Below are 57671 nucleotides of genomic sequence, written 5' to 3'. Positions count from 1 at the left end.
ATTCTCCTAGTCCATAGCAATATGTCTGCCATTACTGATTTCATCATGTGGGCTGATGTTGAATTTGCCATGCAACTGGAGTTGCTCGAAACCAAACGGTTCGATACCCAGGATTGCACGATCATCGATCTGTCCGGTGCTGACAAGCTGGCCAATATTGCACAAGGCGAGCCCTTGTATGTGGTCTGCCACGGCGGCGAAGGTAGCAGCACGACATACCTTGATGGAGAAGAATATGATTGGCAAGCGCTTGGCAAGGATATTGGCACCAAGATGTCAGCACATGCCAAAGATATTATCCTGTTCGCCTGCTATGCAGCACACGGCCAACAGGGGCATCGCCCAATCGACATGTTTGCAACGGGTATTCAAAGTGCAGGCAAAAAAGGGGTCAAAATCACTGGCTATCAAGGAGCCACTGTTACCAATACCATGGGCACCGTTACCGCTCGTGAATTTGGTGGTGTCAATCACGAACCGATTCTGGTTGCTAACGCCCAGCCAAGTAAAATGAAAAAAGCAGGAAAGATAGATAATCAACTGCGAGATACTTTTACCCCGCAAATCCAATTCGACGCCTTTCTGAAATCCGTACCGAAAGCAACGCCTCGTGCTAAAGCTATTGCCGCTGCAGACAAAGCCGAATCATTCTACGCTGCATTCAGCAAAGCATTTATTGAGAAGCAACTGTATTACCCAGTAGGCCATCAAAATGCATTACCTATTGTGGTCTATGCCAATTAATAGTCGAATATTCCGTGGCTTAATTGGATTATAAATTCGTAGAAAAATTAAGCCGCAACTCCCTACATACTTCCAAATACCGAGTTACTCGGTAATAAGCTGCCAGCTCAGTCCAAACTTTGCCAGATATTTTCTTAATCTATCTGCATCATTCGGCTTGTCTTTCTCAAGCCGGGATACATTAAACAGTTTTCGCCCCGCCTCCGAGAGCGTTTTACTTTGACGGCATACCTGAATAACAGCCTGTAGTTGCATTTTGTCAAACCGGTCAAGTTCGGCACATTGATCGCCCAGTAATCCAGTGAGTTCATCTACTCCGTCCTCATGTCCCCAGGTTGTTTGCAACCGAGTGATTTCCTCCCTGGTCACTTCCTCTGTAATACGGCCCGATTCCGCCAGTGTTGCCATGCGCGTCACGCTGGCCGATAGCTCACGGAAATTACCTGCCCACAAAGCATCGACAGAAGTCGCAAAATTCAGATATTGCCGCTTGGCTTCAGCATGAAAGCGCACGCGTTCGCCTTGTTCGCGGGCGAAACGCTCCAGTTCAAAATCCAGGTTGGGCTCAATATCCTGGTTGCGGGCGGCCAGGCCAGGGATTTCGTAAGTCCAAAGGTTGATACGGGCGTAGAGGTCTTCACGGAATTTGCCTTCAGCCACCCAGCGGCGCAGGTCACGATGGGTACCGGCAATCAGTTGGAAATCGCTGGCGACTTCCTTATCTGCACCAAAGGGGAAAAAGGTTTTTTCTTCGATGGCTTTCAATAGCATCGCCTGTTCGTCCAAACCTAATTCGCCGATTTCATCGAGAAACAGCAAACCGCCATCGGCACTTTTCAACAGGCCGGCACGTTCAGTCTGCGCACCGGTGAATGCGCCTTTGACATGGCCAAACAGCGTCGACATGGCGCTATCGCCGCGCAAGGTGGCGCAGTTCACTTCCACAAAACGGCCGGCCAGCTGATGGCGGTTCTTCTTCAGCTCATACACCCGTTTGGCCAGAAAGGATTTGCCAGCCCCTGTCGGACCAATCAACAACATCGGGGCTTTGGATCGCCCTGCCACCCGTTCGATCTGCTCGATCATCCGGTTGAACTGCGGGTTGCGAGTGGCAATACCGGATTTCAGAAAGGAAACCGTCTCCTGCTGTTCGCGCTGAAAGCGGGTCGCAATCTTGTGGTAGCGCGACAAATCCAGGTCGATGACAGCATAAGTACCAGCAGTATTGTTCCCTTCGGATTTCTTGGGTGGCGAGGTCTGTAACAGCCGTGCCGGCAGATAACGTGCCTCGGTCAGCAGAAACCAGCAGATCTGTGCAACGTGCGTACCCGTCGTGATGTGGACCAGGTAGTCTTCCTCATCCGGGTTGAACGGGTAATCATGCGCGAAGTCATGCAGCAAGGCGTAGACCTCTTCAAAGTCCCAGGGATCGTTCAGATTGATCTCAACCCGATTCACCGTGGTTTCTGGCGATATCCCTTCAATGTCCAGTTTGATGCGCTCGGCCAGCCCCCGGTTACGGGTATCGTGCAGCAGTTCCAGCCGGTGCACGATCAAGTCTTCCTGCTGGCACAAGCCCACCGTGGGCCGCCACTTCTCCCAGCGCTGATTCCCCTTGCCGACAAAATCCAGCACGGTCCCGATAAAGCCGATCACAACGGTCTTTTTCATCTTATCTAAATTTATAGAATCTTATATATCAGTATATCAATTAGCATGACAAACCACACGCCAATCTCTTGATAAAAATGAGCAGAACAAAAATTAAACCATTAAAAATCAACAAATTGATTAACAAAAGCGCAACTAGACCGACAAGCTGGCACGGCCATTGCAATAAGTGGGATGTCAAAAACGAAACGCAAACTTGCCGATGCCAACTGTGGCAACGGATACAAAAAGGATAAACATCATGGCGAATACCAACTTGTTCCAAACCCAACCTGGTCGTGCGCTGCCCCATGCGGACACCTTGAACGCATCACGCAGTGCTGCTTATCAACTGAGCCCTAAACATGCGCTAGCCCAGTACGCGATCACCGGTTGTTTGAACAACACGTATTACGCCAATGCCGAATCGCAGCTGGCTGAAGTGTTGAAGCTGACAAATGAGGTGGATGCTGAATTCATTGCCAAAACTGCCATCTACTGCCGCGAAAAAGGCTACATGAAAGACATGCCCGCTTTGCTGGCTGCCGTGTTGACCGTCAAAGGCCCGCAGTATGTAGCGCCTGTGTTCAAGCGCGTCATCGACAACGGCAAGATGTTGCGTAACTTCGTGCAGATTTTGCGTAGCGGCGCGGTGGGCCGTAAATCGCTGGGTACCCGCCCGAAAAAACTGGTTCAAGCGTGGTTGAACAATGCCAGCGATGAAAAACTGATGCAGGCTGCAGTGGGTAACGCCCCCAGCCTGGCTGACGTGGTGAAGATGGCTCACCCGAAACCGGATACGTTGAGCCGTGAAGCGTTCTTCGCCTGGTTGATCGGTCGGTCTTATCAAACCGAGCACCTGCCGGAGATCGTGAAGCAGTTCGAGGCTTATAAAGCAGACAAATCTGCCACCATGCCCAATGTACCGTTCCAGATGCTGACCGCGTTGGAACTGGGGCGTGACGAATGGGCGCGTATTGCTGAGCAAGGTAGTTGGCAGATGGTGCGGATGAACCTGAACACCTTTGCTCGACATGGTGTGTTCGACATCCCCGGCATGGCGCAACAGATTGCAACCAAGTTGGCCAACCCGGAGCTGGTAGCCAAGGCGCGAGCCTTCCCATACCAGTTGCTGGCTGCGTACAAAATGACGGGTCAGGATGTACCAAACCCAGTACGTGAAGCGCTGCAAGATGCCATGGAAGCGGCATTGAACAATGTACCATCCCTGGCGGGCAATGTGGTGGTCTGCCCAGACGTATCTGGCTCGATGCAATCGCCGGCGACCGGTTACCGCCAAGGCGCAACCACTGCCGTACGTTGTATTGATGTGGCGGGCTTAATGGCAGCAGCCATCCTGCGCAAAAACCCGGATGCCCGAGTGATGCCGTTTGAAGTGAAGGTTGTGGATATCAAACTGAACCCACGGGATTCTGTGATCACCAACGCTGAGAAGTTGGCAGCCATTGGTGGGGGTGGAACCAACTGTTCGGCACCCCTGGCCAAGTTGAATCAGGAAGGGGCGAAGGTGGATACCGTGATCATTGTCTCCGACAACGAATCATGGGTGGATAACCGCCGCCATGGCGCAACGGAAACCATGCGTCAGTGGGCGTTGATCAAGCAACGCAACCCTCAGGCCAGACTGGTATGTATCGATATCCAACCTCATGCGACCACACAGGCGCAAGAAGGCGGCGATACCCTGAATATCGGTGGATTCGGTGACGATGTGTTCAAGCTGGTCGCCAGCTTTGCGGCAGGCCAGATGCAGCCAGGACACTGGGTACAGTTGATTGAATCGGTCAGCCTGGACTGACAGCAATCTGAACCCGGGCAGGTGGAAACCCGCCCGGGTAACAGGAAAGGATGATCAGCATGGTGGAGCGCTGCACAACGTGGAGCGTGACCTGTAAAACCAGTGAACCGGAACACTTCTTCAACAAGCTGAGCCGCTTCTTGAACATGAAGACTGAATTGCTGGACATTTGCCGATCACCGCAGGAGTCCCATGTCTGGATCGTGCAATTCAACATGGTCCACCCACACCAAGGTTGGGATAGCACCGTGGTACAGGCTGTGGAGGTAGCAAACAAATTGGGGACATTGACCTTGTCTGGCAATCGGCGATTTGGCTTTACCGGCTGGATTGATTGCTCAGAAACCCAATGTTGGACCTTGGCTGCATTCCGATCGGCAAACTGGAAGCTCGGCCCGGAAGATGTATAAGCACTTAAAAAGTTAACAAGTTTGATGAAGCAACGGCGAATGCCGCTTAAGACTACATTCTCCAAAATGCTCGCGTCTTAGCAAATTTTGTCGCCAGCGCTTCACCCAGTTTAGCGCGAATGCCGTTGAGACTACATTCCGGGACTTGCGGGGCAACCCGTGCGGGTTCAAATCCCGCCCGGCCGGGCAACCGATCGGTGGCGAAATGGTTAGACGCACAAGTAAGTGTCTCAACAAAAATTTGTCGCGCATGATTTACCCAGCGAATGCTGAAGAAACTACATCGCTACTAACGACGAGGTGCGGGTTCGATTCCCGCCTGACCCGGAACAACGGGACAGTAGCTCTAAGGCAGGGCACGCCTGCGCAAGCAGGACTGTTTCTTCGAATTTGTCGCTGGCCCCTTTGGGGGCGAATGCGAGTGGGAGTACAGCCGCCCATTTGGCCTTACGGGCTAGGCAGCCCGTACCGGAAACCCCGGAGTGCCGCTCTCGCTCATTTTGTCGCCCTTTGATTTAGGTTGCCTGGTCAGTAATACAGATGCCAGGTAGCAAGGTTTAAGCACGAATGCCTGCAAGACTACATTGGACTAAGCCGGTTCAAACCCGGCACAGCCGCAAGGCTGTTAAGTCTTGCTTATTTTGTCGTGCGCTGTTTTTGGCGAATGCCGAAGAAACTACATGATGAGTTTGGTCGCGGGTTCAAGTCCCGTCGACAGGAGCCGAAAGGTACCTGCCGTAGCTCAGTTGGTTAGAGCAGACTGCCGTAAGGCGATGTTTCTTCACATCTTGTCGCCAACTGTTTTACCCGGTGAATGCTGGCGAAACTACACCCTATCACGGTCGTAACGCAGGTTCGAATCCTGCCCGCTTAATGCAGTATCAAGCGGTCGTATAGTGGCTAATACACGAAAAACGTTTCGCCGATTTTGTCACCGACTTTACGAAATGACCGTCTGAACAGTTGATCTGGTCAAACAGTCAGGTTTGAGTACGAATGCCTGCAGGACTACATCTGACTTAAGCCGGTTCGAATCCGGCACAGCCGTAAGGCAGTCAGTCCTGCAACTGTTGTCGTACAACGTTTTTGGCGAATGCTGAAGAAACTACATTTAATAATCAGGTCGCGGGTTCGAACCCCGTCGGCAGGGGGCCGCAAGGTACCTGTCGTAGCTCAGTTGGGAGAGCAGATTACTGCCGAAAGGCTGCTGTTTCTTCCCCCCTTGTCGCCAACTGTTTTACCCGGTGAATGCCGGCGGAACTACACCTTGAAATGGTCGGGCTGCAGGTTCGAATCCTGCCCGCTTCGAGTAGTTGGAAGCGGTGGTAGAAATGGAAATACACGAAATGGTTTCGTCAACGTTGTCACCGGCCCGGATATGGGGCGAATATGAGCGGGAGTACATCTCGTATAGGCAGGGCGGTGAAACGCCCACGGCTTCGGCCGGCCACTCTCGCTGTTTTTGTCGCTCTGGTTGTTGTCTGGCCGAGAGCCGCCAACAAAACCCTTCTGGTGTTGTTGTGCAAACTTGTCGCACTTTCGCACGCCTAACCAGAACCGCTTCGCTGGGTATTGTTGGCGGCTCTTAAAAGGGAATGCAGAAGGCACTACATGTGTCGCGGGTTCGAACCCCGTCCTGCGCAAGCAGGTAGCTCAACAGGTAGAGCAATGCGTGTCTTCGATACCTTGTCCCTTGACCAGATGAGAACCCATCCCGATGGGTGCCAATTGCCGTCAAGCAGTCATCGGGATGGGTTTTGGCGAATGTGGGTGAAACTACAGGTAGAGCGTCCCGATATCGGGAAGGTCCCGGGTTCAAGCCCCGGCTGGTATAGCCAGAAGCTCAGTTGCAGTCATTTGTTTCATTCAATGTTGTCGCCAGCCTGTCCCGCGAAAAGACAGGGTAACAGGGTGGAAGGGTCGCAATCATGCAAAGCGGTAAACAAAAACGTGCTGCCATCATGCAAAAACGCCAGATCCGGCGACAACAGGCCACTCGGCCAGATGCGATGCCAATCGTGGCTGCCTCGCCGCGATGCTGGTCGTCGGAGCAGGTGAACCGATCAAGGTTAAAATCTTATAACAGTTATGGTGATCCGGAATTCGTTACCCGCGGTTACTATGAGGACAAACCATTCCGTTGTGTAGATTGCAAAAGCGAGCAAATCTGGACAGCGAAACAACAGAAATGGTGGTACGAGACAGCCCAAGGTGCTGTGTACACCACCGCAATACGTTGCCGGGCCTGCCGCCAAAATCGCCGAGCCGCCCCGCATTTGAAGAAAGAAGCAAAGTGCAAAACAACTATCAAGTGATGAATCCCGACGGCACCAAGCCGATCAAGATGTGGACCGAAGGCGTGCCGGTTGAAGAGGATGCCCGTAAGCAACTGATCAACACCGCCAAGATGCCTTTCATTTTCAAATGGCTGGCCGTCATGCCAGATGTACATTTGGGTAAGGGTTCCACCATCGGTAGTGTTATTCCAACGGTTGGCGCCATTATTCCTGCCGCTGTCGGCGTAGATATCGGTTGCGGAATGATGGCTGCTAAAACTACGTTGAATGCGCGTGATCTGCCGGATAACCTCGGCCCATTGCGTAGCGCGATTGAAAAAGCGGTACCACACGGAAAAACCATGGGCCGTCGTGACAAAGGCGCGTGGGATACCCCGCCGGAACTGGTGGATGATATGTGGGCTACCTTGCACCCCGGTTTCAAACGCATCACCAATAAGTATCCGGCCTTGAACAAAACCAACAACCATAAGCATTTGGGAACGTTGGGAACCGGTAACCACTTCATTGAAGTGTGCCTGGACGAGACCGATACCGTGTGGTTCATGCTGCATTCCGGTTCGCGCGGTGTGGGTAATGCCATCGGTAACCTGTTTATCGAACTGGCGCGTGAAGATATGCGTAAATGGATGATCAACCTGCCAGACCGCGACTTGGCCTATTTCCCGGAAGGAACTGATCACTTCAACGATTACGTTGAAGCGGTCGAGTGGGCACAAGGTTTTGCACGACTGAACCGCGAAGTGATGATGCGAAATGTGATCGCCGCAGCGCGTAAAGTCATCACCAAGCCATTCGAAGCCGCCGTGGAAGCCGTGAACTGCCACCATAACTACGTGCAGCGCGAACATCACTTCGGACAGGATGTACTGGTAACCCGAAAAGGTGCGGTATCCGCCCAGAAGGGCCAGTTGGGCATCATCCCCGGTTCAATGGGTGCACGGTCTTACATCGTACGTGGTAAGGGTAACGAAGAAGCCTTCTGTTCCTGCAGCCACGGCGCTGGTCGAACCATGTCCCGTACTGAGGCCAAGCGCCGCTTCACGATCAAGGATCAAGTCCAAGCGACCGAAGGTGTGGAATGCCGAAAGGACAGCGATGTGATCGACGAGATCCCGATGGCTTACAAAAACATTGACGATGTGATGTATGCGCAGCGTGATCTGGTGGAGGTAGTACATACCTTGAAGCAGGTGGTGTGTGTGAAGGGTTAACAGTGATGAAAACCAGGTTTGAGACATATTCACAAATTGAGGCTGAGCAAAACATGACCCTCCTTTTCGCCCACCCCATCGACCCCGATGTGCGCAAACGCATCGAAGATGAGTTGTTGCTGATTGAGCAACAACATGAAGTCCGCGTGCTGTTTGCCTGCGAATCCGGCAGCCGGGGCTGGGGCTTTGCCTCGCCGGATAGCGATTACGACGTGCGTTTTATATATGTGCACAAGCTGGATTGGTATCTACGTGTCGAACCGCAGCGGGACGTGATCGAACTGCCGATCAATGACGAGCTGGATATCAGCGGTTGGGAGCTTCGCAAGACGTTGCAGTTATTGCACCGATCCAACCCAACGCTGCAGGAATGGCTATCGTCCCCAGTGGTCTACCGACAGCATGCCATGCACACCCAAACGCTGCGAACATTGGCGCACGAGTTCTTTTTCTTGTTGCGGGGACGGCATCATTACCTGGCGATGGCACATAAGAACTTCCGTGGCTATCTGCAGGATGAAGTCGTTCGATATAAGAAGTATCTTTATGTATTACGGCCCTTGCTGGCGGTCAAATGGATTGATGCCGGGTTGGGCGTGCCTCCCATGCGTTTTGCGGATCTGGCGGCTGCGACATTGACCGATTCCGCCTTGCTGGCAGAGATCAATGCGCTACTGGCAGTGAAAATGCGGGCTGGCGAGGCGGATACCGGGCCCCGCTGGCCATTGATCCACGCGTTTATCGAGCAGGAACTGGCCATATCGGAACGCGATACGGATTACAAAAAACCTTCTGGTAATGACCAAGCGCTGGATGCTTTTTTACAGCGAGTCATCTTAGGTAGTCCAACGGATTGACCTTGTGCTTAGCGGTACTTTTGGAAGATGACGTCAATCTCGCCTGACTGCTTCAATTTGGTCAGACCTGCGTTGACGCGTTTCAACGCCGAACTGTGGCGGGGCTGAAAGCGCAGCATGATGTCAGCCTCTCCCACGGTCAAACCGACCCGCCATGGTGCTGCAGCCGGACGATGGTGTAACCAGTAATCGGCAACGGATTTGTTGACCACAGCATAGTCGTAACGGTTGGCAGCCAATTTCAACAACAGCTGGAATTCGTCTGACGATTCGTCCCGGCTGATTTGACGGTTTCTGAAACTAGGATCAAGCGAAGGGTAGACAAAGCCACGCACTGTCCCGATGGTCGCACCGGATAACTGGCTGAGCGAGGTTGGCATCAATACACCCTTGCGAATCAGCAACACATCTGCAGCACGTGCAAACTGCACGCTGTAGACCGATTCCACCGTACTACTGCGCCATGCTGGATTGACACCGGGCTCAATATCGATTTGTCCATGTTCAAATGCCCGCATGATGCGCATGGCGGGGATGTGGACATAGCGATAGGTATCACCGGTCAGCGGGGCCAGTTTGTCGAACAAATCGCGATAGATGCCGGCCAATTGCCCGCCCTGACTGAAACTAAATGGGGGAATTTCCTTTTCAGGCAAGCCCACCAGAAACTCGGCAGCAGCAGCAAACGGTGCCAGCATCGCCAATAACAGGGCATGGCCACAATTGTGTAAGGCGTTGGCAGTGAAGAATCGTGCAAAGGTGTTGTGAATATCCATGAATCAAAGGCAACAAGCCTGACGCGGTCTGCGCCAGTTTGGCTGCATGTGTTGATGGGTGCACAGGCACCGACAGTCAGCCGTCGCGAAAGGGCGCACTTGCTAAAAATGCGGCACCGATCCAACAACTGCGCTTTCATATATAAAAGCAGCGAAATAAGCCACTTACCGCTCAACCAAGTGCATTCTATCGATTCTTGGCTGACTGTGGTTTGCTATCTACGTATTGAACCGATTTTTGATGATGAATGACATGACAATAACAACAGAACAATGGATTGAATTGGATGGCGCCCAGGGTGAAGGTGGTGGCCAGATTTTGCGCAGTGCATTGACACTGTCAATGATTACCGGCATTCCCTTCCGCATGACCCGTATTCGCGCACGTCGCAGCAAACCGGGTTTGTTGCGTCAGCACTTGACTGCCGTACAGGCCGCCCAGGCCATCTGTGATGCCAACGTAACCGGTGCAGCAATCAGCTCTGGCGAGCTGCATTTCAGACCTGGCCGTATCAAAGGCGGTGACTATCAGTTTGCCATTGGCACCGCCGGCAGTTGTACTTTGGTACTGCAAACAGTACTGCCAGCCCTGTGGTTTGCGGATGTAGCCAGCAGTTTGTCCGTCAGTGGCGGTACCCATAACCCGATGGCACCACCGGCAGATTTTCTGATTCGGGCCTGGTTGCCATTGGTACAACGCATGGGGGCAAATTGCAGCCTTCACTTGAAACGACATGGTTTTTTCCCTGCAGGAGGTGGAGAGGTGACGGCACAGATCACCCCGTGCCAAGCTTTGTCGCCGTTACAATTGACCGAGCGCGGCACATCACGCCAGCTTCAAGCCGAAGCCATCATTGCGGGGGTGCCATACTCGGTTGCACAACGCGAGCTGGATCGTGTCAAAGCGCAAATGAGCTATGTGGATACCAAGGTACGCGATGCAGGTGGCCGGGAAGGACCCGGTAATGCACTGTTGATCACGGTGATGCATGACGAAGTGGTGGAAGTGTTCACCGGTTTTGGCGAGAAAGGCGTGTCAGCTGAGAAAGTTGCCAACCAAGCAGCAGAGGCTGCACGCCATTACATTGCCAGCGGCGTGGCGGTTGGCGAGCACTTGGCCGATCAATTGGTACTGCCAATGGCCTTGGCTGGCGGTGGTTCGTTCACGACGCATGTGCAATCCAGCCATCTGACCACAAATTTGTCTGTGATTGAGAAGTTTTTACCCGTGGAAACCAACATGACCCAGTGTGACAATGGCACCTGGTTGGTTACCATCAGTTAATATACAAAGTACCGGGCAAGTTGTCCCGGTGCTTGGCAATCAGAACTCTGGTACCAGATTCTTACCGCTGACCGACACATAATGACCATTTCTGAAACGATAGACTTGCTTGCCAGTCACGTTTTCGACTGACAATTCAACTTGATAGGCTTCATTACCGTCAGGCTCTTCCGTTTCTTCAACATGAACCACACGGCGTCTTTCTTCCTCGCCATCAAAATTCAACATCAAATCAGCCATGCCATTTTTACGGGGTTTGAATTGCCATTTGGTTTCAACGCGGTAACACGTATTTCGAGATTCCTGTTCTTCAGTTCGTTTGACAACTTGGCCTGGCTTGACGTTAAGTAAAGCAGAACAGGACTCCACCGCACCTTCATTATTGGCAAATAGTGGGATGGAGTGTTCAAGCAATGAGGTGACCTGTCGTTCTTCCAGTGCAAAGAGATTCCCCCAATTACCGCAGTATCCTTGCCAACAACTTCCAGCCTCAACCATCAACCCGAACTTGGCCGGATCCAGTTTCACAATGGTCATCTCACCTACATTACCCATGAACCCATTCCAGGCTGCTTCGTCCTGTCGACCATCCGGATACCACTTACCATCTTCTTCCTTGAACCAATAGGCACCAATCAAGCCTGATGAAGCATGGCTGTCCATCAACTCGCCATCCGCCATCACCGCTGTCGCCGCCGTAAGCATGACAGCACGGGCTGGAGACAACCTCACGACATGTATTGGTTCGATGTCCAGTGAAACAGCCGTCGGATCTTTGCTTTCTTTATCCCCCAACGGACCTTCCGGTGCCCAGGCCGCAGTGACGCTGACACGGTGTTGATTGTCAGCGGGACGCCATGTGGGGAAGACCAACTGCATCAAGTTATTGCGATCAAGATTGGGTGAGGCAGGTGGCTTATCACCACAAGCTGTCAATCCAGACAGCATGATGGCAACAAAGGTGATGTGAAATGGAGAATAGGTAGGCACGGCGAATCGCAAATCGGTCGAAAAAGCAAGTTTGCCACATCCCCGCTTTTTACCCCACAGCGCCAAACAATCATGCCGCCATGAATTGGCTATTGGCGATCGTTTGTTGTTCCAGCCAATTGGCAATTTCGTCCCAGACATGGCGCGGGGTACTGCTACGAAAGAAACCGAAATGCCCCAGACCCGGCAAGGACCAATCTGACGGCTGCCGAAATACCACATCTGCCTGTTCGGCACCAAATCGTGCTGCCAGTGCCACAACCGCCAGCGGCGGCGCATAGAACAGATCATCAGCGATGGAATACAAGCGAATCCGTCCGCGGAAACGATGAAAATGGGTAGGCAGTGGCAGACCCTGCTCATCCACGAAGTAGGCTGGATGCTGACACCAGCGAGCCCATTCCAACGCAATCCCAGCAGGCAGTGACACCCCTCCCATGGCAAACCCAGGTAATTTCCCAAAGCCCTTGACCACTGCGGGCATGGCCCAGCCAAGAATGCTTTTCATTTGCCAACGTCTGAAATGACCAGGCCAGTGCCGCCAGTAACCAATTTGCGAGGCGACCGTCAATGCGGTCGAGAGCTGTGAGACAACCGGTGTCAGACCCAATAATTGTCCACCAATGGAGTGCCCCACAACAGCAAGATGCTGGTGGTCACTGTGCACCATCAACCATCTTAGTGCAGCCTCAAAGTCCTTGACGCCCCAGTCACGAATTCGCAGGCTGGGTTGATCAAATTGAATGTCAACGCTGTCGCCAATACCACGGTAATCGTAGCTCAATACGACAGTGCCACGCTCCGCCAGATAGGCGGCAAAAGCGCGGTAGTAGCGGCGTGGCACGCCCGTTGCGCTGTTGATGACTAATGCCAGGCCGTTTGGAACAGCTGGCTGAAAGTAGCTGGCAGCCAATCGATAACCATCGGCCGCCACCAACTGGATTGCTTGCACGTGCATGTATGGACCTTTCAATGCAAGGCGCTACTTGGATGGTTACGGATAACGGGTATTGTGTGTGGTGACAATGTGTATGACAAACGATCTTTCGCTGCGGTATCAAGTGAAAAAAGTTCAACTGGCTTCCGCGTGCTCCACTGTTGCCCACCTCCCCATGATTGAACGAAGCCAGACCAACACAGCCTGTTCCGCGACCGACAAACGGTGCCCTTGCGGATATACCAGGTAATAGCCCAACTCGGTAGGCAATGGCGTTTCATCCAATGCCACCAGCCGCCTGGAACGCAGCAAGGGCTCAATGACCGGCAACATCCCCAACCCGATGCCCGCACCTTTCTCGCAGGCCATGATCAGCCCAAGATAGTTGTCGAACATCGGCCCTTGGGTCGGTTTGTTGCGCGGCCACTGTTTCCATTGAAACCAGCGTGACCATGCATCTGTTGGCAACGCCAGCTGCAACAATACCCCCGCTTCCAGTAACCGGGCTGGCGTCGCTGCCGCCAATAAACTCGGCGCACATACAGGTACAACATCAATCTGCAACAAATGTTCTGCATGCAGCCCTCGCCACCGGCCCGTTCCCATACGCAGGGCAATATTGATTTCCCCCAGGGTGGGATCACGTGATGCCTGCTCGGCAATGACCACCAGTTCAGTATCGGGATGAGCAAGTGCAAACTCAGATAAATGCGGCGTGATCAACTCGCTCCCGACAAACGGTGCCACGGAGACCACCACACGCTGGGTTGCCGCTTCGTCGCGTAGCAAATCCGTTCCCCGCCGTAGTCGCTCCAATGCATCCTTGACAATGGCATAGTACTGTGACCCTGCCGGTGTCAATGCTAGCCGGCGGTTCATTCGCTGAAATAACTCAATGCCAAGAAATTCTTCCAATTCACGGACTTGATGACTGATAGCACTGGGGGTGAGGTGGATCAAGCCGGCAACCTCCTTGAAGGAGAGACGCTCTGCAGCCAGTTCAAAGGTCTGAAGTTCGGCAAGTGGTGGTAATCGTCGTTTCATGGTTTTCCCCCGTCATTCAATACATTCCCGATGGAAGAAGTACTGAGAAATCATCACGTTCATCATAATCTAATTGGCATAAATAACTATGTTAATTAGAATTGTGCACATAGAGATGCTGTTCGTTCCGTGTGGGCAAGAAAACCTGAATGCCACCCCGCCGGAACACGCTACAGCCTGCTATATACAAGCCTAGGAAATTACATTCCCTGGCTTGTAACTGCAGGTGAAACAAGAACAAAACCATGCGCGTAATCATTGCCTTCAACCTTATGCTGGCTTGACTTACAGAGCAGCTCTCCCATTGCGGACCGGCTCAGAATGTTGACATGCTGATGTAATGAAATACATCGGATCATGCCGGTTGATCCATTGCATGAAAATCTTTAGGAACCGAACACATGATTGACTCGTTATTCCGCCCTGTCATGACCACCTTGGCCGTATCGATGGCGTTGAGCGGATTGTCTTTCGCGGGGGATATGCAGCCGCCTCGTGCTGCAACCACGATTGAGCAAAATACCCATAGTGTGGTGGGCACCACCACCGTACCGATGCCACGGTTGGATTTTGCGCGGGAAGCCAAACCAGACCATCAACATACCTCGAAACCCGTTGCAGCCAACATGAAACGTGCCATGGCTGCGGATGAAACAACGTGCCGGCCGGAAGATTTCGCTGGTGTACAAGGCGCTGCGTTGGTTCGCATGATCAAAGCGGCCTCGACCAGCTGCATCAATGGCTTGTTCTCGTTGACCGGCAATACGGCTCGCGCTGTGTTCAACGAGAACCAGATGGTCAGTGCTGCAGGTGAACTGCAACGGCTGGCCAATAGCTACAAAGGCAACAACGACAATCAGATCCTGCAAGTTGCCATGTTCCTGCGCGCTGGCTATTACGTCCAGTGGTACAACAAAAAAGATGTTGGCGAATATGGCCCGTCTCTGCGCAGTGCAATACAGCCGGGGCTGGAAAGCTTCTTCCGCAATAGTGCGGCACGCAATGTCACCCGTGAAAACGGTGCAGTCCTGAGTGAAATGGTAACGCTGATTGACAGCGCTGCCGAGAACGCTCGTCTGCTACCCAGCCTGATCGATCTGCTAAATCGTTTCGATGCCAGCTATACCAAGCAATGGGAAATGCGCAATGCCGTGAACAATGTGTTCACCGTATTCTTCCGCGGCCACCAAAACGATGACTTCAGCCAATTGGTAAAACGTGACGGCAAGTATGTCGACACGCTGTTCAACTTCTATCGCCGCCACCTCAACCTACGCGGTACCGATTCAGCTTTCCTACTCGCCAACGCCATGCGCGAGATGGGTCGCTTCATGAAGTACGACGAGCGTAAAGCGCAAGTTCAGCCTTTGCTACGTACCGTACTGGGCGATAACGACATGGTAGGTGCTGGCGCTGAAATCTGGCTGGCCGCAGCCGCCAGCGTCGATTACTACGACAAGGACAACTGCAACTATTACGGCACCTGCAACTTCAAGGACAACCTGCAACGCAAGGCCTTGCCATTGACCCACGCCTGCAGCAGCACCGTAACCATCCGCGCCCAGCAGATGACGGCCGATCAGTTCACTGAAGCCTGCAAGGTGATCGGTGCCGAAGAAAAACTGTTCCACTATGGTTTGATGGGCAACAGCGACGCCAGCCGCAGCGCGCCCGTGCCGAACGATCAGAACAAGCGTCTGGAAGTTGTGGTCTTCGATGACTATGACAACTATGCCAAGTACGCCAGCGCCATCTTCGGTATCGATACCAACAATGGTGGCATGTATCTGGAAGGCAACCCAGCCAAGGCTGGCAATCAGGCCCGCTTCATTGCTCATGAAGCCCAGTGGATGAAACCCAAGTTCCACATCTGGAACTTGGAACATGAATACATCCACTACCTGGATGGCCGCTTCAACATGGAAGGCGACTTCAGCAAGAGTACCTCACAAAAAACTGTCTGGTGGATTGAAGGTGTCGCCGAATACTTCTCTCACCAGAATGATTACGATGAAGCCATTGAGATCGGCCGTCAACAGACTTATACGTTGAGCACCATTCTGGCCAATAACTACCAGATGAGTGACTACACGACACGCGCCTATCGCTGGGGCTATCTGGCCGTACGCTTCATGTTCGAACGCCATCGTGATGATGTTGAAAAGGTACTGGGATACCTGCGTGCCGGCGACTACACTGGTTATGCAGGTCATATCGCCAAGATTGGCACCCGTTACGATGCAGAATTCCGTCAATGGATTACTACGGCACGTACCGATGGCGAATTTGCGGGTGGTAAACCTGCCAAGCCGGGGCAAAACACCGCACCCGCCATCAGCCAGATTGCAGACCAGCAAACCAGCGGCGGCAAGCCATTGAACCTGGGCTTTACGGTATCGGACAAGGAAAGTGCAGCAGACAAACTGCGCGTTACTTTCAGCACCAGCAATCCAGCTGTCGTACCGCAACAAGCACTGCGCCTGACTGGTAGCGGCAGCCAGCGTACCTTGCAAATCACCCCTCTGGCGGTCAAGCAAGGTGAGGCAATCATCACCCTGACGGTATCGGACGGCGAACTGAGCAGCAGCAGCCAGTTCCGCATCAGCGTGGGTGGCAAACCCACCGGCAATACCATGCCAACCATCAGCAGTATTGGTAATCAGACCATTGCAGCCAACAAGACTTCCACTCCAATCAGCTTCACCATCGGCGACAAAGAAACCGATGCTGGCCGGTTGAAAGTGACGGTCCTAAGCAATGATACCTCCCTGCTGCCGACATCCGGTCTGGCACTGACTGGTAGCCATTCACAACGTGCGCTGACCATCACCCCGGCAGCTGGCAGGACTGGCTCGGGCATGGTGATTCTCTCTGTATCTGACGGCGAACTGACCAATACAATCACCTTCCCCGTCACAGTTGCAGATACCGGCGGCCCGACCACAGGTCGTTGTCCAGCACGTGTTGATGAATTGAGCAACGGTTGTACTCGAAGCCCGCTGAACAACAATCAAGCACAATACTTCTTCATCAATGTACCGGCCGGCACCCCTGCCCTACGCCTGAGCACAGTCGGTGGCAGTGGTGATGTTGACCTGTATGTGCAAAACAGCAGCGGCTGGCCCAATGAATTCAACCATCTGGCCAAATCCGCCAAGACTGGCAACAGCGAAAACCTGGTAATCCAAAAACCGGCACCTGGTTACTACCACATCATGCTGAAAGCACGTCAGGCATACAGCAATGTTGCATTGAGCGCAGCATTTGACGCTGGCAATACGGATGGTGGCGGGAACGGAACTGGCGACGAATTCAGCGAAGCCAAGTGTCCCAAACGGGATGACGCACTGGCTGACCGTTGCCTGCGCCCGAACCAGACCGGCAGCATGGAGTATTACTGGATGTTGTTGCCAGCCGGCTCAAAGAGTGTAACTGTCAGCACAACCGGCGGTGAAGGCGATGTTGTGTTGTATGCCCATAGCAGTGCTTGGCCCACTGATAGCAATCACTTGGCACGTTCGGCACGCATTGGTAACGAAGAAAGTGTTACGCTGGAAAACCCGGGCAGCATGGAGCGCTACATGTATTTCCTGGTCAAAGGCAAGCCCGCCTTCCGTGGTTTGAGCCTGAAAGCGAAAATCACCAAGGAATAATCACGTTCCCTGGCTCACGAAAAACGCAGCCAAATGGCTGCGTTTTTTTATTGGCAAAAAACAGGCAGGTTACCCTGCCCAAGGGTTACATCCCCTTCGAGAAGTCCATCACCCTATTGGCCGTTGCCCCTCAGTGCCGATACCGCGTTCAGCAACGTTCCCTGTGGATCATCGCCATCCAGCGACCAAGTAAAGGCACCCGCCAAACCTTGTTGATTGATATAACCCAGCTTGGTGGCAATCACCGTTGGGTCGTCATAGCTCCAGAACTCGTTACCGTCATACAGCCACAATTGCTTGGTGACCGGATGGTAATAACGCGAGCCATTACGCTGCTTCAGTACCTTGTAATCCTCAATCCCTGGTTCATACGTACCCGTTGCCGCACCGGTTGCCGCCTGATACAAGCCATTGCCATTTGGCCCAGCAGCCACACCACGCCAACCACGGCCATAGAATGGAATCCCGACATTCAGCTTGGTTTTGGGAATACCGGCCGTGACCAATGTCTGGATTGCATCTGCCACGTTATAGGAAGCCAGATCCCCGGTATTGGGCGCTGCAGGATCACGATACAGGTGTGACTGGAACTGGGCCGGGCCAGTTGCGCTCCAGCCACCAAAGAAGTCGTAAGTCATCACGTTGACCCAATCCAGATACTTGCTGTACTCAGCAGGTTCGGTATTGCGGATCTTATCCACCCCGGAACCCACAGCTGCGGTCAGGTAATACTTACGTTTGTTTTGTGTGCCCAATTCATCCAGTTGCTTACGGAATTCAGCCAGCAGCAAGGTGAAATTGTGCTTGTCGTTTGGGTCGACCGAATTACCAGGCAAGCCACCTCCACCTGGATATTCCCAATCGATGTCGATACCATCGAACACACCCTTCGCTGCACCGGCCCCACCTGCCCCTTCACCTTGTGGCAAGTTCCCTTTGATATAGAGATCGATGCATGAAGACACCATGGTGCGGCGGCCTGCATCAGTTGCGGCAAACTTGCCGAAGTTGTGTGACCATGTCCAACCACCCAGTGAAATCAGCACTTTCAGGTTACGGTTCTTGAATTTCAGCTTACGCAGCTGGTTGAAATTGCCACGTAATGGATCGGACCACTGGTCCCCCACTCCATCCACCGATTCACCTGCCGAGAATGATTTCTGGTAATCCGCCCAGGCATCGCCACCATCGCCATTGCCATTCTCGGCACGGGTCACCATGCCACACTTGCCATCGGCGTAGACATTTCCGAACGCATAGTTCAGGAAGGTAAGCTTGTTGTGGCCGCCACTATCCACCAGTTTGCGGACAGGGTAACCGCGCTGATAGATCCCCCATTGCACGAAATAGGCGCCTACATGCTTCCCCACAGTGGGAGTGGGTTCTGGCGGAATATTGCCGCCGCCACCACCATCGTCAGTACACTCGGACAAAGGCCGGCTTTCCCATGGCCCCCATTGGCTGGTACCCGGACGATCATTCTGATTCCACCATTTGGCCCGCCACGCCTGATTGTCCAGTTTGACATAGTTACCAGCGGTATACGTCTTGGTGGCTTCCCATGCCGGGCAACTGGCTGCGTTTGCTGCCATGGACAAGGTCAAAAAGCCCAGGCTGCCGAATACGATACCGGCCAACGACTTGATACTGTTGCGCATGCTGTACTCCTCTTATGATCCTGATTGATGTGAAACATCCCACCGCCACGACGAAGCGTGGCGGCCACAAGCCTGAAACGGCTTACTTCAGGTAAGGCAGATACGGTTGTTCGGCCCGGATGGCGTAGGTTTTGCCATTAAAGGTGACGGTGTAGTTGGCTGGCCCTGCCAACGGTAGGTAATACACCATGCTGACATCGGTGGAAGCACCGGCAGGTAAGGTTTTCCAGGTTGGCAATTTGACGGATACCCGATGGAAATCACCTTTCAGCCCGCCAATATTGTTGCCACTATGCCCTATCTGGATCACACCCAGGCCATAGCCTGATTGATCCTTGGCATTGGGCGGGGTGGCCGTTGGCAAATCAAACTGGAATTCCGTCCCTCCTGGTAAGGCAACGCTGGAACGGTTGGTGATACGCAGGGTTGGACTGATTGGGTAATTGCTGTCACCCAGCGGGTAACCCAATAGTTCGAATCCCACATCAATGGCCGCAGCTGGTGGCGTTTTCGGGTTACGTTTGTTGCCATAAGGGCTGGCACTGGCAAAAGCATCGGCAAAGGCCCGGGTCAATTTACTACCCATGAAGTACTCGCCTTGCCCCCCATTGCGAGTGGGGTACCAGTCGAAATCACCCGCCAACTCCCAGAACATCACCCCGCCAATACCATTGGCAGCGATCCATTGGGCTTTTTTCTGCACGGACTGCTCGTCCTCGGTCGACAGGAATACCTGCTTCTGTGGATTCCACAACCATGGAGCGATCAAAGTGGTATCGTAATACCGACTATACGTCCCCACCAACCGGTCTTCTGGATCCGTAGCCGGATTCAGGCCGTAAGCCGCGATGTAACTGCCTGCCACGCCCTTCTCTAGATTCTTGGCATGCCACATCGGATTAGAACCCGCGCCAACTTCCTTGCCCTGCTCGTCACTGTCGTGCCAAATGTTGTCGAGCCCGCGTGCGCCATCACCACAGTTGGTCAAGCCGGTTGGGCATTTGCTCCCCACTGACTTACCCCATAGGCCATTGACCCCACCTGTCACACTCTTCCAGCCACGAGTGTAATAGGGTACGCCCACATTGATGCGACCCGCCTGTACCGCCCCACGGAAGTAGTGATAGGCCCAGTCGGTATTCAGATAGCCCAAGCCACCATATTGCGGCGTGGTATAGACGCTCCATCGCACCAGTTCAGCGTCTTTACCATCGTCGAACAAGGCTGCATTCGGACCGACAAACTCGTTCCAGGCACCATGCAGGTCATAACTCATCACATTGACGTAATCCAGATACTGCAGTGCTTGGAAGTTCTCCATCCCTCGCAGCAAATAGCCGGATGCCGGTGCCGCCACAGTCAGTAGGTAATACTTGCCATCCTGTGCACCTGCCACGTCCAGCTTTTCGCGCAGGGCTTTCATCAAGGCGTTGTAACTGCGGTTCAACCCGGCACGGCGAGCATTGGCAATGGTCCAATCCACCGGATTGCCTGCATCCTTCATGGAGGTCGGGTATTCGTAATCGATATCCACGCCATTGAAGCCATACTGCCGTAGAAACGCAACCGCCGAATCGGCAAATGTATTGATACCGGTCTGATTCACCGAACCATCGGCATTGGTGGTCATGCTGTAAAAACCACCACTGTTCACCCGCTTGCCATCCGCCCCGAAATAACCGCCGGTTTCAGCCCAACCACCCACTGAAATCAGGGTTTTGACGTTTGGATATTGCTTCTTGAATTTGTTGAGCAGGTTGAAATGCCCTTTATACGGCAGGCTGGCATCCATTTCCGCACCAGCCACACCAGGCCACTCCATGCTGGTGGCGGCATTACCGGTATCGGACGGGTTACCGACCGACAGTCGATTATTTCCATCGACATGTGCAAAAGCAAAGTTGATATGGGTGACTTTATCCCAGGGAATATCCTTCACCAGATAAGCTGGCGAGCCATCCTTACCGGTACGCCATGAAGTGAAGTAACCAATGATACGGCGCTTGGCTGTACCTAGCTTTTCACGGCCATCCGTATCGTAAACTTGGCAATAAGGCACATTCAGGCCGGGGTTGAAGTACAAACCATCCGGTCGACACAAGGCGTGGCCCGTTGGGGGTGGTACCTGAGTCAACGGCGGCTCATTTCCGCCACCGCCTCCCCCACCATCACCGCATGTGCCAATCAGCGCCCATGGCCCCCATTCACTGGCGCCAGGTACATCACCTTTGGTCCACCAACGTGCACTATATTCCTTACTTTGATAGGAGACCTTCTGTCCCCCGTTGTAAACAGTTTCGGCACTCCAGGCAGCAGGGCAAGCGGCAATGCTGGCAGCCAGCGGACGCAGTGCAACTTTGGGACCAGCCTGCGCATTCCATGGCACGTTGCATGCCAACAATGCGACAACCAGCACCAAGCCACGACAGCTATGGTTCGTCATCGGAAAATCCTCCATCATCCCGCTTAAGCGAGTCTATAAATTTGTTTTGATTAATGAATTACCAGATACATACATGCTCCAGCAGCATGTGAAGCCATTCTTGATTGGTATCAATCTGGATTGCAAGTTGTATTAAATATGCGAAATCCAATGCATATAAAGAATGGCTTACTGGCAAAGCTTCTTACCAGATCATGGATGTAATAATTTTGAGAATTGGTCTTATTAAAAAGAAACTTGCATGCAATTTCTGGGCCTGGATTTGTAGTCGACAATACACAGAAACTACATAACAACAACCGAAAATACGTATATATCAGACCCTCTCTCATGTACCAGGTCACAGGGGCTCCAATGAGCCCCAAAACTGAATTGGCAACGCCCCGCCAACTATGGTTTTAATGTTTCGCGTAAAAATTGCACCGCGTGATGAATCGCCGCAGTACCTTGTTGCAGATTCGGCTTGATCATCACGTCACCACCTTTACCCAGATGACTGAAGGGATCATTCACCACCGCACCTGCCTCCCACCGATCAAAACCGTGATAACTGTTGCGATAAACACGGACACGGACTTTGGTTCCACTTGGGTCCAATCGGACAGCCAATGCCTGGCACATGCCGGGGCCTTCGTCATAATCATCCTGATCACCAATGCCAATCTGTACTGGACCACTGACCTGAGTCAGCTCGTAGCCAGGTACACGGTTATAGCCCCAGCAAATCGGGTACATCGCTGCAAATGCGGAGAAATGCGGCTGTGACCCATCGACTGGCTCACGTGCTGCCAACATTGATTGCACCGCTCCCCATGAAAACCCCAGCACACCAATGCGCTGTGGATCCACATCTGGCCGATTAACCAAATAGTTCAGTGCACCCCAAACCGATGGCATGGTCTCGTGCACGGTGCGTGGCCGACTGTTGGTGATGCCCATTGCCTGCCAGATATCTGCCTCCAATGTGACAAACCCTGCTCGTCGTAAAGCCTCGGCATAACGTACGGTACGGGAATCTACGCCATATGAGCCATGTAGAATCAGCACAGCCGGCGCCGGCCGTGTTTTCGGCAACATCAACCGTCCTCCGATGGCTTCTGGCAGGTTGGGAACGGGTGTTGCGGGTGGCTGCGGTTTAAAACTGACATAGTGATAATTGTTCTGATTGAACCAAAGATGGGAAACCCAATCATCTGCAGCCCATGCAAAAGGGGTTATTAATGTACTCATGGCAAAAGTCATAGCCACCATTCTTTTATTCATCATCGCTCCTTGCATTAAAAAGGCAGTGAAACAATGTTGCCTTGCCATCAGAATATGTTCAATCGAACATGATAAAACCAACCAGTACAATCCGAATCACCAACATAAGCCACACTGAGCCATATCATTAAAATAAAATATCATGATCATCAACCAACATCTTCTAAACATCATCAACAATGAATTTTATAATATAATCAGCTGATAATTTGATTAATCAAACAGATGAACAGGTAATTAAACCATTGATCCATTGAAAATAGATCTTACCAATTCGACCCTTCAAATATAAAAGCAATCACTGTTTCTGACGTGTACCGAATAATATCCAATCTGTGGTGAACACTATTCATCATCACGGTCTCAGGCCAAGCGGCTGCAGTCATCGACCCCAGACATAGTTCATGCAGGCTGCCTATACTCCTAGTCAGACAGGCTCACACAGCGGAAATACAACATTTGCCATGCCATACACCCACAGTGGATGCACCTTCGCAAGGATTTCAGGATAATGTCTGCATCAGCAAAAAAGGACGTCGCAATGCGCTTGGCATGGTTGATATGGGGAGTACTCGGCACGGCTCATGCAGCCGATGGCGTAAAGGTCGACAGTTTTTCACCACAAGGTGTCAGCAAGAATATTCGACAGGTTCAGGTCCGTTTCTCAGCCCCAGCCGTTGATTTCGGCGATCCACGTCGCGCTGACCCTTTCACAATTCAATGCGCCGAACCTGGCAAAGGCCGATGGGTTGATGCCCAAAACTGGGTGTATGACTTCAATCGGGAATTACCTGGTGGCACATCTTGCCAATTCAGTATCAAACCTGATTTGAAGACACCAGCCGGTCAACGTGTCGATAACGCCAGCTTCAATCTTTCAACCGGCTCGCCCAGCTTACTTAACACCTGGCCTGGTACCAACCGACTGGTGGATGACGAACAACTTTTCCTGTTCGAGTTCGATGGCCCGGTTCTGGCCGCCAGCCTGGCCAAGCTGGCACACTGCGATGTGGAAGGCATCAAGGAACGCATCGGTACCCGCTCATTACCCCCTGTAGAGCGCGACAATCTGGTCAAGCTATTGGTACGCCAACCTGGCAATCGTTACTTCGAGGCCTTGCGTTGTCAGCGCAAATTACCTGCTGGTAAAGAGCTGAATCTGGTCATCGATGCCGGATTGCAGGCAACCAACGGCATCAGTGGTGGCGAAGGTCAATCGCTGAGCTACCGGGTTCGGCAGGATTTTGCCGCCAACCTGTATTGCGAGCGGAGCAATGCCAAATCCAACTGCCTACCGATTCTGCCGGTAACGCTGCGCTTCACCGCCCCCGTAGCGTGGAACCTAGCCCAACACATCACCCTACGGGATACAGACGGCAAAAACTACACAGCCCAACCCGCAGATGAAGATACCCGCAAGCGCATTTTATTGTTGAGCAAAGCGGGTAGCGCTACCGTGTTGGACCCGATCAAACGTGTCCAAGATGTGTGGGTGGATGCCGTCCGTTTCGTTGGCCCGTTTCCAGAAAAAAGCACACTTACGCTGCAATTACCTGCCAACTTCAAGGATGACGCCAATCGACCGCTCAGTAATGCCAAGACTTTCCCGATGCCGGTCAAGGTAGATGCCTACCCACCGCTTGCTAAGTTCTCAGCCAGTTTCGGGATTGTCGAACGCAACGCCGGCGGCATGCTGCCGGTCACGGTACGTAATCTGAATCAATATGCCGTGCCCCCGACACCATCGGTCAATGCAGCGCCCACCATCAACGGCGGCACGCTGCTACCCACACCGGTCAAGCCCGCAACCGGTACCAATGAACCACCCCAAGGTGCGATCTACCGCATGTTGACCGTCAATGACGAAGCCGACATCATCCGCTGGATGAAGCGTTTGAGCGAGCATGACACGGGTGCCGATGAACGTAGTTACATCACCGGCGAGAAAGGCACCATCCAAAGCCGCCTACCGACGCCCACTAGCAGTCGTGAAGCCGAAGTCATTGGTATTCCAATGGCTCGCCCTGGTTTCAACATTGTGGAAATCGAAAGCCCCCGGCTTGGCGCCAATCTGTTGGAGAGCGGCAAGACCATGTTCGTTCGAACTGCCGCATTGAGCACCAATTTGTCCGTACACCTGAAACGCGGTGAAGAAAACGCGTTGATCTGGGTGACCACCATGGACAAGGGCTTTTTGATGAAGGATGCCAACCTGACCGTACGTGACTGTACCGGCCGCCAGCTATGGCAGGGAAAATCCGACCACAATGGTTTGGCCTTACTGCGCCAGACCCTGCCCAAAAGTTGGGATTGTCCGCTCTATGTCTTCGCCCGCAAAGGCGATGATATGGGCTTTGTTCGCAGTGACTGGGATGATGGCATTGAAAGTTGGCGTTTCAACCTGCCAGATGCCTTCTGGCAAGGTCCGAACGCCATCCACACCTTATTCGACCGCAGCCTGTTACGTGCCGGCGAAACCATCCACATGAAGCATGTCGCCCGGAAACGTACTATGTTGGGCTTTGCCGGCATCGACCCGAAAACCCTGCCCAACCGGATGCGTATCGAACACCTCGGCAGCGGCCAGCAGTATGATTTCCCAATCAGCTGGAAAGACGGCAATGCCGAGGCGGATTGGTCGATTCCTGCCAAAGCCACACTTGGCGAGTACCAAGTCATGCTGTTTCAACAGCAAGGCAAAGAAGAGAAGTTTCAGCAGCCGACCGGTACCTTCCGTGTCGGTGAATTCCGCGTGCCGCTGATGCGTGCAATCGTCAAAGGCCCTAACACCCCACAGATCAACCCAGGCAATCTGCCGCTGGATATCCAGGTGAACTACCTGAACGGTGGTGGTGCCAGCACCAGTGGCGTCAAATTGCGTTCACTGGTACGCCCGCGTCTGGTGTATTTCCCCAGCTATCCTGACTATTTCCTGAGTAACGGGGATGTGCCGGAGGCAATGAAAAAGGGTGGGGTTGCACCACGTGGCCGCTATACCGACGATGGTGAATACTTTGGTGAAGAAGGCCAGCCGGAATCCACCAATCAGGACAAACCACTTACCGATCAGTCGCTGATACTGGATAAACAAGGTGCAGCCCGCACTGAATTGACACAACTACCCACCATCAGCCAACCGGCTGAGGTTCTGACCGAGCTGGAATACACCGACCCCAATGGCGAAACCCAGACCAGCCGCACCACCATTCCGATGTGGACCGCGCGCTATGTGGCTGGTGTCAAAATCGACCGTTTTACCGATACCAAGGAAGTCCCTATCATCGCATTGGTGCTGGATACCAATGGCAAGCCCGTTGCGAATGCGCCAGTACAGGTCAATGCCTACCTGAGCCGGGTGTTCTCGCATCGCAAGCGGCTGGTCGGTGGCTTCTATGCCTATGAGAACCAAGTTGAGTACAAGCCAATGGGCGTGGTCTGCAATACCAAGACCGACGCCAAAGGCATGGCCCACTGCAAGCTGACTGGTCGCGAATCCGGTGATATCACGGTGCGGGTCGGCACACGCGATCCAGAGGGCAAGTATGCCTTTGCCCATGCCGAAACTTGGTTCAACGGCGAGGACAGCGCCTGGTTTGGCGGAACGGCCAGTGACCGCATCGATGTCATTCCGGACAAAACTGACTACAACCCAGGTGAGGTGGCCAACTTGCAGGTACGGATGCCCTTTCAGAATGCGTCCGCCTTGATCACGGTAGAACGTGAAGGTGTCATCGAGGCTTATGTGCAGTCGCTCACTGCGCAAAAGCCAGTGGTACGGATTCCATTGAAATCGCACTTTGCCCCCAATGTATATGTATCGGCACTGGTCGTGCGCGGCCGGGTCGATAATGTGCAACCCACTGCCATGGTCGATCTCGGCAAACCTGCCTACCGCATGGGTATCGCCACACTCCGTGTCGGCCATCAGGGTCATCAGTTGAATGTGAAAGTGGACGCCGACAAGCAGGTTTACCAGACACGTGAAAAAGCCCAGGTAAAGATCAAGGTCAGCACGTCAGATGGCAAACCCCTGCCGAAAGGCGCGGAAGTTGCCCTGGCCGCCGTAGACGAGGGCTTGCTGGAACTGGCACCCAACCGCAGCTGGAAGCTGCTGGAAGGGATGATGGCCGAGCGCGGTTATGGTGTGACCACGGCCACCGCACAAATGCAGATCATCGGTCGCCGCCACTTTGGCAAGAAAGCGTTGCCATCGGGCGGCGGCGGTGGCCTGATGCCCACCCGAGAGCTGTTCGACACATTGCTGCTGTGGAAAGCACAAGTCCCACTGAACGATACGGGTGAAGCCGTTGTCGAGGTCCCGTTGAACGATGCGTTGACCAGTTTCCGAATCGTGGCAGTGGCTCAGGCGGGTAACGACCGTTTTGGTACTGGCAGCACCAGTATTCGCGCGACCAAAGACCTGATGATGCTATCCGGCCTGCCACCTGTCGTCCGTGACGGCGATAGCTTCCGTGCCGGCTTCACGTTGCGCAATACCACCGATCGCGCCATGAAAGTAAAGGCCAACGCCCAGGTCACGGGCCTGGTCAGCCAACCTGCTGCCATCAGCGAGACATTGCAGGCAGGGGAAGCCAAGGAAATCGGCTGGACGCTGACCGTACCGCAAAACCAGACACAGCTGGATTGGCTGGTCACCTTGGAAGAAGAAGGCGGTAAAGCCGGCGACCGTGTCAAACTGTCGCAAAAAATCTACCCAGCGGTACCAGAACGGGTGATTCAGGCCACACTGACCCAGCTGAATGGCAATTTCACCTTGCCGATTGCACTGCCGGATGACGCGCTGCCAGGCCGTGGTGCAGTCAAAATCAGTGCCAAGGCCAAATTGGCAGATAGCCTGGATGGCGTTGAGCGTTATATGCGTAATTACTGGTTCAGCTGTCTGGAACAACGCGCATCCCGGGCGGTTGCACTCAATGACAAGGCGTTGTGGGATACCGTTTATGCCGATCTGCCCGTTTTTCTGGATAGCAACGGCTTTGCCAAATACTTCAGCCTGCTGAACGAAGGCAGTATCGAGTTGACGGCCTATCTGTTGTCGTTGTCTCATGAGCGTGGCTGGTCGCTGCCGGCCACCCAGGCGACGCACATGGAATCAGCGCTGATTGGCTTTTTGGAAGGTCGCATCAAACGCAATGACTTCCCCTGGGCCAATATTACCGTCAGTAAACTGATGGCGTTGGAAGCACTGGCACGCAATGGTAAGGTACGTCCCAATCTGCTGGATTCGCTGGATATGCGCCCGCAGACCTGGACAACATCCAGCCTACTGGACTGGATCAATGTCCTGAAACGGACGGCTGACATCCCCCAACGTGACAGCAAGCTGCAAGAAGCACTGCAACTGCTGCGCAATCGCCTCAACCTGCAAGGCACAGTACTAGCACTCACCACCGACAAAACCGACCACCTGTGGTGGGCTATGCAATCTGGCGACGTGAATGCAGTACGCCTGCTGCTGACCGTATTGGACGAACCGGCTTGGCAAGCTGACCTGCCACGCATCGCCAGTGGCGCGTTGGGCCGCCAGCGCCAAGGCCACTGGGACCTGACCACCGCCAATGCCTGGGGGCGCCTGGCCTATGACCGGTTCTCGCAGCGTTTCGAGAACACCCCGGTCACTGGCGAAACGCAGGCGCAACTCAATGGTCAAAAGCAGGTAATTGATTGGGTGAAGCAAACGCATGGTAATACCGTATCGCTCGCTTGGCCCAAAGGCGCCAGCCAACTGGCCGTGACACAGCAAGGCACCGGTAAGCCCTGGTTGACCGTGCAAAGCATCGCCGCCGTGCCGCTGAAACAGCCATTGTTCACTGGCTACCGCATCAACAAGACAGTGACCCCTGTGGTACAGCAGAAGCCGGGCGGTTGGAGCCGTGGCGACGTTGCGCGTATCCGTCTGGACATCGAAGCACTTGCCGAGATGGGCTGGGTGGCGGTGAACGATCCGATTCCAGCCGGTAGTACCTTGTTGAATCGTGGCTTGAAAACCGATTCGGCCATCCTCAGCCAGGGCACGACCCAGAGCGGCGCGTGGCCTGCTTACGTGGAAACGGCAATGGATGCCTATCGGGCCTATTACAGCTGGCTGCCACAAGGCAAGTGGTCGGTGGAATACAACGTGCGCTTGAACAACAGCGGCATGTTCCATCTGCCGCCCACACGGGTTGAAGCAATGTATGCACCGGAAATGTTCGGTGAATTGCCAAATGCTGACATCCGGATTCAGTAGGCACAACAGACAAACCCTGGATCAATGCCAGCCATGACCGGCACCCGGGGGTCGACAATCCAACAGGTCGATCCCCATTCGCACCAGCATGCCACACCGGCAAGCCAGGGCAATTGGGTTATGGTATATAACCCATTCAACAACAGGGCGGGCCAACATGAAACTATGGCACATTACATTACTCGCGGTGGCCGTGTCGGGCATCACCGGTTGTGATCAGATCAATAACGCATTGAACCGCAAACAACGTGAAGCAAAAGCGGTGGGCGCAGGTTGCCGCCTGTCTGGCCGGTCGCTGGAGGACTGTTATAAGCGCAATCCACGCGCCGATCGCGCCGAAGTCTACGCTGGCTGGCGCGAGATGCATGATTACATGACTCAGAAGAAGATCGATAACATTCCTCCCCCTGTGGATGAGCCCAAACCCGAGGTGGAGGTGAAGGAAGAGCCTGGTGAGGAGACCAAGGACAGTGTAAAGAAACCCGCTGACAAGGTAGATGACAAAGCATCGGAAAAAACCACAGTAGATCCAGCCCACTGAACCTACACAAAGGATTCGTTATGCAACCAGCCCAGCCCATCAAGATTTATCAGTTTCCCAAACTTTGGGGGTTGCCCAACATCAGCCCGTTCTGCATGAAGTTGGAAACCTATTTACGGCTGGCTGATTTGCCTTACGAAATCATCAAGGGTGACCACGTCTTCCGTGCTCCCAAAGGCAAGCTCCCCTTTATTGACGATGGCGGGCAGATCATCTCGGATTCATCGCTGATCATCACGCATCTGAAACAACGCTATGGTGATCCACTGGATCAACACCTATCCGACGCGGATAAAGCAATCGCTCACACTTTCCAGCGCTTATTTGAAGAAAGCCTATACTGGCCAGCGTTGTATTCCCGCTGGCTGGACAACCGCAACTGGCCAAATCTCAAACAACTCGTCTTCGGCCAATTGCCGCCACTGGTACGCAATGTAGTACCCATGCTGGTGCAACGTAAGTTGCGTCGCGATGCGGTGGGGCAAGGTATTGGCCGCCACGCCCCAGCAGATATTTACGACATGGGATGCCGCGATCTGGAAGCCATTGCAACCTTTCTGGGCGACAAACCCTTCTTCATGGGGGATCGGCCCTGCATACTGGATACCACTGCGTTTGGTTTCCTGGCCAATCTGCTCTGGGTTCCGGTAGTCAGTCCAATCGCCGATCAGGCTCGGCAGCATCCCAATCTTGATGCCTACTGCCGCCGCATGTGGGCACTGTGCTTTGCTGACCAGCCATTACCCGCTGGCGCAAATTGACCGATAAGCCCCGACCGGGGCTTGTACCCACCCTTTGCTGTATTGATTGAGCCGTTGATGTTCCGAACCCGCCACCTGGTGCTGGCCCTGAGCCTAGCCTCCCTTTTTTCACTTGCCAATGCGGCACCGTCGTTTGATGAGATCAGACGCCAATGGCGGCCGTCCGAGGCCTGGTTGCTGGATCGACAAGGCCAACCATTGGCCGTCAAACGCACCAACCTCAATGAGCGACGCCTACCTTGGGTATCGCTTCCGCAACTGTCTCCTGCCTTGAAGCAGGCAGTGATCATGTCGGAAGATCGACGTTTTCTGTCCCACAGCGGGGTTGATTGGCAAGCCCTGGCAGGTGCCGCGGTGGATCAAACCGAAGGGAGTCCGCGTGGTGCCAGCACGTTGACCATGCAATTGGCAGGACTGTTGGATGATGATCTCAAAGCCGATGCCAAAGGCCGTAGCCTGTTGCAGAAAATGGGTCAGATCAACGCTGCCCGACAATTGGAAGGCCAATGGACCAAAGATCAGATTCTGGAAGCCTATCTCAATCTGGCGCCTTTCCGAGGTGAAGCGATTGGTGTGGGGGCGGCAGCACAGCGATTGTTCGGCAAGCTGCCAGCAGGGCTGAATCAAGGAGAAAGCATCGTATTGGCCGTGTTGTTACGCGGCCCCAATGCCAATGCAGATACGGTATCACGCCGGGCTTGTGAACTGGCCAAAGCCATGCAAGCTCGGGTAGGGTGTGCTTATCTTCAGGGGCTGATCTCACAAGCACTCAGCCTGGGCAACCGGAGCCGCCTTGACCCCAACGATGCCCCGGAAGTGGCACAGCGCCTGCTCAGCCAACCCGGACAATCCGTCAAAACCACGCTGGATGGCGATCTGCAACGCGTTGTACGGAGCATCCTGCATCGCCAGCTAACCGATTTGGCAGCGCGCAATGTCAACAATGCCGCCGCCTTGGTCATGGACAATCATACCGGACAGGTACTGGCCTATGTCAGCGAAAATCTGGGCAGCAGCCAAGTGGACGGCGTACAAGCCAAACGTCAGGCAGGGTCTACCCTTAAGCCCTTTCTGTACCAACTGGCATTTGCACAGCGCCTGCTGACCCCAGCCTCGCTGCTTGATGACAGCCCAGTAAATCTGGACACGGCGGGTGGGATGTACATGCCCCAGAACTACGACAAATCCTTCCGAGGTATCGTCAGTACCCGCACCAGTCTGGCAGGTTCATTGAACATTCCTGCCGTCCGAACGGTGCTACTGACCGGGGTCGAGCCTTTTTACAAGCACCTGAAAGCGCTGGGTTTCGAATTACCCAAAACTGCAGATTTCTACGGCTTTTCGCTAGCGCTCGGCTCAGCCGATGTCAGTCTGTGGCAATTGACCAATGCCTTTCGTACTCTGGCCAATCAAGGCCGTACAAGCGAGCCAACACTAAGGTTGACCAACGGACCGACGCAACGGGTTGTTGCAGATGCTGGTGGCAGTTGGTTGGTTAGCGATATCCTGAGTGATCGCGGCGCACGCGCCACTAGCTTCGGGCTGGAGAATCCGTTAGCCACCCGAGTATGGGCAGCAGTAAAGACAGGTACCAGTAAGGACATGCGTGACAATTGGTGCGTGGGCTATACCAGCCGTTACACCGTTGGGGTGTGGATTGGTAACTTCACGGGAGAACCGATGTGGGATGTCTCGGGCGTCAGTGGCGCGGCACCGGCTTGGCGCGAGATCATCCACCGGCTGCATGCCAGCCAGCCCAGCCAACCGCCCACCCCGCCCAAAGGCATCGTCACGCAGGTCATACGCTATGAACCCGCTGTCGAACCAGCACGCATGGAACGCTTCCTGGCCGGAACCGAAGCACAGGTCATCCATCTTGCGGGTGAAGTCGGCAGCCATATTCGCTACCCATCGCCAGGCGAAGTCATCGCGCTTGATCCGGATATTCCACTCGCCCGCCAGCGCATTCGCTTTGAGGCCACGGGTTCAGGCCAATGGGTGCTGAACGGCAAGGCGCTGGGCGCCCCTGCGGACGTGGTCTGGTGGCAACCTGCCCCAGGCCGTTACACCCTCAGTTGGCAACAAGGCAAACGGGCACCGGAACGAATTCAGTTCGAAGTACGCGGCAACCCACCGCGAAGATGAAATTGCTGCAAATATGCACCACAATGTTACCAAGCAGTGTTCAATGACTGACTAGCACCTTTGCTGCCGTTACCTGGCCCCAATAAGGTCGCGAATAAGGTCATGATCAAGGAGAAAAGGCACCCAGCCGGCAACAATAATCCATAAGCCGAGCTGGGCATTGATGGAGAGAGAGGCATGCTGGATCAAGCTAGTCGCACTGCGGCCGATGTGGCTGCGGTGCGCGCACTTTGCAGCGCAGCGCCACCTGGGCAACGCATCATGTACGATGCATTATCGCTACAAATGATTCCACCCCCTTGGCGATTCTGGCGTTTCATGCTGAGCGGCCCGTTGCGCAGTATCAATTACCAGTTCTTACGCAGTTGCGCCCACTTCAAATCTGGTTCCCGCGGCATGTGCGAAGTGGTCGCCCTGCGCTATCGCCATATAGACGACCAGTTGCAGGATGCCTATGAGCGCGGTATCCGACAGGTGTTGTTATTAGGTGCCGGCTTTGATTACCGAGCCTACCGGCCGGAATACACCGACGTGCATTTCATCGAGGTCGACCATCCGGCCACCCAGGCTGCCAAGTTAGCCTTGCTGGACGAACACCACGTCAGCACGCTGGGCCGTGTCAGCTATATCGGCGTTGATTTCATGGGTGACTGGGCCAGCACTTTGCAACAGAGCGGTGCATTGGGCAATGAACCGACTTTCGTGATCTGGGAAGGTGTGGCCTATTACCTGGATGGGCAAGCCGTATGCTACACCCTGCAAACCTTGCTGGACCAATTACCAGCCGACAGTCAGCTGATATTCGACTGCGCTCCCGTTCAGGATGATTCGGCTCGCGAGTTACAGCGTGCCGCACGCTATGCCGCATCCCATGGCGAACCCATGTTGTGGGGTGGCACCATGCATGAAGTGGAAGCACTATTGAACAGCTTCCATCTATCCACGCCAAAGATTCACCGTTTCAGCGATCTGATGCGGACATTGATGGTTGAGGAATCTCTGTCTCTGCCCATTGAACCGGTATTTGATCAGTTTTACATGGTAGAGGTGGTGCTAAATGGTCGGCCCCCACACATTGCATGAAGTACTGATGACTTTGTTAGGTTGCGATGCCAGCAACAGATAAAACTAAGCCGGTCAGTGATATCTGACCGGCTTTACTCATACATCGGCTAACGAACTTTACAGCCAGGTCTCGCCTTCAACCTGATCCAGCGCCATTTTCAGCTCTTCTCGTGCAGACTGGATAATATCGTTGTCCTGCGTTTCCAATGCGGCCTGGAAACGGGCAGTTTCATGGCCGACAAACAGGCGCTCATCGCCACGGGTTTGCTGATACAACCGGTCGGCACGGGCCAGAATCGCCGTATTGACCAATTGCTCGCGCGGGTGAATCTTCAACTTGGCCAATTCAGCCAAGCGCTGTTTGACTTCTTCCGGTTTCAGCACACCTGGGTTTTCTTCGATCACCAACTGACGTTTCTCACCCGTTTCGTCAACGGTCGTTTCCGCCTCCAGCAAGCCGTTGACATCATATGTGAAGCGGATGGATACGCTGACCTCACCAGCTGGTTTAGGCGGTACGGGAACATGCAACTCACCTAGGAAGATATTGTCACGTGTCAACCGGCTTTCGCCCTGGTAAATCTTGACCAATACCGCCGCCTGATTGTCACTGACCGTTGACACAGTCTGCTCCCGTGATACCGGCACCACCGAATTACGCTCGATGATGGGCAGGAAGAAACCTGGTTGATAACGGCCCGGGGCAATCTGCTCGCTGATCTCCACCCCTAATGTATAGGGGCAGACGTCGGTCATCACGATCTCGTTCAACGCTGCGTCACGCATCTTCAAACCGGCCTGCACCGCCGCACCTTGTGCCACCACCTCATCCGGGTTCAGGTGCATGGCTGGCAGACGTCCAAACATTTTGGCAACCAACTTCTTTATCAGCGGCTTACGGGTTGCACCACCGGCCAATACAATCTGGTTCAGTTCGTGAGCACGAATGCGCGCATCACGCAACGCGCGTTCGATGGGTTCACGCAGGCGCTTCAGCAAGGGTTCGGATATCTTGGCGAACTCAAACTCGGAGACATCCCAGCTCAAAGGCTTGCCCTGGAATTCGATCGAGAAGACAACATTGTCACTGCTGCTCAAGGTACGTTTGACGCGCTCAGCTTCCTTGCGCAACGCCTGGTAGACATACGCATCCGCCTGTTTGTCAGTCAACCCGGCTACCTTGCCCACCTTTTCGATGAACTGGTCAATCAGCGCTTCGACAAAATCTTCCCCACCCAGCAGGTTATCACCCGCGCTGGCGCGTACTTCCATCACACCTTCAAACAGCTCCAGGATGGACACGTCAAAAGTACCGCCGCCCAGATCGAATACCAGAAAGCGACTTTCTGGATCATTCTGGTGCAGGCCATAGGCCAACGCGGCAGCGGTTGGCTCATTCAGCAGCCGTTCTACTTTCAACCCAGCCAACTGGCCAGCAATCTTGGTGGCTTTACGCTGTGCATCCGAGAAATACGCCGGTACGGTAATAATCGCTTCCGTCACCGTCTCACCCAGAAAACGCTCTGCGTCTTCCTTCAGTGATTTCAGCACCAGCGCAGACAGCTCTTCAGGGCGGAAACGCTTCGGCCCCAGCTGCACAACTCGATCAGAGCCCATGTAGCGTTTGAAAAGTGCTGTGGTGAGATGCGGGTGGGTAATCAGCCGATCACGCGCCGGCAAGCCAACCAACACGTGGTCGTTGTCATCCATACCCACAACGGACGGTGTGAGGTTATGGCCCAATGCATTGGGGATCATCACCGCTTGCCCGTCACGCCAGACGGCGCACAGGCTGTTGGTAGTGCCTAGGTCGATACCGATAATCATGGATTCAGTACAAATATCAAGCGGAGAAACGATTCATTTTACGTTGCCGCGGGCAAGAAGGCATCCATTCATTCAATGTACTGACCAACTTGCTGCGCAACATGGCTGTGCCTGGCCGATATGACCAGCCGTCAGCTGGAAAAATTCCATTCATCACAAAACCTGATCATGTCTCACGCTGCCCTCCTTGAACTGGTTGAAGATTTTTGGGTGGAGGATGCCAAATCAGCCTCCTGTTGTTTACTTCACCATCACATTCGATCTTGCAAATATCTAATTCATAACAAAATATGCCATTGAACTAATTTCAGCAATCGATATACTGCATGCATGACAATTTCATGTAAACGATTTCAATTTTAAAAAGGAGCGTCACGACATGCTGCATCCATCACTGCGCCCTCTGACCATTGCTGTTGCATTGGCCTGCTGTGGTACATCCTTCTCTGTCAGTGCAGTAGACAAACTGCCGATCAATCCGAATGCAGACTTCGTCAGTGGCAGCATCCGACCCAGCCAGGCCAGTAGTGCCGACCAAATACAGGCCACAGTGGCCTACTACCAAAGCTGGAAGCAACGTTACTTGAAAAGCCGGCCGGGTGTGCCTGACCAGTACTTTGTGCAGACAACAGGAGCCGATGGCGTGAGCAGCACCATGGAAAGCCAGGGCCTGGGTCTGCTGATCTCGGTACAAATGGCCGCACACGACCGCAATGCTCAACGGAATTTCGACGGTTTGTTCCGTTTTTATCGTGCGTTCCCCAGCACACAACATCGCCAATTAATGGCACCGGTACAAAGCATGGACAATAAGGGTGTCCTGGTCAGTATGCCAGGCAAACCTTCTCAAGCCATACCAAACGGTAATTTGGATGCCGCGCTGGCACTGCTACTGGCAGATCAGGCCTGGGGAAGTCAGGGAGCAATCGACTATCGGGCAGAAGCCGTCGCCGTGATTACCGCCCTGAAAAGTACGCTGGCCAATCCGCAACATTCATTTATTGCTTCGTCTGCCACGGCAAATCAAACTCGCTTTGCCGATTACGCTTTTGGTCATTTGCGTGCTTTTGCCAACACAACCGGCGACCCGCTCTGGCAAGCCTTATTGGATCAGAGCTATCAGATCGCTCAACAAGTACAACGCGACTTTGCTGCCAACACCGGGTTATTACCGGACATCGCACAACGACAGGAGAATGGCCGCTTCGTACCGACCCACAATCCGGCCGTCACCAGTGATATCTGTAACCCCTATGGCTGGCATGCCTGCCAAGTACCATTGCGCTTGGCAATGGATTATCTGACCAGTGGGGATGCCCGGGCGCTTCCCATGCTGAATACATTGAATCAGTGGGCTCGCCGTATCAGTCGTGACAACCCGTCGGCCATCATGGCTGGATACGATCTGGCAGGCGAGGCCACCTCGCGTACGTCTTCATTGGCCTTTACTGCACCGCTGGCTGTCAGTGCAATGGTCGACTTCTCGAATCAGGATTGGTTGAACAAGCTTTGGGGCCACCTGCAGATCACTGATGACAAGCAATACTTTGCGGACTCGATCAAACTACTTTCGATGGTCGCCTTATCTGGCAACTGGCAGTCAGTCGCCACCAGTCGTCATGGATTACCTCCCAATCAACATAATGGGAAATCGCCCAACAGCACTCAAGCCAACACGATCAATCCATCTGCCCGCCCAAAGACCAGCTTGGCCACTGTCACCAATGGTCGGTATGTGATCAGTGCAGGCAGCAATGGTAAATGTATCGACATTGACGGGGCCGGTACCGCCAACAATGTCAAAGTGCAGCAATGGTGGTGTAACGGCACAGTGGCACAGCTGTTTGACCTGACCAATATGGGCAATGGGCGCTTCCGGGCGCTTAACCCCAACAGCAATAAAGTATGGGATGTCACCGCACGTAAAACCACGCCGAACACGCCCATCGTGCAGTGGGCGTATAACGGTGGTGAACACCAGCATTTTCTATTTCAGCCCAACGGTAGTGGTTATCTGATCAAGGCCGCCCACAGTGGCTTGTGCCTGCAGGCAAATGGCAATGTGGACGGCACTCAATTGGTACAGGACAACTGTAGCGGCGCCGGCAACCAGACCTTTCAATTGAAATGGATCAGCGCCATTCCAAGTGAGCTGACGCGCGAGACGGGTATGTCACCCGATTCAGGCACCGTGACCCGTGATGAAAACTTCCTGCTGACCCTGGATAGCGACCTGCAACGGCTTTATCGCAACGTCAATAATCCGCCTGTCTTCAATTACATCATTCCTGGTGGGCTGTATGTCCAGTCCGAACGGGCGTTCCCGGTTATCAGTGGCGGTGGTCAGCATCACTTGGCGGTCGGAGCGCGGTTGGGCAAAGGCCGGCTGTTTGTCTACGGGCACCAGCACTTTATCGAGACATTGCAATCACTGTCGAATGACGACACACACCGCTTTGCCGAAAATGCCTTGGGCTGGGTCACCGGCGCCTTGCCCAACGGTTACGACACGATGCGTAACAGCGGTGGGCGGATGAATCTGCTGACCAAGACCGACCTCAACATCAGCAGCGGCTACCCCATCAACAAGATCAAAGTTGACCGTTTCGAAGCCAGTCAACTGGATCCGGCCAAAAACCCACTGGTTTTCCTGGAGTACGACATTGACGAGACCGAGCAAAACCTGCTCGAAACCTATGTCCGCAAAGGCGGCAATATACTGGTTTCTCGCCGGTTCTGGATGATGATCGATTACCCATGGCCACCAATCAAGGATAAGGTGAAACCCCGCAAAGTGCGCTTCTCCGATTACCCTTTCACCCAATTACTGAACAAGGTAGGGTTGGATCTGGAATTCTGGGGCGACGGTAAAGGCGAAGCAATACGCAATGCAGGTGATGTACGCTTGCAGTATTCCCCCTTCGCCTATGATCGCTGGCTGGCATTTCGCAATGGCCAGGTCCGTCTGGCAGATATTCCGGGGCTAGGTAACTTGCCAAATGACCAGGCCCGTTACGAACGCCTTAGCAGTAGCGCCTTCCGACTATTTTCCACCAATCCGTTCAACAAGAAGCTGGCAGATTCAGTCAATGTGGCCAAGACGGACATGGTGCGAGTACAGAAGGCCGGTCAGCAATACCCCTGCGCCGAAGACAGCAGTTACTCCAAGCGAAACCGCAACTGCGATGTGCTCGACCAGCACTATCGCAACCTGAATCTGCAACCCAACCAAGCCAAAGATGCCAGCGTCAGCATCTTCCCGGGTGAAGTCCCTGCAGGGGGACGACTCAGCAACGAAAAAGTCGCGATCGACCCACGTGCAGGTGGCTGGATCAGCACTGGACTGTATGCGCCACCTGGAGAAAACATCACCATCGTGCTGCCAGCCGGCGCAGTTTATCGGGCACGCGTAGGCCCTCATATCGACAACCTGGCGTATAACACCGATGTACGTGAATGGGCACGCGCCAGTGCCGTCAGTGCGGAAAAAGTGCTGAACCCCGGTAGCAATGTCATCTCCAGTCCTTTTGGTGGCTTGATCTATCTGGAACCAGAATCAGAACAACAAGCACCAATCCAAACCACCATCAGCGGGGCAATCCGGGCACCCTACTTTGTGTTGGGACGGGACAACGACAGCAGCTGGACACACATCAAGCAATCGCCCGCCCCTTGGGCCGAGTTTGCCAGCCGTCGTTTCGTACTGACCATGCCTGGCCATATTGCCCGCAATGTCACCAATCCGACGGCCATGATGCAAGCCTGGGAGAAAATGGCAGATGCCTTCGAAGCCTTCATGGGCCAGAGCATCAGTCAACCCGATCCTCATAAGCCCCCCAAACGACCACACCGCTACGTGTCCGATATCCAGATCACCTGGGGTTACATGCACAGCGGCTACCCCATTATGACGCATAACGATACCCCACCCACCTGGAACAAGCTGATGAATGGTTACCCGGCTGGCTGGGGTGAATGGCATGAATTAGGCCATAACATGCAAATGGGTGCCTGGACCTGGGACAGCATGGGCGAGGTCACCAATAACCTGCATTCGATGAACATCCTGACACTGCGCGGCCAGCCAGAAAGTGGTTGGATCAACTATGAGAAAGCCGCCAATTACCTGGCCCAATCTTCACGTCACTACAACAGCATCGAAGATCCGTTCCTGAAACTGACCATGGTCTGGCAACTGAACCTAGCGTTCCGCAATCAGTCTTTCTACCCTCGGGTACACCAGGCTTATCGTGATCTGGGTAAGGCCGGCGTACTGAAAAACGAATCGGAACCACAAAGCAATGAGGACAAGGCACAACTGTTCATCTATGCAACCAGCGTAATTTCAGGCCGCAACCTACTGTCCTTTTTTGATCAGTGGGGCCTGGCCCCCACTCAGGCAACCCGCAACAAGGTCGGTGCACTCAACCTTCCACAGCCGGACAAGCCTGTGTGGCAGTGCCGTGATGGACATTGCTAATCAAGCAAGCTGACAAACAGAAACGGGCCCAACGGCCCGTTTCTGCCAAGTACGGTAAACCGCTGACGACGACAGAAAATCGGTGGCATTTGCCCGCCAGCGGTTCATCATTTGTACAATCAACAACCACAGCCGGATACCCAGAATTGCAATGAGTTACTCGTTACTCAGGTTGAAACAGCTCGACGGGATTACCAGCCGGATCCTCCACCAGTACCTGACGCCCACCTGGCCCTTTCAATGGTTCATGACGAAAACGCATCCCCATTTGCGTTAACGTCGCCACAACAGCTTGCAGATCATTCACTTCGAGTACCAAGCGATTCCACCCACCTGGTTGCGGTATCGTGCCATCGGGCATTGGTTTGGCTGCCGATGTACCCGGGCCACTCAACCATAATGTCAAATCACCCCGTTTCAGCATTGCAAATGGCGGCCCCCAACGGGCTTCCAATGTAAACCCGATTGCCTCATAGAACGACAAGACAACATCGACATCGTTAACCAGGTAGCGAATCGTTGCCATATTGACTCCTTTCATCAAAGCAGGGCATTCCATCCACGAGGTAACACATGTTACTTCGACGGGTAGCCCAAATCGGTCATGCTGCCGGTCAAATACACCACACTCGTTTTTCCCTTGGCCAACAGACGATTCAGTTCACGTTGCCATTCACCCTGTACCACCGGATGAATCACCTCGCCAGCCAATTGTGGTACCAACAACAGGAAGTGCCAGCTGTCAGCAGTCTCGTGGCCATCCGGGTCGTCCCACACCATGACACGAAAGCCGGCACCCGTTACACCTTGTGCACCAATGTCCCGTACCAGCAAGATTTCATTACGGACCTGACTGGGGGCTGTAGCAATCGGCAGGCCGTTACGGATCACCATGTCGCTGATCGCAATGGTCCGTGCCGGGTCAAATCGGGCGGGCAGAAATACCTCCGTCGGTGCATCACTCTTGCGACCTTGCCATACCAACAACGCAAACTCATGGTCGTGCAACCATTCCTTACCCGCCAGTTTCAGCATCGCCCATTCCGGGGTTTTCCCATCGGCATCCTTCACCAAGGCATTGAAGTGAAACTGCACGATATCGCCCTGTGACCGGCGAGGATAAATGCGTTCGACGTTGGCTCGGTCAATGTTGTAAGCCAACTGTCCATTACTGTAACGCATCACCGAGTAGTCCTCGTTGTTCCAGGCATCAGCCGCGGTCTGGATCTTGGCCGGATTCCCATTCATCACCTCATGATGCTGGCCATAGTAACGATCCCACTGCCATTGTGTGCCAGACAACACCGGAGCATAGGCATCGATGAAACGGTCCTTGGCGTGACCATAGGTCGTCACCTCCATACCCTGATACATGGCCTTGATGGTGCGATTGGTATCTTTACGACCACGTTGTCCCAAGATCATGCCAAATTCGCTGACAAACGGCGGTGATTGCCAGAAGCGGGATTCCTCGCGAATCTCTTCGAAATGAGTCAGGTAGGTACCATTATTGACCGCACGTAGGTCAATGCCCTGTCGACCTCCATCATAGAAATGCGGATTGAATACAAAACGCCCGCCTGGCGGTGCTTTCAAATGCCGGCCACCCGTGGCAGGGGCAACAATACCAACCGTACTGTTCCAAAACACCAGCGGCTCGGCGAATACCGGTTTGTCTACCCAGCCTGCTGCATCCATGGCCTGTCGGACACGTTCATAAAACGGCCATAGTTTGCGGTTGTCCCAATCCTTGGCAGATAACCCTTCCATCCCACCATCCACTGGTTCGTTAAGTGGGTCCAACCCCAATACTTTGTCATAGACCGTCGCGGGTAACCGGTTGCGCAGATAGCGCATGGCCTCCGTCAGTTGCCATAGATAACTATCCTGTACCTTGCGCCAGCCAGCTGACGTGTTGACCGGAGCGTTGTTCCAGAAGTTACGAAACGCCCGTCGCACCGCCTCATCTGTCAGATTATGTTGCGCCCAGCTGACGCAGATGATGCCGCAATACTCGGCCGGGTAATTTCCGCCAGTAATGATCCACTGCGGGGCACCATTGCCGGTGTGCCAGGAATTGGGATTGAACAGAAAGCGCGAATACAGATCTTGATGATAGTCCAGCAACACATGCATGCCCCGTTCGGTGGCAGCTTCAATCTGCTTGGCAATGTCATCGAGGTAAGCGGTATTGATACGGTCTGGCGCAGTATGAATAGCCTCCCAGGCCACCAGCAGCCGGATCACATTGGCACCACTGCGGGCACGCAGATCACTCAACCCACTGCGTGCGTCATCCAAAGTCCGAAATGGTTTGAAGCCACTCTCAGCCAGTTTGGTCGATCCGGAAACATTCCAACCGCGAAACACGGCTTCACGCCCCAAACCATCGCGAAATATTGCATCCTTGAAGGTGCGGCCATTCAGCTGGATTTGTTTGGTATCCGTGCGAATCTGATGAGCTGCGGGCGATTGATCCGCTGCATCCAGATCATGTAAAGCAGCGTAAGACGGCCTGCCTATCAATAATAGTGGCAACAGGCCAATATGGAATAACTTGGATAGGGTGGACGGTCGGAACCGGGATGTTGCCTGATGCATTGCGTGCTCCTCGTTATGGTTGATTTTCAACACATGCAACAACACGCAGCAGCTTAGGCAAGTCCTCAGGCAACAATCAATAACAACGTTTTAATTTTCAACAACATTTCAATAGCTGAAATGCATCATCGATCGACGGACAATCAGATCACATAATCCTCCGCTGCGAACACCTTGGATTGTCGTGGCCGAATAAATACCCGCTCGCGTTCCTTAAATTGGCGGCCTGCATACGCATCCCGCGTCATTTCTGCCTCGACGATCTCCTGCGTATCCACCAGCGTCATTTCCAGTCGTACAACCGGCCCAATAGCCCTCACATGGTTGACCACGGCGGACAGTGCATTGCCGATTTGCGTCCGGTCAATCTCGATATCGTGCGGCCTGACATAGGCCACGGCCTGGCCGTCGTGCGTATCCGGTGCCGGCCAACGGACCTCGCCAATTTCTGCAAAACCTGCATGCACACGACTATGGAACAAGTTCACATTACCCAGGAACTGATAGACGAATTGTGTCGCTGGCTGGTCATACACCTCATCCGGACTACCGACCTGCTCAACATTGCCCTTGTTCATCACCACGACGCGGTCGGCTACCTCCAGCGCTTCCTCCTGATCATGAGTAACAAAGACTGAAGTGATGTGCATCTCATCGTGCAGCCGGCGTAACCATCGGCGCAGTTCCTTGCGAACTTTGGTGTCGAGCGCCCCGAATGGCTCATCCAGCAACAAGACCTTTGGCTCCACTGCCAACGCGCGGGCCAAAGCGATCCGTTGCCGCTGTCCACCGGACAGTTGCGCCGGGTAACGATCAGCCAACCAATCCAGTTGTACCAGATTCAGCAACTCATGCACCTTGCGCTTGATTTCGCTGTCACTCGGCCGGATTTTACGTGGCCGCACACGCAGGCCGAAAGCCACATTTTCAAATACAGTCATGTGACGGAACAATGCATAGTGCTGGAAAACAAAACCAACCTGTCGTTCCCGGACGTGAGTATCGGTAGTGTCCTCACCATGAAACAGAATCTGTCCACTATCTGGTGTTTCCAGTCCAGCAATGATTCGCAGCAAGGTGGTCTTGCCACAGCCAGATGGCCCTAACAGTGCCAACAATTCGCCAGTCTGGATATCCAGGTTGATGTCCTGAAGGGCGGTGAATGCACCGAATTGCTTATTGATACCCCTGATCTCGATACTCATATGCAGCCTCTATACTCTCATCCCATCCAGGTAGGGTTTATTCGTCGTACGCCGCGCGCTTGGCTTCTTCCATATCACGCTCAGCCTTCCATTCCACCCAGGTCTTCAAGCCCAGTGTCACCAGCGCAAGCAAGGCGAGAATCGAGGCACAAGCGAATGCCGCGACAAAGTTGTACTCGTTGTAGAGAATCTCCACATGCAACGGCACCGTGTTGGTCAGGCCGCGGATATGGCCGGATACCACACTGACTGCACCAAACTCCCCCATGGCCCGTGCATTGCACAGAATCACGCCATACAGCACCCCCCACTTGATATTGGGTAACGTGATGCGCCAGAACATCTGAAACCCTGACGCACCCAATACCATGGCAGCCTGTTCTTCTTCGGAACCCTGCGCCTGCATCAATGGAATCAGTTCTCTTGCAACAAACGGGAAGGTGACAAAGACAGTTGCCAGCACAATGCCCGGCACCGCGAATATGATCTTGATATCATTCGCCTGTAGCCAGGGGCCCAACCAACCCTGGGCACCAAACAACAGCACGTAGATCAACCCAGCCACCACAGGTGAGACTGAAAAAGGCAGATCGATCAACGTGGTCAGTAGACTTTTGCCTTTGAACTCAAACTTGGCAATACCCCAGGCAGCCGCCACCCCGAACACCAGGTTCAACGGCACAGCAATAGCCGCGGTAATCAACGTCAACTTGATCGCCGACCAGGCATCCGGGTCATTGAGCGCTTCAAGATAGGCTGCCCAGCCCTTGCGCAAAGCCTCGGCGAATACCGCTGCCAGCGGCATCAATAAAAAAATTGCCAAGAATAACAACGCCACACCAATCAGCAGCCACTGTATCGGACGCGATTCGGTAGTAACGATGGAACGGTTCGATAAATTTGTGGTTTGCATCAGTGGCGTCCTCCAGTACGACGGGTACCCCACCACTGCAGCAAGTTGATGACCAACAACAGGGTAAAGCTGATGGCCAGCATCACTACTGCTACAGCGGCTGCCCCCGTGTAGTCATACTGTTCGAGCTTGGCGATGATGATCAGGGGTGTGATCTCGGACACCATTGGGATGTTGCCGGCAATGAAGATCACCGAACCGTATTCGCCAATGGCACGGGCAAATGCCAATGTAAAGCCCGTCAGCAGCGCGGGCCACACGGTCGGTAAAATCACCCGCTGGAATACCTGAACCCGTGTAGCCCCCAAGCTGGTAGCGGCTTCTTCAAGCTCTACTTCCAAATCCTGCAGCACAGGTTGTACGGTACGTACTACAAACGGCAACCCAATAAAGGTCAATGCCACCACCACCCCCAGCGGCGTAAAGGCAACTTTCACCCCCAGTGGCTCAAGGTATTGGCCAATCCAGCCATTGGGTGCATAGATGGTGGTCAAGGCAATCCCGGCCACGGCAGTAGGGAGTGCAAACGGCAAATCCACCAGGGCGTCGACCAATCGTCTACCAGGAAAGCGATATCGCACCAATACCCAAGCGACCAACAATCCAAACACTAGATTGATCAATGCACCCAGCAGCGAAGCACCGAAGGTGAGTTTATACGCCGCCAGCACACGCGGCGCTGTCACGATCTCCCAAAAAACGGGCCAGGTCAGCGTAGCGGTTTTGAGTAACAGTGCCGACAAGGGAATCAGCACGATCAGACACAACCAGAAAATGGCATAACCCAAACCGATGCCAAACCCTGGCAGCACACTATGTTGCTTGAATTGCATGATGAATCCGGGCAGTTGAAGCACTTTCAGAATGGTGGTCTGATACAACCACCATGAGCCAAGCGATTACTTTTTCAGATAGATCTGATCAAACACACCACCATCGTCGAAATGCTGCTTCTGCGCCTTGCGCCAACCACCGAAAGCCTCATCCACGGTAAACAGGTTGATTTTGGGGAACTGCACCGCGTATTTCTTCAGTACGTCTGGATTGCGTGGACGCAGATAATTTTGAGCCGCAATTTCCTGAGCTTCGGGTGTCCATAAAAACGCCAGATAGGCCTCTGCCTGCTTGCGTGTCCCTTTCTTGTCCACCACCTTGTCAACCACCGCTACGGGCGGCTCCGCTTGAACCGAAATGGATGGATAGACGACCTCGAAATTGCCACGACCAAACTCACGCGCAATCATCTCAGCTTCGTTTTCAAACGTTACCAACACATCGCCAATCTGCCGTTGCATGAATGTAGTCGTCGCTGCACGGCCACCAGAGTCCAGTACAGGCACATTCTTGAACAGGCTGCCGACAAATTCGCGGGCTTTCTGCTCATTGCCACCAGCTTGCTTCAGTGCGTACCCCCAAGCGGACAGATAGGTGTAGCGACCATTGCCTGACAACTTGGGGTTAGGAATGATGATCTGTGTCCCCGCTCTGACCAAGTCAGCCCAATCCTTGATCTGTTTGGGATTGCCCTTGCGAACAATGAATACGGAAGCCGAGGTAAATGGCACGCTACCATTCGGTAAGCGCGTGGCCCAGCTGTCTGGTACCAATTTCGCTTTGTCATGGAGAATGTCGATATCGGTCGACATGTTCATGGTGATCACATCGGCAGCCAGACCATCAATCACCGCACGTGCCTGTTTGGTAGAACCGCCATGAGACATTTGAATCTGCAGGTCTTCACCTTGCTTGGTCTTGTAGTGCTTTACAAAGGCTGGGTTCAGGTCTTTGTAGAAGTCACGCATCACGTCGTAAGAGACGTTGAGCAGCGGCTCACCGGCCAGAGAAGGTAAAGCCAGCCCCAAACCGATAGCCAACGCACACAAGCAACGCGACGAAAATCGCAACATGATCAATCTCCATTCCTAATCTGACAGGGCAATGAGGATCGAGTCTAGCAGCGCTGCCTTATATAAGATAAATAATGATTGACACAATATTTATAACGAAATCGCATATGAAGATATGCCTGATACCAATCCACCTCCCCCGTCAGATGGATTACCAGACTGTTGCGATCGCTTCAACTCTTGGCCCCAGTGCAGTCAACAATTCCAAGCCTGCCTCCCAATCCCCAAGACCCGATTCACTATTGATATGCCCTGCGCCGTGCAATTGCACCAACTCGGCGCCCCAAGCATCGGCCAACACAGCACTTTGCTGCCATTCACAATAAGGATCATCGTCGCTGGCGACTACAATTGCCGGGAAGGGCAACCGGGCACGTGGAATCGGGGCAAAATTCTTGATCACATCTGGCGCACTGTGACGCTCAACATCTGCCGGCGCCACCAACAGCGCGCCAATCACCTGCTGTGCACCACGTTGGGCATAGTACACAGCTGTGATGCATCCCAGGCTATGCGCCGCCAACACTACCGGTCCTTCGATTTGTGCCAAATGTGCTGCCAATGCGGCAACCCAGTTAGCCAATACCGGTTCAGACCAATTCTTCTGACAGACACGCTCGACCCGTGGCAAACGTTGCTGCCAACGCGACTGCCAATGGGCAGGCCCGGAATCGAACAACCCTGGCAGTATCAACACCGTTGCATCAACCGACATGGCCCATCTCCTCTTCACCGTTTAAATCAGATCGCCCACCATGCAAGCGTGCCATACAATCAATCCACCAAGGTATGCCCGGTTGCATAGTCAAATTCAGCTCGTTCAATGGCATCACGCTGTGCAGGCAATTCCACATGCCACGCGACCGTCGCAACGCCAGCGGCACTCGCTTGACGTCGCCAATCCACCAATTCGAGTGGCACCGAATCCGCCAGTGTCAATGTCGCCAGCTCCGGACGGCTGGCCTCGTCAAAATGGGCCAAGCGTTCCAAGGCTGACAAATCCGCACTCGTCGCCACGCGATACCCACGTTGGCGATAGTTAGCAATTGCCTTTGCCAACAGCACTGCATCGCCCGGTGTACCACTAGGCAGGTGAATTACGATCCGCTCAGGTGTCAATCCAAACTGTTGCAAAACACGTTCGAAAAAACGCCCATGTTCATCCTTCACCACACCCAGCAGTCGGGGGTGGACATCCAGAAATAACCCTCCATCCAAACCTTGATGAAGTGCATTCAAGACATGCAAAGTACGTACCAGTCGATCCAGATTCACCAATCCACTGTTATCGAACGCCAATGCGAACAAGCGCAACGGCTCTACCAACTGTTCGTCCTGCGACACACACCTCAACACTGCCCGCCAGCCAATCACCTCATGATCCGTCAGTGATACCACCGGGTGAAACACACTCATCAACCGATATTTGAAGAACCGCCCCACCACCTGCCCATGTTCCATCCGAAAGGGAGGGAACTGCAGGAAGTGCTGGCTATAGATCTGTTCAATATGGTGTGCCAACTGGTGGGCTTGCATCGCCTTCTCCCTCATTACCTAATGCGTACATGCCGGGTCAGGACAAAACGCCAATCATAAAGAAGGTAAGACAATAACAGGCACTCAACATAACAATAAATTATTTACAATGATTTATTTATTCCAAAAAATAATATGTTGAAAATTGAGATTTTGTTCATCTGATTGTAATCAGCCTCCTATCATTACCCCTCCCTGCAGGTTGACACCCAAATTCTCAAGCAAAATGTTCATCGCATCCGACAACAACAGTTGCCCACAATCCAGGACCAGAGCAGGCGCATCCGGTGCTTCATAAGTACTTTGCACACCAGAAAGATTGGTTAGCTGGCCTGTACGGGCCTTTTTATAAAGGCCTTTCACGTCTCGCTTTTCACAAATATCAAGCGATGTGCTGACATAAACCTCATAAAAGTCCTCTATCCCAATCAGTCCCTTAGCCAGTTCACGATCCCTTCGGAATGGTGAGATGAGTGCCACCAAGACGATTAATCCAGCATCCATCATAAGTCGGGCAACCTCGGCGATCCGACGAACGTTCTCCGCTCGATCTGCATTAGAAAAATCCAGATCCTTGTTTAGTCCTTGACGTATGTTGTCAGCATCCAACACATAGGTATGCAATCCATTTTCGTGAAGTGCGACCTCAAGCGCATTGGCAAGTGTGGACTTCCCAGCGCCAGACAATCCCGTGAACCAGACCACTCGACCACGGTGTCCCTTGAGGCGCTCACGATCCCCACGGGTAACCGTCAGGGATTGCTGAAACACATTGCTTACACACTGCTGATCATGAGTAGCTTCGCCTGAAGCCACTAATTGCCGACTTGTTGTATCCATCAATTACAATCTGCCAATATGGCTATCTGAATTTACGAAATCGATAAGAAGCGCAACGGTAACTTCGAGCAATCGGCTTTGCCTAAACTTCACTAAATGTCAGCTCCCAGGAGATTGCGTGGCGCCCAGCCAGAAGCAGGAAGGAAAATACCAAGCCAAAACAATGCCGTGTAAAATGGCAGCCCGATTCACTTGCCTCCTCTGATGCCAAGTTGCTCCACGGGTCAATGCAAACTTTGCATGTGAACCAAAATGGTGCTTGATTTTCCAAGCATTTGGACCAATTTTGGTGAAGAGATTGCTCAGATTTAGTACCATCGCAAGATTCATTTCCTCATGCCCAACATGCAAACTTTCGTACCCGGTCAACGCTGGATCAGCGACACCGAAACCGAGCTGGGTCTCGGTGTTGTCATCGAATGCGACCTCCGTCTGGTGAGAATTGGCTTTCCCGCCTCCGACGAAACCCGCGTTTATGCCCGTAACAATGCCCCGCTGACACGCGTGCACTTCAATGCTGGTGATACTGTCAGTACGCGCTTCGGTTGGAAAATCAGTATTCAGGATGTCACTGAAAGTGCTGGCTTGCTGACCTACATTGGTACCCGTGCCGGTAAGCCGGTCGAACTGCCTGAAGGTGATCTGGACCACTATTTGCAGTTCAGTCAACCCCAGCAACGGCTATTCAATGGTCAGCTTGACCGGGAGAAATGGTTCTATCTGCGCTATGAAACGCTCAAGCATCTGCACGAACTGGAACAATCACCCCTGACCGGGTTGCGTGGCCCACGTACCAGCCTGATCCCCCATCAGTTGTATATCGCACGAGAGGTTGCCAATCGTGCCGCACCCCGTGTGCTATTGGCAGATGAAGTCGGTTTGGGTAAAACAATTGAAGCTGGCTTGATCCTTTCGCAGCAATTGCTGACCGAGCGCGTCAGCCGAGTGTTGATCGTAGTACCAGAAGCACTGCAGCACCAGTGGCTGGTAGAGATGCTGCGCCGATTCAATTTGCATGTGTCGCTGTTCGACGAGGAACGCTGTGTCGAATTTGACGAAACGGAAGATAACCCGTTTGAAGCTGAAAACATCGTGTTGGTATCGACCAACCTGATGGCGAAAAAACCCAAGCGGCTGGAACAGGCCCTGGCAGCAGGCTGGGACATGATGATAGTCGATGAAGCCCATCATCTGATCTGGGAAGAGCATCATGTCAGCAAGGAATACGCTGCCATCGAGAAGTTGGCACGTGAAACACCATCGGTGTTGTTATTGACAGCCACACCTGAGCAATTGGGCCAAGCTAGCCATTTTGCGCGTCTTCGCCTGCTGGATCCTGATCGTTTTTACGACTTCTCGGCATTTTTGGAAGAAGAAGCCAATTTCGTCTCGCTGGCAGAAGCAGCCCAGGCCATTCTGGATAATGACTTGCTGCCATCAGAATGGCATAGCCAATTGTCAGATTTTGTCGATGAAGACCAGTTACCACTCATCGACTTGCTTGCAGACCCATTGATATCGGACGACGAGCGCACACAGGCTCGCGACACCGTACTGAGCAACCTGATTGACCGTCATGGTACCGGCCGATTGCTGTTCCGTAACACACGCGCCACGGTCAAAGGCTTTCCCGGTCGGGATGTACATACCTACCCGATGACGCTGCCCATCAAATACGAATTGGGCCTTGCCGCACTGGAAGAAATCAATCCGCTGCTCTACCCGGAAATGCTGGCAGACGAAGACTGGCTGAAGTTCGACCCACGGGTCAATTGGTTGGTCAAGTTGCTGAAAGAAGAACTGCGCGGGCAAAAGGTACTGATCATCTGTCACCGTGCATTGACTGCGATCGACCTGGAAGAAAAGCTGCGACTGGAAGGCCTGCGTACCGGCGTATTCCATGAAGGCATGAGTCTGACCAACCGCGACCGTGCTTCGGCCTATTTTGCCGACCCGGTGGAAGGTGCACAGGCTTTGGTGTGCTCAGAAATTGGTTCGGAAGGTCGTAACTTCCAATTCGCCCACCACCTGGTGTTGTTCGACATCCCATTGTCACCAGATTTGCTGGAGCAGCGTATTGGACGTCTGGATCGTATCGGACAAACGGAAACCATCAACCTGCACATCCCTTATTTCGAGCATACCGCTCAACATGCATTGCTACGCTGGATGCACGAAGGGATCGATGCATTGCGCACTACTTGCCCCGCAGGCCACACACTCTATGAAGTGGTGGAGGAAAAACTGCTGGCTGCCCTGTTCGAACCAACCAATACTGATGCTATCGGCAAGCTCATTGCGCAGAGCCAAAAACTGAATGAACACCTGACGGCCGAGCTGGAGCAAGGCCGTGATCGCCTGCTGGAATTGAATTCTTGCCGCCAGCCAGCTGCAGACGAACTATGTGAGCAAATCCTTGAAGAAGAGGACATGAGTCATCTGGATGCGTTCATGGAAACCTTCTTCGGCGCCATTGGGGTCGATGTAGAAGAGCATTCTCGACATGTGCTGAAACTTGAGCCCGGTGAGAACATGCTGATCCCACATCTGCCCACGCTGGAAGATGAAGGCACACTGGTCACGTTCGACCGTGACATGGCGCTGTCACGTGAGGATGTGCAGTTCCTGACATGGGAGCACCCCATGGTGCGCGCTGCGCTGGACTGGATGCGTGAAAGCCAACACGGCAATGCTGTGGTCAGTGTGATGCAGTCACCACGTATCAAGGCTGGCACCGTTATGGTGGAAACTTTGTATACCGTTCAATGTTCAGCACCCAAACATTTGCGTGCCGGTCGCTTTCTACCACCAATGTTGCTGCGTAACGTAATTGATCCAAATGGTCGTGATGTTGAGTTGGATATTCGCCTACGTGGCTGCGAACGGGTGGGTGTCGAACGTAAGGTGGTCAACGAGATTCTGCGTCTGCAACAAGCGCAGATCCGACAAATACTGGAAATGACCGAACGCAAGGTAGAGACTGATTTACCCAAGCTGATCAAGCAAGCTACAGCAGCGCTCAACCATGCACAAGATGGTGAAATTGCCCGCATGAAAGCATTGCGTGCAGTCAACCCAAGCGTACCGCAAATTGAGATCGATTTTCTGGTGCAGGAAAAAGAACAGTTGCAAACAGCAATTGATAATGCGCAGCTTCGCTTGGAAGCCATTCGTGTGATCATTGCAGCCTGATTACAATCCATGTAAACCGCCCAGCTTGCTGGGCGGGCTTTCCATACACCACAATCAACTGATTGAAGACATATTACAGTGCCTGCCGAACAGCAAATTCGTGCTGCCTTTGACGACCAGACCATTCGTGTCTATCAAGCCTATTCACATCACATTGCCGATACTGCACTAGACAAAGGTACCTTCATCTCGCCGCCGTTCAAGATGGAGCGGATGACATGGATCAAACCATCCTTCCTATGGATGATGTATCGCGCTGGTTGGGGATTCAAAGACGAAGGCCAAGCCAGGATTCTGGCAATCGATATCACCCGCGAAGGGTTCGAATGGGCGCTGGCCAATAGCTGTCTGAGCCATCCACCGGAATCCATGACACCTGAAGAATGGATTGCATATAAGCACAGCAAGCCAGTACGAATCCAGTGGGATCCGGAGCGCAATCTATTACTTGAGCCACAGCCATACCGGGCCATCCAGATCGGTCTGAGTGGAGACGCCGTAGTTCGCTATGTCAACCAATGGATTCAGCAAATAACCGATGTCACGCCATTAGCACATCGTATTCACCACCTTGTTGCGTCCGGTCAGCCAGCTGAGGCCCGGGCCTTACTGCCCGTCGAACAGCCTTACCCGTCACCTAACTAAGACTTGCCCTTAATGGGTGAGTATCAGCCTTACAATGTAATCCAGCATAGCCAGAGACGTTGTACGAAACCTACCGGCTGCAGATCAAGGCCACAGTCATCCCTTCAGCTTGATCAAATTCCCCAGACTTTTTTGTAAATAACCTGCACACACCCTGTTTGAAGCTAACGCCAGCACCGCTACAACGCATGTGGCTTCAGTCATGGTTCAGACTTGATGGGTGATCATGTTGTCAACGTACCACTTAAAGAACGACTGAATTCATTGTTGCGCACCCCCGCATCTCTATGCATGTCGCGTGTGTTTTGGCAAGTACCATTACATTAAAGATAGTTAATTTTTGCTATCCGTCGCTCAAGCTTCTTGTTAGGATGCCACCAGCATGGTTGCACGGCGACTCTTGCAACCGTCGTTGCAAACAGTATTGGCAACCTTGCATCAATGCAGGCATCACCCAGAAGTAAAGGAAGGATTTGACATGCCAATCAATATGGAACTAGAAGGTCAACACCTGATCTGGAATGGCACTCGTTATCAGCTGAAGCCCAGCACCTTGGGTGCGATGCTACCTGCGGGCACTTATCAGTTTCTACTGAATGGTGAATTGACTGATCGCGATCAGGCTGCACGACATTGTGTCTTATCCTCGGCTTATCGTATTCACCGCGGGCGGGCTGACAGACTTGATACAGTTCAAATGGCAAAACGTGTACGCATTGTGGCTGCGGATTTGGCCACCCGCGAGGCCATTCGCCACCGTTCAGCCTTCTTTCTGCTTGATGGGAGTGCCAAACATACAGGCTCAGCGGGGTTTGTCATCGACACCGCTTTTTTCAATGCATTGCATCGTGCTTTACATACCGGCAAAGTAGACGTGATTTTACGTGTGAAGCGATCCGCAAAACGCATGACATCGCTTCCAATGGCAGCTGTGGCCTGATTTAGCCAGTAGCGATTGCCGGATCTTGCTGAGCCAAATCCCGCTCTACGTTGCTCAGAAAACGCCATTGCCCTTCCGGTAAATCGCCCAGCTGCAAGCAACCAATTGCATCACGATGCAATTGATCAACCCGATTGCTCACCGCAGCCACCATTCGTTTGGCTTGATGATACTTGCCCTGCTCAATCGTCAATGCCAGGACATTCGTATCCACTCGCGCTGCATCCCGTGCGGCCAACAACTCGGTTTCACCATGCAGTAGCACGCCTTGTCGCAGCCCCATCAACATGTCATCGGAAAGTTCATGCCGTAACCGGGCGAAATAGCGCTTGGGAACATGTCGGCGCGGATGGGTCAACGCATGCAACCATGCGCCGTCATCAGTCAACAACAGCAGACCTGTCGTATCCTCATCCAAACGCCCTACACATTGCACACCGCGAGCCACCACCGGTGCCGGCAGCAATCCGAGCACTGACGGATGATGCTGAGGATTTCGTGAGCATTCGTAGCCTGCAGGCTTATGCAACATCAGGTAGACCTGATCTTGATAAGTCCATGCCACGCTATCAATCTCAAATTGCAAATCTTCCAGTTCAAAGAGCGCCTGTGGATTATCACATGCTACCCCGTTGACAGTGACCTCACCGGCAGCAATGCGTTGCCGGCATGATTTTCGGCTTCCAAATCCCTGGGATTGCAAAATACGCTCTAAAGGCAGGCTGGATCGTGCCACAGTCATCATCACTCAAGGTGTCATAAAGGAAAGGTCGGGTAGGGAAACGATTTGCGCTACCCAAACGCGAGCCGAATGGTACCCAACTCCCTTCAGCCTGAATAGCAGCGGCCCCGTTTCCCTTATCGACGCTGCACAACATCCACACCAATCCCATTCGGGTCAATCACCACAAAATGGCGATCTCCCCATGGCTCATCTCGAATTGGCACTTCAATTGACATCCCAAGCGACCGAATGCGCTCATGCTCCCTATCGACATCTTCAACATCGATGGCAACCCACATACCCTGCCCCTGAAATGCTGACTGGAAAATAGGTGCTTGCGATTCGTGGCCTGATTGCAAAAAGCCGATCTCTCCACCACCCAGCTGTAGCAACACAAACCACTCGGTATCAAATACCACCTCACAACCGAACAATTTGACGTAAAAATCCCTTGATGCTTGCACCTTGTCAGTAATCACACCAGACCAGAGTTTCATGATGCCCCCTCAATGAGTGATATGTGTCACGAGGTCAGTATCAGTGGTGGCATCTGCCAAGTCTTGAACAATTACGACATGTTGACGGAACTGTGTGGGCGTCACACCCGCCAACCGCCGGAAATCACGCGCCATATGCGCCTGGTCAGCATAACCAGCCATCGCAGCAAGACCAGCAAACGGTGTATTGGGATATTGTTTGATCAACCTGCTGGCATGATGAAAGCGGGCAATCAATGTAAACAACTTGCTTGAGATACCCACTGTTTCAAGAAACACCCGTTCCAGTTGCCTGGGGCTTCTGGTAAATATGTCAGCCATCTCAGCTTGACCAACAATCCCTTGTCTTTGCCGGATCAAGCGGATTACGTCATCGATACGGCTCATCTTGGGCGCATACAACGACAGGTATTGACTGAAGAACTGATTCAACTGGGTAAACCAATCACACGGTCGGCATGCCCAAGTATCCATATCCATCAACACTCGCAGCAAACCAGCAGCCGGCACAGCATGATTGGTCAACTCTGCTGCAGTTACATCAATAAAATGCCTGCTCTGGCCAGGCTGAAACCGTACACCGAGATAGTGACAACCACGAGATAGTGCGACGTCCACTGGCTGCGTGGTGCAACCGTACAACCAAGCCGTTGCCTCATATGGTGAAATCTTGATGACCAAGTCCACTGCTCCGTCCGGCAAAACCGCATAAGCTTCTGCCAGATTGTGTAAACTCAGCCAATAGTGACTGATCCAGGGCCGTAACTCCGGGGCGGGTAATGCCGTCATGAGCACCGAGGATTGACTCAAGCGATCCGTGGCCATCTCTCCAAAAATTGAGGACCAGGCAACATACCAGCACCTGTATCCTCAATTGATTCCATCACGTAGCAGGCTTTGCCATAGGAGGATTATCCGACGGCGTCACATCGGCAGGTTCAGCTTCCGGCAAGGCTGCTTTCATCAACAAAGGCAGTACATTGGTCCGCAAATGCTCATTCAGCTTGGTGTTCAGGTCTGTTTCGGTCTGTGTACGCTGGCGAATCTGGTTTTTCCGCTCTGGTCGTTGAACATCGGCCAACAACAGCTTCATCTCGCCTTCACTCAACTGGCTGGCAAATGAATCGGCCATGATGGGCTTCAGTTCCTCAAAGGTCACCTCACGCTTCAGCTCCTTGGCAATCTTCTTGATCATGGTGCGGGTTTCATCATCTACCCCACCTGCTGCTGCGGCAACGCTGCTTAACATGTCATTTTCAAGATTAGCCATGCGCGCATCAAACTGTGGCTTTGAGCTCAGCACTGACAATTCACTGACCAACGCGTAAGCAGTCTTCCCTTTCGTATCTGTCGGCAACTTCGGCTTGACTGGGCGACGGGTTGGCGCAGGTTTGTTGGCAAGGATACGCTTTTGGATCTCATCAAAGCGCGTTTCCATATATGCCACTGTACGTGGCAGCAAATCTGCCATCAGTGGTGCAACCTTATCCAACCAGACCTTTCCAGCCGGCGTACTCAGGTAGGCGATTTCCGATTGCACTTCCTTGTCGTCGTAGTGGCGCTGATAAACCTCAATTGCCATTGGCTCCAACTTGGTCCAGTTCAGGTTCTCGCGAATCACCGCAGCAACCCGCTCATGCTTGGTTTTCATTTCAGCCTGCTTGTCAGGGTTTGGCTCGTTTTGCCATGTTGCAGCATTTTGTTGCTCCAGCATCCCCAACACCTTATCGACCAAATCGGCCGAACGGCTCACTTCAAACAACTGACGCAGCTGTTCGGGACTGGCCCCCTGACCGGCATGAGCATAAGAGGCCAACAAAACCGACAAACCTGTTGTTGCAACCAGTAAAGCAGAACGTAAAGCAGACCAAGGCTTCTTTGCCATGACTCCATCCAATTCAATTTATGCGAAAAGAATATTGTAGCGCGCGCACCACAATGCAGCGAATTCCGACACCAGCATACAGCTGAATCAGCAAAAGTAGGCTGCATGCTATAAAGACTTGAGACCAGCATGCTCCTGTCAGGTAAACGTAGTATGAAGCTGACCAACCTGCCGAGTAATGGGCAACGCCAACATGGCGATATCACACGGCACAAACCGAAGTGCATGTGTGATACATGAGGATATTAAGTAGCACATGAGCCCCGATTGCGATCAAGTAATAAGACATTGAACAAGCTCCAAGAGCCACTGACAAAACTCAGTGAAGCGGTTCTGGTTGGGCGGCAGTACAAAGGTATGGCAAGTTTGCGCCACACCACCAAATGGGTTTTGTTGACGGTTGTAAAATATCAATGTCGATTTGGCCAATCCATCATGTAACGGTGAACCAAAAACCAAGGCCGTAACCTATTTGAATTGCCAAGCAATGATGGATACAAACCATTCTCATGGCATAATATTTCAATCGTTCGCATTACTCAAACCACATATCCATGCTCACCGCACTGTTCCAGCAATTGCTCGGTCAATTCACCGCGACCGACCGCCTGTTCCAGCTCACCACCACGCTGGGTGAGGATGCATTACTGGTTGAATCCGTACGCGGATTGGAATCC

Annotated in this window: 39 protein-coding genes (1 of these 39 running past the window's edge); 17 read left to right on the top strand and 22 right to left on the bottom strand. The window is 53.2% G+C overall.

Annotation, left to right across the window (positions count from 1 at the left end; all coding sequences use genetic code 11):
* Positions 1 to 744, top strand: the 3' portion of a protein-coding gene (locus FFS57_RS10045; protein WP_137937658.1) for a hypothetical protein. It extends 3 nt beyond the left edge of the window; 744 of the gene's 747 nt are visible here — the last part of the coding sequence; the start codon falls outside the window, past its left edge; its stop codon occupies positions 742 to 744.
* An 84-nt stretch (positions 745 to 828) separates the two neighbouring features.
* Here FFS57_RS10045 and rtcR read toward each other — a convergent pair whose 3' ends face one another.
* Complete coding sequence (gene rtcR / locus FFS57_RS10040; protein WP_137937657.1) at positions 829 to 2415, bottom strand: RNA repair transcriptional activator RtcR; 1587 nt, start codon at positions 2413 to 2415, stop codon at positions 829 to 831.
* 241 nt (positions 2416 to 2656) lie between these two features.
* On the opposite strand from rtcR, the gene FFS57_RS10035 reads away from it, so the two are divergent.
* The 5 genes from FFS57_RS10035 to FFS57_RS10015 all read left to right on the top strand — a co-directional run bounded on the left by FFS57_RS10035 (position 2657) and on the right by FFS57_RS10015 (position 8991).
* On the top strand, positions 2657 to 4213 hold the full coding sequence (locus FFS57_RS10035; protein ID WP_137937656.1) for a vWA domain-containing protein: 1557 nt from the start codon (positions 2657 to 2659) through the stop codon (positions 4211 to 4213).
* 59 nt (positions 4214 to 4272) lie between these two features.
* Positions 4273 to 4623 (top strand): hypothetical protein, encoded by a 351-nt coding sequence (locus FFS57_RS10030; RefSeq protein ID WP_137937655.1) that lies wholly within the window; start codon positions 4273 to 4275, stop codon positions 4621 to 4623.
* A gap of 1928 nt (positions 4624 to 6551) precedes the next feature.
* Positions 6552 to 6938 (top strand): zinc-ribbon domain containing protein, encoded by a 387-nt coding sequence (locus tag FFS57_RS10025; protein ID WP_137937654.1) that lies wholly within the window; start codon positions 6552 to 6554, stop codon positions 6936 to 6938.
* The gene (locus tag FFS57_RS10020) at positions 6938 to 8134 is read left to right on the top strand and encodes an RtcB family protein (RefSeq protein WP_137937718.1); all 1197 of its coding nucleotides are present in this window, start codon (positions 6938 to 6940) and stop codon (positions 8132 to 8134) included. Before FFS57_RS10025 ends, FFS57_RS10020 begins: the two co-directional genes overlap by 1 nt.
* 35 nt (positions 8135 to 8169) lie before the next feature.
* Positions 8170 to 8991 (top strand): nucleotidyltransferase domain-containing protein, encoded by an 822-nt coding sequence (locus FFS57_RS10015; RefSeq protein ID WP_502705909.1) that lies wholly within the window; start codon positions 8170 to 8172, stop codon positions 8989 to 8991.
* Positions 8992 to 8999: 8 nt separating this feature from the next.
* Here FFS57_RS10015 and FFS57_RS10010 read toward each other — a convergent pair whose 3' ends face one another.
* Entirely contained in the window at positions 9000 to 9767 is a 768-nt protein-coding gene (locus tag FFS57_RS10010; RefSeq protein WP_137937652.1) for a substrate-binding periplasmic protein, read from the bottom strand.
* Between the two features lie 253 nt (positions 9768 to 10020).
* On the opposite strand from FFS57_RS10010, the gene rtcA reads away from it, so the two are divergent.
* Positions 10021 to 11052 carry an RNA 3'-terminal phosphate cyclase gene (gene rtcA / locus FFS57_RS10005; protein WP_137937651.1) on the top strand — a complete coding sequence of 344 codons (1032 nt, stop codon included), beginning with the start codon at positions 10021 to 10023 and terminating at the stop codon, positions 11050 to 11052.
* 39 nt (positions 11053 to 11091) lie between these two features.
* Here the strand turns inward: rtcA and FFS57_RS10000 are convergent, their stop codons facing one another.
* The 3 genes from FFS57_RS10000 to FFS57_RS09990 form a co-directional block, all read right to left on the bottom strand.
* A complete protein-coding gene (locus FFS57_RS10000) occupies positions 11092 to 12042 on the bottom strand; it encodes a hypothetical protein (protein WP_137937650.1) in 951 nt (316 codons plus the stop codon).
* A 70-nt stretch (positions 12043 to 12112) separates the two neighbouring features.
* Positions 12113 to 13000, bottom strand: a complete 888-nt coding sequence (locus FFS57_RS09995) for an alpha/beta hydrolase family protein (protein ID WP_137937649.1) — start codon at positions 12998 to 13000, stop codon at positions 12113 to 12115.
* A 114-nt stretch (positions 13001 to 13114) separates the two neighbouring features.
* Positions 13115 to 14023, bottom strand: coding sequence for a LysR substrate-binding domain-containing protein (locus FFS57_RS09990; protein ID WP_137937648.1), 909 nt, complete (start codon positions 14021 to 14023; stop codon positions 13115 to 13117).
* Between the two features lie 401 nt (positions 14024 to 14424).
* On the opposite strand from FFS57_RS09990, the gene FFS57_RS09985 reads away from it, so the two are divergent.
* Positions 14425 to 17676 carry a M9 family metallopeptidase gene (locus tag FFS57_RS09985; protein WP_137937647.1) on the top strand — a complete coding sequence of 1084 codons (3252 nt, stop codon included), beginning with the start codon at positions 14425 to 14427 and terminating at the stop codon, positions 17674 to 17676.
* A gap of 113 nt (positions 17677 to 17789) precedes the next feature.
* Here the strand turns inward: FFS57_RS09985 and FFS57_RS09980 are convergent, their stop codons facing one another.
* The 3 genes from FFS57_RS09980 to FFS57_RS09970 all read right to left on the bottom strand — a co-directional run bounded on the left by FFS57_RS09980 (position 17790) and on the right by FFS57_RS09970 (position 23007).
* Positions 17790 to 19334 carry a glycosyl hydrolase family 18 protein gene (locus FFS57_RS09980; protein WP_137937646.1) on the bottom strand — a complete coding sequence of 515 codons (1545 nt, stop codon included), beginning with the start codon at positions 19332 to 19334 and terminating at the stop codon, positions 17790 to 17792.
* A gap of 82 nt (positions 19335 to 19416) precedes the next feature.
* A complete protein-coding gene (locus tag FFS57_RS09975; protein WP_137937645.1) occupies positions 19417 to 21777 on the bottom strand; it encodes a chitinase C-terminal domain-containing protein in 2361 nt (786 codons plus the stop codon).
* Between the two features lie 390 nt (positions 21778 to 22167).
* On the bottom strand, positions 22168 to 23007 hold the full coding sequence (locus tag FFS57_RS09970; protein ID WP_171013808.1) for a dienelactone hydrolase family protein: 840 nt from the start codon (positions 23005 to 23007) through the stop codon (positions 22168 to 22170).
* 544 nt (positions 23008 to 23551) lie between these two features.
* Between FFS57_RS09970 and FFS57_RS09965 the strand changes: the two genes are divergently transcribed.
* The 5 genes from FFS57_RS09965 (at position 23552) to FFS57_RS09945 (ending at position 33820) form a co-directional block, all read left to right on the top strand.
* Entirely contained in the window at positions 23552 to 29290 is a 5739-nt protein-coding gene (locus tag FFS57_RS09965; RefSeq protein WP_171013807.1) for an alpha-2-macroglobulin family protein, read from the top strand.
* Positions 29291 to 29447: 157 nt separating this feature from the next.
* Entirely contained in the window at positions 29448 to 29831 is a 384-nt protein-coding gene (locus tag FFS57_RS09960; RefSeq protein ID WP_137937642.1) for a hypothetical protein, read from the top strand.
* 20 nt (positions 29832 to 29851) lie between these two features.
* A complete protein-coding gene (locus tag FFS57_RS09955) occupies positions 29852 to 30592 on the top strand; it encodes a glutathione S-transferase family protein (RefSeq protein ID WP_137937641.1) in 741 nt (246 codons plus the stop codon).
* A gap of 57 nt (positions 30593 to 30649) precedes the next feature.
* Entirely contained in the window at positions 30650 to 32737 is a 2088-nt protein-coding gene (gene pbpC / locus FFS57_RS09950) for a penicillin-binding protein 1C (protein ID WP_137937640.1), read from the top strand.
* 177 nt (positions 32738 to 32914) lie between these two features.
* A complete protein-coding gene (locus FFS57_RS09945) occupies positions 32915 to 33820 on the top strand; it encodes a class I SAM-dependent methyltransferase (protein WP_137937639.1) in 906 nt (301 codons plus the stop codon).
* A 99-nt stretch (positions 33821 to 33919) separates the two neighbouring features.
* Here the strand turns inward: FFS57_RS09945 and FFS57_RS09940 are convergent, their stop codons facing one another.
* Positions 33920 to 35629 (bottom strand): molecular chaperone HscC, encoded by a 1710-nt coding sequence (locus tag FFS57_RS09940; RefSeq protein WP_137937638.1) that lies wholly within the window; start codon positions 35627 to 35629, stop codon positions 33920 to 33922.
* 379 nt (positions 35630 to 36008) lie between these two features.
* Between FFS57_RS09940 and FFS57_RS09935 the strand changes: the two genes are divergently transcribed.
* Positions 36009 to 40109 (top strand): glycosyl hydrolase family 8, encoded by a 4101-nt coding sequence (locus FFS57_RS09935; protein WP_137937637.1) that lies wholly within the window; start codon positions 36009 to 36011, stop codon positions 40107 to 40109.
* Between the two features lie 163 nt (positions 40110 to 40272).
* Here FFS57_RS09935 and FFS57_RS09930 read toward each other — a convergent pair whose 3' ends face one another.
* The 9 genes from FFS57_RS09930 to cysC all read right to left on the bottom strand — a co-directional run bounded on the left by FFS57_RS09930 (position 40273) and on the right by cysC (position 49111).
* On the bottom strand, positions 40273 to 40635 hold the full coding sequence (locus FFS57_RS09930) for a VOC family protein (RefSeq protein WP_137937636.1): 363 nt from the start codon (positions 40633 to 40635) through the stop codon (positions 40273 to 40275).
* A 50-nt stretch (positions 40636 to 40685) separates the two neighbouring features.
* The gene (locus FFS57_RS09925; protein WP_137937635.1) at positions 40686 to 42710 is read right to left on the bottom strand and encodes a cellulase family glycosylhydrolase; all 2025 of its coding nucleotides are present in this window, start codon (positions 42708 to 42710) and stop codon (positions 40686 to 40688) included.
* A 143-nt stretch (positions 42711 to 42853) separates the two neighbouring features.
* Positions 42854 to 43915: a sulfate/molybdate ABC transporter ATP-binding protein gene (locus FFS57_RS09920; protein WP_137937634.1), complete on the bottom strand. Its 1062-nt coding sequence runs from the start codon at positions 43913 to 43915 to the stop codon at positions 42854 to 42856.
* A 37-nt stretch (positions 43916 to 43952) separates the two neighbouring features.
* Positions 43953 to 44828, bottom strand: coding sequence for a sulfate ABC transporter permease subunit CysW (cysW, locus tag FFS57_RS09915; protein WP_137937633.1), 876 nt, complete (start codon positions 44826 to 44828; stop codon positions 43953 to 43955).
* Positions 44828 to 45661: a sulfate ABC transporter permease subunit CysT gene (gene cysT / locus FFS57_RS09910; RefSeq protein ID WP_137937632.1), complete on the bottom strand. Its 834-nt coding sequence runs from the start codon at positions 45659 to 45661 to the stop codon at positions 44828 to 44830. Before cysT ends, cysW begins: the two co-directional genes overlap by 1 nt.
* Before the next feature lie 66 nt (positions 45662 to 45727).
* Entirely contained in the window at positions 45728 to 46735 is a 1008-nt protein-coding gene (locus tag FFS57_RS09905) for a sulfate ABC transporter substrate-binding protein (protein ID WP_137937631.1), read from the bottom strand.
* Between the two features lie 151 nt (positions 46736 to 46886).
* Positions 46887 to 47450 (bottom strand): RBBP9/YdeN family alpha/beta hydrolase, encoded by a 564-nt coding sequence (locus tag FFS57_RS09900; RefSeq protein WP_137937630.1) that lies wholly within the window; start codon positions 47448 to 47450, stop codon positions 46887 to 46889.
* Between the two features lie 59 nt (positions 47451 to 47509).
* A complete protein-coding gene (locus FFS57_RS09895) occupies positions 47510 to 48271 on the bottom strand; it encodes an EAL domain-containing protein (RefSeq protein WP_171013805.1) in 762 nt (253 codons plus the stop codon).
* Between the two features lie 171 nt (positions 48272 to 48442).
* Entirely contained in the window at positions 48443 to 49111 is a 669-nt protein-coding gene (gene cysC, locus FFS57_RS09890) for an adenylyl-sulfate kinase (protein ID WP_137937628.1), read from the bottom strand.
* Between the two features lie 336 nt (positions 49112 to 49447).
* Here cysC and rapA point away from each other — a divergent pair, with 336 nt between their 5' ends.
* The 3 genes from rapA (at position 49448) to FFS57_RS09875 (ending at position 53888) form a co-directional block, all read left to right on the top strand.
* Entirely contained in the window at positions 49448 to 52303 is a 2856-nt protein-coding gene (rapA, locus tag FFS57_RS09885; RefSeq protein WP_249383961.1) for an RNA polymerase-associated protein RapA, read from the top strand.
* Positions 52304 to 52375: 72 nt separating this feature from the next.
* A complete protein-coding gene (locus tag FFS57_RS09880; protein ID WP_137937627.1) occupies positions 52376 to 52948 on the top strand; it encodes a DUF4291 domain-containing protein in 573 nt (190 codons plus the stop codon).
* 478 nt (positions 52949 to 53426) lie between these two features.
* Positions 53427 to 53888 (top strand): hypothetical protein, encoded by a 462-nt coding sequence (locus FFS57_RS09875; RefSeq protein WP_137937626.1) that lies wholly within the window; start codon positions 53427 to 53429, stop codon positions 53886 to 53888.
* A gap of 1 nt (position 53889) precedes the next feature.
* Here the strand turns inward: FFS57_RS09875 and FFS57_RS09870 are convergent, their stop codons facing one another.
* From FFS57_RS09870 to FFS57_RS09855, 4 genes are all read right to left on the bottom strand, one after another.
* Positions 53890 to 54609: a pseudouridine synthase gene (locus FFS57_RS09870; RefSeq protein ID WP_137937716.1), complete on the bottom strand. Its 720-nt coding sequence runs from the start codon at positions 54607 to 54609 to the stop codon at positions 53890 to 53892.
* 137 nt (positions 54610 to 54746) lie between these two features.
* Positions 54747 to 55109 (bottom strand): VOC family protein, encoded by a 363-nt coding sequence (locus tag FFS57_RS09865; protein ID WP_137937625.1) that lies wholly within the window; start codon positions 55107 to 55109, stop codon positions 54747 to 54749.
* 9 nt (positions 55110 to 55118) lie between these two features.
* Positions 55119 to 55898, bottom strand: a complete 780-nt coding sequence (locus FFS57_RS09860; protein ID WP_171013803.1) for an AraC family transcriptional regulator — start codon at positions 55896 to 55898, stop codon at positions 55119 to 55121.
* Positions 55899 to 55992: 94 nt separating this feature from the next.
* The gene (locus FFS57_RS09855) at positions 55993 to 56994 is read right to left on the bottom strand and encodes a DUF2059 domain-containing protein (protein WP_137937623.1); all 1002 of its coding nucleotides are present in this window, start codon (positions 56992 to 56994) and stop codon (positions 55993 to 55995) included.
* Positions 56995 to 57671: the final 677 nt, after the last annotated feature.

This window comes from Chitinivorax sp. B, from assembly GCF_005503445.1.
GTDB lineage: Bacteria > Pseudomonadota > Gammaproteobacteria > Burkholderiales > SCOH01 > Chitinivorax.
The sequence above is the reverse complement of the archived record's forward strand: the minus strand, read 5'-3'. Positions and strand labels throughout refer to the sequence as shown.

What these genes read in the sequence shown, in the direction of transcription:
- rtcR (WP_137937657.1), bottom strand. Translation starts at nt 2,415, where the DNA reads ATGAAAAAGACCGTTGTGATCGGCTTTATCGGGACCGTGCTGGATTTT.
- FFS57_RS10035 (WP_137937656.1), top strand. Translation starts at nt 2,657, where the DNA reads ATGGCGAATACCAACTTGTTCCAAACCCAACCTGGTCGTGCGCTGCCC.
- FFS57_RS10030 (WP_137937655.1), top strand. Translation starts at nt 4,273, where the DNA reads ATGGTGGAGCGCTGCACAACGTGGAGCGTGACCTGTAAAACCAGTGAA.
- FFS57_RS10025 (WP_137937654.1), top strand. Translation starts at nt 6,552, where the DNA reads ATGCAAAGCGGTAAACAAAAACGTGCTGCCATCATGCAAAAACGCCAG.
- FFS57_RS10020 (WP_137937718.1), top strand. Translation starts at nt 6,938, where the DNA reads ATGAATCCCGACGGCACCAAGCCGATCAAGATGTGGACCGAAGGCGTG.
- FFS57_RS10010 (WP_137937652.1), bottom strand. Translation starts at nt 9,767, where the DNA reads ATGGATATTCACAACACCTTTGCACGATTCTTCACTGCCAACGCCTTA.
- rtcA (WP_137937651.1), top strand. Translation starts at nt 10,021, where the DNA reads ATGACAATAACAACAGAACAATGGATTGAATTGGATGGCGCCCAGGGT.
- FFS57_RS09995 (WP_137937649.1), bottom strand. Translation starts at nt 13,000, where the DNA reads ATGCACGTGCAAGCAATCCAGTTGGTGGCGGCCGATGGTTATCGATTG.
- FFS57_RS09990 (WP_137937648.1), bottom strand. Translation starts at nt 14,023, where the DNA reads ATGAAACGACGATTACCACCACTTGCCGAACTTCAGACCTTTGAACTG.
- FFS57_RS09985 (WP_137937647.1), top strand. Translation starts at nt 14,425, where the DNA reads ATGATTGACTCGTTATTCCGCCCTGTCATGACCACCTTGGCCGTATCG.
- FFS57_RS09980 (WP_137937646.1), bottom strand. Translation starts at nt 19,334, where the DNA reads ATGCGCAACAGTATCAAGTCGTTGGCCGGTATCGTATTCGGCAGCCTG.
- FFS57_RS09975 (WP_137937645.1), bottom strand. Translation starts at nt 21,777, where the DNA reads ATGACGAACCATAGCTGTCGTGGCTTGGTGCTGGTTGTCGCATTGTTG.
- FFS57_RS09970 (WP_171013808.1), bottom strand. Translation starts at nt 23,007, where the DNA reads ATGAGTACATTAATAACCCCTTTTGCATGGGCTGCAGATGATTGGGTT.
- FFS57_RS09965 (WP_171013807.1), top strand. Translation starts at nt 23,552, where the DNA reads ATGTCTGCATCAGCAAAAAAGGACGTCGCAATGCGCTTGGCATGGTTG.
- FFS57_RS09960 (WP_137937642.1), top strand. Translation starts at nt 29,448, where the DNA reads ATGAAACTATGGCACATTACATTACTCGCGGTGGCCGTGTCGGGCATC.
- FFS57_RS09955 (WP_137937641.1), top strand. Translation starts at nt 29,852, where the DNA reads ATGCAACCAGCCCAGCCCATCAAGATTTATCAGTTTCCCAAACTTTGG.
- pbpC (WP_137937640.1), top strand. Translation starts at nt 30,650, where the DNA reads ATGTTCCGAACCCGCCACCTGGTGCTGGCCCTGAGCCTAGCCTCCCTT.
- FFS57_RS09945 (WP_137937639.1), top strand. Translation starts at nt 32,915, where the DNA reads ATGCTGGATCAAGCTAGTCGCACTGCGGCCGATGTGGCTGCGGTGCGC.
- FFS57_RS09940 (WP_137937638.1), bottom strand. Translation starts at nt 35,629, where the DNA reads ATGATTATCGGTATCGACCTAGGCACTACCAACAGCCTGTGCGCCGTC.
- FFS57_RS09935 (WP_137937637.1), top strand. Translation starts at nt 36,009, where the DNA reads ATGCTGCATCCATCACTGCGCCCTCTGACCATTGCTGTTGCATTGGCC.
- FFS57_RS09930 (WP_137937636.1), bottom strand. Translation starts at nt 40,635, where the DNA reads ATGGCAACGATTCGCTACCTGGTTAACGATGTCGATGTTGTCTTGTCG.
- FFS57_RS09925 (WP_137937635.1), bottom strand. Translation starts at nt 42,710, where the DNA reads ATGCATCAGGCAACATCCCGGTTCCGACCGTCCACCCTATCCAAGTTA.
- FFS57_RS09920 (WP_137937634.1), bottom strand. Translation starts at nt 43,915, where the DNA reads ATGAGTATCGAGATCAGGGGTATCAATAAGCAATTCGGTGCATTCACC.
- cysW (WP_137937633.1), bottom strand. Translation starts at nt 44,828, where the DNA reads ATGCAAACCACAAATTTATCGAACCGTTCCATCGTTACTACCGAATCG.
- cysT (WP_137937632.1), bottom strand. Translation starts at nt 45,661, where the DNA reads ATGCAATTCAAGCAACATAGTGTGCTGCCAGGGTTTGGCATCGGTTTG.
- FFS57_RS09905 (WP_137937631.1), bottom strand. Translation starts at nt 46,735, where the DNA reads ATGTTGCGATTTTCGTCGCGTTGCTTGTGTGCGTTGGCTATCGGTTTG.
- FFS57_RS09900 (WP_137937630.1), bottom strand. Translation starts at nt 47,450, where the DNA reads ATGTCGGTTGATGCAACGGTGTTGATACTGCCAGGGTTGTTCGATTCC.
- FFS57_RS09895 (WP_171013805.1), bottom strand. Translation starts at nt 48,271, where the DNA reads ATGCAAGCCCACCAGTTGGCACACCATATTGAACAGATCTATAGCCAG.
- cysC (WP_137937628.1), bottom strand. Translation starts at nt 49,111, where the DNA reads ATGGATACAACAAGTCGGCAATTAGTGGCTTCAGGCGAAGCTACTCAT.
- rapA (WP_249383961.1), top strand. Translation starts at nt 49,448, where the DNA reads ATGCCCAACATGCAAACTTTCGTACCCGGTCAACGCTGGATCAGCGAC.
- FFS57_RS09875 (WP_137937626.1), top strand. Translation starts at nt 53,427, where the DNA reads ATGCCAATCAATATGGAACTAGAAGGTCAACACCTGATCTGGAATGGC.
- FFS57_RS09865 (WP_137937625.1), bottom strand. Translation starts at nt 55,109, where the DNA reads ATGAAACTCTGGTCTGGTGTGATTACTGACAAGGTGCAAGCATCAAGG.
- FFS57_RS09860 (WP_171013803.1), bottom strand. Translation starts at nt 55,898, where the DNA reads ATGACGGCATTACCCGCCCCGGAGTTACGGCCCTGGATCAGTCACTAT.
- FFS57_RS09855 (WP_137937623.1), bottom strand. Translation starts at nt 56,994, where the DNA reads ATGGCAAAGAAGCCTTGGTCTGCTTTACGTTCTGCTTTACTGGTTGCA.